Genomic DNA, 56419 nt, shown 5'->3' with positions numbered 1-56419 from the left:
ACGTCGCCGAAGGCGAGATCGTCGGGATGTACGGACTCATCGGGTCCGGTCGTACGCGCATCCTCGAGACCCTGTTCGGCAGACGACAAAAGTCGGCCGGGAGTGTGCGGCTCGGGGGCAGGGCCGTCGCACCTGCTCGGCCCGCCGAGGCACTGGCCGCCGGGATCGCCCTGGTGCCCGCGGACCGACGTGCCCAGGGACTGTTCGCGACACTCACCGCGCAGGACAACGTGCTGCTTCCGGGCCTGCGTTCCCTCGCGCGGGGAGTTCTGCGGTCCGTCAGGGCCGAGCGGCGGACCTTCGACGCGGTGGCTGCGGCTGTCAGTCTGCGTCCGGCGCGGCCCAAGCTGCCCGCGGCGGCCTACTCCGGGGGCAATCAGCAAAAACTCGTCCTCGGACGCTGGGTCAACGAGCGCAGCAGGACCAATGTCCTGCTGCTCGACGAGCCGACCCAGGGCGTGGACGTCGGGGCCCGCCAGGAGATCTACCGAGTGGTGGCCGGACTCGCTGCCGAGAAGCGGACCGCGGTGCTCTTCGCCTCCAGCGATCCCGAGGAGGTCGTGGCGCTCGCCCACCGCTGTCTGATTGTGGCCCGCGGACGGGTCATCGGTGAGCTGGCGGGTGCCCAACTCACCGAAGCGGCCCTGCTGTCGGCCGTCCACGACACCCCCGCAGAAGGAGCAGCATGAGCACCACGACAGCCGACACGGCCCCGAGCACACCGCAGAGCCCGCGCGCGCTCGGGACGAGGGGTCTGACAACCGTTCAGCGCCATCCGCTGACCCTCGTGCTCGCCCTGATGGTGCTGGTCTTCCAGCTGTCCACAGGCAGTTTCCTCGACGCAGCGAATCTGCGGGGGATCGCCACCGACGCGGCCACCACAGCCATCGTCGCCGTACCACTGGCCCTGCTGGTCATCAGCGGCTACCTCGATCTGTCGGTCGGTTCGACGCTCGCCCTCGGCGGGCTGGCGGCCGGCTGGCTCGCGGGGACGCAAGGGCAGTCTCCCGCAGTGGCCGTGCTCGGTGGGCTGGCAGTCGGCGCGGCGGTCGGTGCCGTGAACGGGATCCTGTGCTGCTATCTCGGGCTGTCGGCGTTCATCGTGACGCTGGGCATGCTCACCGCCGTACGGGGGCTGGCGCAGCAGCTGTTTCCGCTGCCGCTGAGTGACTTCGGAACGGGTTTCGCCTGGCTGGGAGGTGCCCGGATCGCCGGGGTCGCCGCGCCTGTCGTCATCGCCGCGCTCGTAGTTGTGACAGGGGCGATGTTCCTGGCTTTGACGCCGGGCGGGCGGCATGTGTTCGCCATCGGGGTCAACCGGGAGGCCGCCTATCTCTCCGGTATAAACACTCGTCGCATCCCGTTCCTCCTGTTTGTGATCACCGGAGCCGCGGCGGCGCTGACCGGGGCCATCAGGGCGTCGGTGCTCGACAGTGCTGTCTCCGGGACCTCGGGCGCCGGGTTCGAACTGACGGTGCTCACCGCCGTGCTGCTCGGCGGGGTGGCCCTCAGCGGGGGCTCCGGCTCGGTCTTCGGCGTGTTGCTCGGCGTGCTGTTCCTGGGCGCTCTGCAGAACGGGCTCACGCTGCTGGGTGTGCCGACGTTCTGGCAGCTGATGGCCCAGGGAGTGGCGCTGGTGGCGGGCGCGGCACTCGCCTACTTCGGTCCTCGGACGATCCGGTGACGGCCGCCGTCGTGAGCGACCGCAGCGGGTCCGCGCGGCCGCCGAGCGGGCACCGGCGCGCCTGGGCGCACTCGCCTGCGGCACGAAAGTCGCCGCGGATTCGCCAGTAGGTGCACGTGCTTCCGCCCATGCGTGCACGGGATCCGGCCGCCCGGCAGGAACTCCCGGCCGAGGTCAGGACCCGAACCACGCCCGTCCTTTTTCCTCTACCAACGTAGAAAAAGCACCGCCAAGTGCACCCCCCTGGAGGAGCACCATGACCGCCACAGCACACCCGCTCGACCAACTGACCGCGGACGACATCGAGGAGATTCGCTCGGTGCTGGACCGAGCCGGATCCCTTCAGGACACCTCGCGCTTCGTCTACGTGGGCCTCGAAGAGCCCACGAAGAGCGACCTGTTCGCCTTCTCCGTGGGTGACCCGGTGGACCGCCGGGCCCGCGTACTGCTCCATGACATCGCGGGCGCTCCCGGGCGGGACGTTCTCGTGTCCCTGGCCGGGCGGAACATCGTCGCCGAGCGAACGCTGGATGCCGTCGCCGACGGTCAACTTCCCGTGCTGGAAGAGGAATTCGGCATCGTCGAAGAGCTGCTCACCCAGGACGAGCGGTGGCTGGCCGCGCTCAAGGACCGCGGCCTGGACGTGACCCGCGTACGCGTCGCCCCGCTGTCCGCCGGTGTCTACGCCGACGAGTACCCGGACGAGTCCGGCCGCCGCATCCTGCGCGGTCTGGCGTTCGTCCAGGAACACGAGCAGGACCACGCCTGGGCCCACCCCGTCGACGGCCTGGTCGGCTACGTGGACGTGCTCAGCCGCACCGTCCACCGCGTCGTCGACCTCGGCCCCGTCCCGATCCCCACCGGATCCGGGAACTTCCACGACCCGGCCGTCACCGGCCCCTCCCGCACCACGCAGAAACCCATCGAGATCACCCAGCCCGAGGGACCCAGCTTCACCCTTGAGAACAATCTGCTGACGTGGGAGAACTGGTCCCTGCGCATCGGCTTCGACGCCCGCGAGGGCCTGATCCTGCACCAACTGGCCTTCCACGACCGGGACAAGGGCCGCGACCGCCCGGTCATCCACCGGGCCTCCATCGCCGAGATGGTCGTGCCCTACGCCGACCCCTCGCCGGTCCGCTCCTGGCAGAACTACTTCGACACCGGCGAGTACCTGATCGGCCGGTCGGCCAACGCCCTCCAACTCGGCTGCGACTGTCTCGGTGACATCACCTACCTCGACGCGGTCATCGCCGACGAGTCGGGCCACCCGCGGACCCTGCCCAACGCGGTCTGCCTGCACGAGGAGGACTACGGCATCCTCTGGAAGCACACCGATCTGTGGGCGAACTCGAACGAGACCCGCCGCCAGCGCCGCATGGTGCTCTCCTTCTTCACCACGGTCGGCAACTACGACTACGGCTTCTACTGGTACCTCTACCTCGACGGCACCATCGAGTTCGAGGCCAAGGCCACCGGAGTCGTCTTCACCTCCGCCTATCCGGGCGGCGACTACCCGTATGCCGCCGAGATCGCCCCCGGCCTTGGCGCCCCTTACCACCAGCACCTGTTCTGCGCCCGCCTGGACATGGCGGTCGACGGTACGGAGAACCGGGTGGAGGAGGTCGACGTCGTACGCCTCCGCATCGGCCGTCCGGACAATCCGCGCGGGAACGCCTTCACCTACCGGCACACACCGCTGACCAGGGAGAGCGAGGCGAAGCGCACCGCCGACATGAGTGTCGACCGGGTCTGGCACATCACCAACCAAGGATCGCTCAATGCCCTTGGAAAGCCGGTCGGCTACGTGCTCCACCCCGAGGGCAAGCCGACGCTGCTCGCCGACCCGGACTCCTCCATCGCTGCCCGGGCCGCCTTCGCCACCAAGCACCTGTGGGTGACCGCCTACGACCCTGCCGAGCGTTATCCGGCCGGTGATTTCGTCAACCAGCACCCCGGCGGTGCCGGGCTGCCTGCCTACGCGGCGGCGGACCGGGACATCGACGGGCAGTCGCTGGTGGTCTGGCACACCTTCGGTCTCACCCACGCGCCCCGCCCGGAGGACTGGCCGATCATGCCGGTCGACTACACCGGCTTCAAGCTGAAGCCGGCCGGCTTCTTCGACCGCAACCCGACGCTCGACGTGCCCCCGAACTTGTCCGGCTCGCACGGCTGCTGCGGTCGCGACGGCCATGCGTGAAGTGATGCCGGCGGCCGGTCTGGCAGGGGCCCTGCTCTGCCTGGCCGGTCACCTACCCGGGCCGGCGCGCCGCTGGGGGCCCCAGTCGCTGGCGCTGAGCAGCATGGTGCTCATGTCCGGCGACCGGGGGCGTTCAGCAGCCTGCGTCATCGGGGCCGCCTGCCTGTGGAGCGTCGTGCGAGCGTGCGTCGACCGGCGGGGCTGGGACGAGGTGACCGACTTGGCCGCGATGGCACTGCTCATGGTGCTGATGACAGGCCACTCCGGCGGATCACATACGCACATGGCTGCCGGCATGGTGGCCGGGCCGGCCGCACTCACGGTCGTCGCCTGGGTGACCGCCCGAGCGGCTGGGATCATGTTCGGTCAGCTGTCGGACCGCTCCGTCGGCCCGGACGCCATGCCCTGCACCCGTCGGGCATGGGCTTACCGGGAGCCCGGTGCGGCACTCATGATCATCAGCATGGCGGCCATGTTCGTGTGAGGCGGCCGGTACGGAACGGAGAAGGACCACATGCCGAAGATCGTCGATCACGAGGCCCGGAGGCGTCTGATCATCCGGTCGGTCTGGTCGCTCGTCAGCCGCCGCGGCCTCGCCGCGGTGACCATGAGGGAACTCGCGGCCGAGGCGGGCTTCGCCAACGGAGGGCTCGCCCCGTACTTCCGCGACAAGGACGAGATCCTGCTCGCCGCCTTCCAGTACGCGTGCGACGCGACCGAAGGCCGCATGGAGCCCGCCATTGCGCAGACGGGCGGTCTGTCGGCCCTGCGCAGCCTCTGCCGCGAGCTGATGCCGTTGGACGACACACGGCTTCTGGAGGCGCGGGTCGTGGTCGCCTTCTGGGACCGTGCCCTGTACGACCCGCGCATGTCGTCCGCCTACGAAGCCATCATGGGCCGGTGGCGGACGCTCATGCACGGCTGCCTCGCCCAGGCCAGGAGAGCCGGTGAGGTGACCACCCGCACCTGTGACGAGGACATCGTCGAGACGCTGTTCGCCGTCGTCCTGGGCTTCCAGGTCAACGCCGTCCTCACGCCGGGAATCACCACCCCGGAACGCCAGCTCGAGGTCCTCGAAGGGCTCTTGGCGTCCTACACCTGATCGATGCACCCGTAGGCGGAAGTCCGTGCACGCAGTGCCGCCGCAGAACCAGCCCGGCTGCTTAGGGTCGTTGCCACGACGTCCCTGAAAGCGAGGAGCGATGACCGTCAACTCTCGCCTGCCCGCGCCCACAGCGCGCTCAGAGCCGGCCGACGTCGTCTACGTCCTGGACGACGACGAGCAACTGTGCCAGTCCCTGGCCTGGCTGCTGGACTCCGTGCACATCAACACGGAGTGCTTCACCGACGCGGACTCCTTCCTGGCCGCCTTCGATCCGGGCCGCCCCGCCTGCCTGGTCCTGGACGTACGTATGCCGCACAAGGGCGGGTTCCAGGTCCAGGAGTTCCTCAACACTTCCGACGCCGTGCTACCGGTCGTCTTCGTCTCGGCGCACGGCGACATCCGGATGTCGGTGCGTGCCCTGCAGCGGGGTGCGCTGGACTTCCTGGAGAAGCCCTACGACCCGCAGCACGTGCTCGAAGTCGTCCAGAACGCACTGGGCCTGGCCCGCAAGCGATACGCCGAGCAAGCCGAGCGGCGTGCGGTGCGGGCCCGGCTCGCCGCGCTGAGTCAGCGCGAACGGGAGATCCTGCGGCTCGTGATCGCGGGACAACCGAGCAAGTCGATCGCCAGGCAGCTGGACATCAGCCTCAAGACGGTCGACGCCCCCCGCGCGAGGATCAGGGAGAAGACAGCCGCCGAGAGCCTGGGCGCCCTGATCGGCGACAGGCCGGCGGCATCGGCATCACCCCGCTGCTGAACATGGCCTACCGGCTGCGCACCCATGGCGCGGAGTTCGAGCTGCACTACTTCGCCCGCTCGCGGGAGGAGGCTGCGTTCGTCGACCTGCTGGAGAGGCGGGCCGAATTCCGCGACGCCGTCCGGCTCCACTTCGGTGTTCCGCGCGGAGACCAGCCGGTCCTGCTCTCCGAGGTGGCGGCCGGGCTGACCCCAGCCGGCCACGTCTACACCTGTGGCCCTCAGGGCTTCATGGAGCAGGTCACCTCGGTCTTCGCACCAGTGGTCGGCGAGGACCACGTTCACATGGAGCGCTTCGTCGCCGCCGAGGTCGACACCAGCGGCAACCAGGCGTTCACCGTCGAACTCGACACCGGTGAGGTCTTCGAGATCCCGGCCGACAAGTCGATCCTCGCGGTCCTGGAGGCGAACGGGATCGACGCCCACGCGCTCCGACACCACTCCGCCGGCCAGCGAGGCACGCGAGAATTACTCCAATGGCTCCGGCAGCTGGCTGCATCTGTTGCGTCCCGGCACCGGCGCTCCCGATCGGTCGGACGTGAACGCCGACGACCCATTTCCCTCCCCCCCCCGCTCCCCTGTCGCCGGATGCCGTCCCGACCACGCCTCGCGTGTTGGTGAGCGCCGTCGGTGCCGAGGGCGTGGACCTGAGCTCGGTCGACGCGAGCGGATTCACCTCCAACCTGCTCGGGCAGCGCCGCGACCAGGGCGGGCCCTCCACCGTCAACGAGCTGTCGATCGCCATTCTCGGCCTTCGTGGGGGACACCGCGAAGCTGCGGGCCTTCCCGGCGGAGTAGGGCGGGTGCCGTTTCGGCGGCGCCGCCGGGGAACTCCAGCGGGACCTACAGCGCGAGCTGGCCTACGACGGGCTGCGGGCATCCGAGGCCAATCGACTCGATGCTTCACGCCGGTCTCGGGCCCCGGACATCTGGACCGCGCTGATGGATCAGCACGACACGTCACTGTCCTACGGCACACTCAACCTCTACATCTCCAAGCGACGCCGCACCACGACCAGCACCCGTTCCGGGCGTGGGAAGCTGGTCGACACCTTTAGGACGCACTCGTCGCCCATGGGGTACGCCAGGGATGAGGTGGCGTCGGTGGAATCGGACGTAGCCGCCGCTGCCGGCGGAGGCGATGGTCGGTGGACGATCGTCCACCGACCGTAGGGTGCCGGCTCCTACCCGGTGATCGCGCGGGATCCGGCAAGGATCCGGCTGCGGTACACATAACCGTCGGGCGCCCATCCCGTTCATCGGCGACGCCGGGCGTGCGGGCTCAAGACCCCAGGTGGCAGCACGCCCTGCGGCGGCCGCTCGATTGGGGACGTCGAGCTTGGTGAGGATGTGTTCGATGTGGGCCGCGACGGTCCGCACGCTCACGTGCAGATTTTCGGCGATCTCCCGATTGGTGGCACCGACGGTGACCTCGGCCAGCACCTGCAGCTCACGCAGGGAGAGCCGCCCCGGATGGTGCACCGGGCGGCACGCGACAACGGTCTCAACGCCCCGACGGCTCAGTCGTAGTTCGAGCAGTTGACGGCCGTATGCCATCAGGATCGTGGTGGGCAGGGCTCGTGATGCGGCTGCGTTCCGTACAGCAGCCGCCAGCGGCCCTCTTGCGTCCGCGAACTCCGCGGGTACGTCCCCGCTGACAGGTATCGGGGCGGCCCATGAGGAAGCGGGAAAGACGACGACGCATGTGTCCGGCGCCGGCCCGTCTGGGGTATCGGTCACGCCCTCGGGCGGCAGAGAGTCCACGGCTGCTGCAAGGCAGTCGTCGAGCAGCGCCAGGACGCGGCGGCCGATCGGCGACGGGAGGAGTTGTCTCGCCATGCTCATCAGGAGCACACCTACGTAGCGACCGTCCTGGGCGAAGAGGCAGTCCGTCACGCCGTCCTCGAATCCTCCCGGATCGATGAAGTCACGGATCGTAGAGGACAACGGGCGCAGCTCCTGCGGCACATCACCCAGCCACATCCCCCCTCCGGGGCGACGTGTCGGCGCGAACAGCGCATCCTCGTGCAGCCGGGTCTCGATGTGCGGCGTCATGGCGTCCGGATAGTTGGTTGCCAGCATGACGTGGCGACGGCGATGCGGGTCCCACCAGGCCAGGGACGCATGGTCATGGGGGATCGCCTCGGACAGCGCGGCCAGCACGGAACCGGCGCTCCCGGTGCCGTCCACCGCACACTGTGCGGCCTCGCGCACGCGCAGGGCCGCACCCAGAACCGCCTCCGTGTGCCGGAGCCGTTCATCCATGCGCACAGCATCGACGGCGGCACGGCCCCGGTCAAGACAGTGCTCAGCAGGTGAGCACATCGTGCACGACGTCGCCGCCGAGCACCGTGAGCACCACGGGCAGGTCCGGGATGTCGTGCGGGTCGGCGGCCAGCAGGTCGCCTCCGAGCACACACAGGTCAGCGACCTTGCCGACTTCCAGGGAGCCCTTCCAGTCGTCGGCGAAGTCCTGCCAGGCGGCGTTGACGGTGTAGGTGCGCACCGCTTCCGCGAGTTGGATGCGCTGGTCGGCTCCGCTGACCCGGCCGCTGGCCTTGGACTCACGCAGCAACATGGTGGCGATGCCCTGGCGCCAGTCGGGGAAGGTGACGGGCGCGTCCGAGCTGCTCGCCACCGTGACCCCCGCATCGATGGCGGCACGGTAGGGCCACTCGTACGCGGCTCGCTCGGGGCCGACGAACTCCTCCTCCAGGTCGGCGACGGTCCACTTGAGCGTGGGGTTCATGTTGACCCCGAAGCCGTGCTCGGCCAGCATCTTCATGCTGCGGGCGGTGAGGAAGTCGCCGTGGATGACGTAGTGCCGGGCGTCGGCACGCGGGTGCTCCGCTGCCGCTGCGGCAAGAGCGTCGACCACGGTGTCGATACCCCTGTCCCCCGTAACGTGCACTCCCACCTGATAGCCGGCGGCATGCGCGTGCCGCACCATCTCCCGAACCTGGGCCACACGCTCGTCGTCGGTCTCGCCGCCCACGCAGAGGGAACCGCAGCCGCCGCCGAGGTACGCCTCGTGCATCCACGCCGTCCTGTTCGGCGGGATGCCGTCGGCGAAGATCTTCACCCCGATCACGTTCAGCCGGCGCGAGTCGTTGCTCGGCGGCATATCGATACCGTCCAGGACTCTCGCGAACTCCTTCGCCGTGCTCGACATGCCGGTCGGCAACAGCAGCACGCTGACCCGTGCGGTCAACTCGCCGTCGGCCAGCAGTTGGCGGTAGACGGCGACGCTCTCCTGTGCCAGTGCCCCGCCCATGAGGGAGTCACCACCGGGGCCGAGGCCCGGCTCGGTGTAGCTGGTGATGCCGAGAGCGCGCAGCTTGGCCAGCGTCGACCGGATGGCCATGGCCCGGACCTCGCGGGTGAGGGCCGGCAACACTCGCTGCGCACACTCCTGGGCGCCTTCTCGGAGCAGGCCCGTGGGTGTCCCCGTCGCATCGGTGACGATGATCCCTCCGGGCGGGGCAACCGTGTCTCTGTCGACACCCGCGCGGTCGAGGGCGGCCGAGTTGACCCACGAGACATGCGCGGAGAAGTCCACCAACACCACCGGATGGTGGGGACTGACGGCGTCCAGGTCCTGGCGAGTTGGCAGCCGTGAGGAGTCGGCCACGCACTCCGCGAGATAACCGGAATCCCAGCCGATACCGAAGATCCACTCACCGGGCGGAGTCCGCTCGGCCGCCTCCCTGACCGCCTCGACCACCTCGGCGATCGACCGCACCGTCGGGTAACCGAGGTCCAGCGCCAGCGGGGGCGAGGCGACCCCGAACGCACAGCCGTGCAGATGGGAGTCGTTGATGCCGGGCAGCAACGTTCCGCCCTTGAGGTCCACCACCCGGGTGGCGGGGCCGATGAGCGCCGCGACATCGTCACGGTCGCCGACAGCAGTGATGGTGCCGTCGGTGACCGCGAGGGCGGAAGCGACGGTGAAGTGGGAATCGACGGTCAGTACCGAGCCGTTGGCGAAGACCAGATCGGCGAATGCGGGCATGGCCACCTCTCGAGGCGCGCGTGGGCGGTAAATGACACGGAGTCGTGTCACGGTGGAGTGACTGTGCGGCTTCACCGCGTTGAAGCGCATCGGTCATCTGACCCATACCGGGAACGCCGCACGGAAAGAGCGAAGGCGGCATCCGTCCGCCCGGACGCGGCGGGGGCGGTTCGGCGTCCCCGCTGTGCTCCCAGGCCGTGTCGGTGTCAACACCCCGTGCAGTGGCCAGACTCGGGCCATGGAGTGGATAACCTTGGTCAGCGCAGGTGTGGGTGCCATCATCGCCACCGCGTCCGCGGCGGTTCTGGAGCGAGGCCGCTGGCGCCGCGAGATCCGGGAGCGCCAGACGGCCGTACGGAGAGTTCTTTACGGAAACTATCTGGCGTGCTTATCCGAGGCACGCAACGGATTCCGCAGCCTGGCCCGCGACACGGTCCTTCCGGCACAGGATCGCGCCGTTGCCGGAGGCGGCCGCGGCGGGACAGTGCTGTACTGAAAGGTGAAGCCCGCAGCGCCGGCCACGACGCCCCAGACGCCTCAAGCACCCGTGGATCACCGCGGTCCTGGTCCTTCTCGGCCTCCTTCTGGGCCTCGGTGGTGTTGGCTCGCTCCTGGAAGAGGAACCGGCGCCCACGTCCGAAACGGCACCCGCGGACATCCCCACGACACCGTCACCCCGGCGGCCGACGCCGCCACCTCCCGAGCCGCGCCAAGCACCCACGACGCCGACCATGAAACCGCCGGCCGCACCGCCGACGGGCGTGGTCGTGCTCCGGGTGAGGACCGGGATCATCATGGAGCAGATCCAGGCAGTTCAGCAGGTCGATCGCTACGTGGATCAGCGGCGCTTCACCGACCAGAAGTTTGTCAGTTGGGCCCTGTACTTCTTTCTCCTTTCATGGGTCACTCTCGGCATCTACGCGATATTGATCTTCTATCGCCGAATAGACCGCGCTGACCGTTTCGGGGACCGGCGTGTGCATTACTACAACGCGGTCATTGCCGCATCAGGCCAATACGCAGAATCCTGACGTTCCTCACACTAGGCATCTACGGGCTCTACGCCGACTACCGGACGATGCGGTTCTGGTGGGAGATTCAGCTCACCGAGCAGGACTTCGACGAGAAGATCAGCCTGATCTGGACGAAGCTGGGGATCATCAGGTACCCGTTGACGTTTGAGCCGGACGAAGAGCTGAACCGCAGCTTTGGTCTTCACCTCTTTCTCACCATCATCACGCTGGGGATCTACGGCATCTTGTGGGACTACCGGCTGCATACTGACCCTGAGAAGGTCTATCCAGAGTTTCATTCAGTCGAGGATGGCGTTTTGGGCGCACTTCGTACTGTCGCACCAGGGTCAGGTCCGGCACGACGCGGGAGGCCGTGGGCTTTGGGCGCGGGAACGGGTTCAGCGTCTCCCTGCCGGACAGATGGGTCGGCGCCATGGGGGCGAACAAGTTGCTGTGCTGCTCCACGAGGCCGCCGCATTGACGCACCCCAGTGATCACGATGGTGCCAGGCCGTGAATCAGCGGAGGAAGACCAACCGTTCGGCGAGTTCGTCGGCAAGCCCCCCGGGGAGGTTGGCGTAGACCTCCAGCTCCTGGACGAAGGCGAAGCCGTGGTGCTCGTCGCGGGACCGGGCGACCCGTTCAGCCAGCTCCGGTGTGAAGCCGGGCAGGGTGGCAAGAATCGCGACCGGTACGTGATTGATGTCGACGAGGCCGCCGTCATCGAACTGCCGTGGGAGATCCGGTCGACCGATCCGCAGCTCGCGTGCGAGGGCGGGATCACGATCGAGGATGCGTCGCGCTTCGGCCCGCCGCTGCCGACGTTCGTGGGGCCGCGCCAACGGCCGGATCCGCACCTCCCGGACGCACGGCGGCTGGGCTGGCGGTCGGCGGCCCAACGAGCCGCCGCCGAATCATGAACGTCGCCGTGAGGCCGCCGCCGATCAGCAGGATGATCAATACCGCGCTCGCTGCGCCCCTGCCCGAATCATCCGGCGCACCACTGAGCGGCAAGGCGACGACGGTCATGATCAGCGCCACGACGGCACTGACGCCGAGCGGGCGTGACCGGAGTCGGTGAGCCGCCCACGCCAGGACAAACATCGTTCCCAACCCGAGCGTGAACAGCGGGATCAGGGCCCACAAGATGCTTCCCCTGGAGCTCATCCTCCCGACCGGCAGATCGGCGTCGCCCATCCTCGCCACACTTCAGGCTAACTCCGGCCGTGACCAGTCCGACTCCTTTGCGCCGGCGCCCGGCCTCAGCGGTGGCAGCCGCGACCGTACGACCTTCGAGAAGCTGTCTTACGCCCTGGGGAGCGAATGCCAGTGACGGCTGGTTAGTCAGGGCGACGAGACGTCGAGCGGCAGATCTCGGTGGAAGATTTGTCGGTTCATCGCGCTCACGCTGGTCGTGAAGCCGGTGATAGCCCGCCACCAGTGGTGCCCGTTCCACATGCGCAGGCGTCGCGGCGGGCGCAAACCCCCGGCTGGGCCATGGCCCGCAAGGAGATGCGCCTCAATTGAGGAGCACCAGATAGCCCGGCTGCACGCCGTCAATCGTGGTGATGGCTGTGCCGGAGGTGACCCAGATGCTGGTCGGCTGTTGTCCTGTCGGGATCTGGAAGACCCCGTGCGCCGGTCCCCGGCTGCCCGGGTTGCGCCCGTACGTCGGTCCCGTCTGTCCTTTATCGGCGTAGTACTGCGCGTAGTCCAAGGCGTAGTCGGCGTCCTCGTTCGACGGGGTGTATCGGGTGTCGCCGACGTTCAGGCTCACCGAGCCGTCGGCGTTCCAGGTCGCCTCGCTCTTGCCAGCGTTGAGCGCGTCTATGGCCACGACGCAGAACTGTTTGCCGGCCTCGGGTGTGGGAGTGGGGGCGGGTGAGCCGACCGACTCGGCTGCATGGGCCATGACGGCGGGGTCCATCGGCTTGCCGCAGGTCACGCTGCGTACGGTGAACTGCCAACGGTCTGTTGCGCCGGGGGGGTCGCTGTACACGATCGTCACGGTGAACGGCTCGCCTGTCCGTACGGTGCCGAGCACCTCGGCCCCCGGCGGCGCTCCGGCCGTGGGGGCGCTTGGGGCTGTGGGGGTAGCTGGGGCTGTGGTCCCTTCCGTGGCAGCCGGGTCAGAGTTGTCGGAACAGGCGGCCATGACCACGAGCAATACAGCCGCAGCGGCGGTGCGGGACACCTTGAGACGCGCGTCCATACCCTCATGCTCACGCCGTTGCCACCAGAGCGCACACCCACAGCTGAACGATCTGGAAGGCGCTTCCCAAGGTGGTGTTCTCCACGCTGTCGGCGGTGCAGGGAAATGCCTGCTTGGCCTCCGGCGGCTTGGCGGAGGAGATCGAGCGGTTGCGAGCCGAGCCGGGGACGACGCCACCGCAGCCTGAGCTTGTCCTACGCGCTGAGCACCCTCCGTCACCTCGCCGCGCAAGGACTGGGACGGCTGGGGGATCGCCGGGTGCACCGTGAAGTCGGTGGCCTTCGTTCTCGACATCGTCTCTTCGGTGGCCTCCATGTTCTGGGACAACACGGGGGCGGTCTCCTCCCTGTTGAAGTACCTCGGGTACGACGGCGCCCCGGATCCGGAGAAGGCCAAGAAGAAGGCGGCGGAGAGCCTGGTCCCGGGCTCGATCATCCAGCTGGCCTTCGGCTTGGGGATTCTCACCTGCAACGTCGGGGGCACCCAGGCGTCCAAGGACGAGATGCCGGCCCCGCTCTACGCCATGGCCATGGCCGAATCCGTGCTCGACGCGGCGCCCAGGGCCTGTCAGGTGATCCGCAACATCACGCTGCACAAGGCAGTGTCGAAGAACGTATGGGTTCTGGTATCGGTATGCGACGCGGTCATGGCAGGAGCCTCGCTGATCCTGCAGGGGGCCGCGGCAAGCGACGCCCACGCCCACCGCCCGCGGCCCATCGAGGAGAGCCAGAACATATCGGTGAAGCGTGGCGAGCAATTCGATGTCGCCCTGTTCTCGGGCGGTGACTCGATCTTCCAGGGCTCGCTGGTCACCACCGAGGTGAACCCGTCGCTGCCCACAGGCATCAAGGTGGAGAACGGCCACATCTCGGGAGAGTTCCCGAGCGATGCGGCCAGTGGCTACACGGTGAAGGTGCAGGTTCGCGACCAGTTCACGCCGCCCATGTACGCGGAGACGACCGTGAAGATCGCCGTGCCCTAGAGCGCCAGCGGACATGGTCTTCGAGGTGGACGGATCACTTCGGGATCGGTGATCTGAGGGTTGGGGTGGCTCGGCCGGACCGGGAGGCGAGGTCCGGCCGAGCCGCACTCATGCCCACTTCACGCAACCCGCGGCCCCGGTCGATGTGGGTACCGTGAGCCCATCGCTCCCACGAACGCGATTGGCAGCCGCAGCGCGACTTCCAGCGTCCGGGTGCCCGACAGTCAGTGGTGCGGCCGGTCCACGACGACCTTGTCCGCCGCGGGGAAGCGCGTCGGCGCGGCGAACACCGGCCGGGCGGCGCACACGGTGACGCGACAGCCCAGGAACTTACCGACTCGCGGCGGGGGCGTGCTGGACTCCACGGACGGGAAGGCAGGGTGATGGACTGACGCGCGGGAATCGCGAAGGGCAGCGCCGAAAGGGCTCGGGATCAGTAGACAGGGGGCGTTCCTCCGCTTGCCGCGGGAGCGGCGTGATCGGGAGAGGACGCTGAAGACGTGCGTCGAGCCGTCGTCCGGGCTTGCCCCTCGCGGACCTCATGGCTGATTCCCCGCGGTATCCGGCCGAGCCGGCGCGCGGGTTGTGTCCGCCGGCCCTGGCGCGGAGGACCAGCCCCCCTTGCTCCAGCCTCCGACAGGACACGTACGGCCTTCGGGTCGACCCCGCGCAGCGCCACAAGCTCGCACTGCGTGCACTGTGCCACCTGCTCCAGCATGGTCAGACCCGAGCCGAGCACGGCCTGGGTGGCCGGCTTACCGACGCCGACAGGCAGGTCGGCGCCCCCGCTGCAGGTCGAGCTGGACGTGACCGCCCGCGCTCTTGGGGGCCCGGAGGTCCGCGAGCAGTTCGCACCCGCATCCTTGCCCGCTATAGCGTGAACGCCTGGCGCATGCTTGCCCCCGAGGGCCACCCCGCGCCGAAGTCCACCAAGCACCAGGCCGCACCCATGTCGCATCGGCGGTACTGCGAGCGACTGACGTCCCCGCGCCGCTGTCGAAGTCTATGAGCTCCACGCGCAGGCAGCCCCTCAAGACGACAGGTCGTGAGGGGCTGGCCGCACTCGTGCGTCGTCGCCGATTCACGTAGCGGTGCAGGTCGCTGACGACGAAAATCGAACGGATCGGGCACCTCCCCGGCTGGGAAGGTGCCCGATTCACCGTCTAATCCCAGGGATCATTGCGGATGGGTGTAATGGACGACGCAGGCACCGTCCGGATCCTCGCCGGGTCGAAGTGGTACTTGTTGGTGAAGGTGGACCAGTCCGAGATTTGGCGGTACCACCCCCTCTCGCCAATCCAGATGTAGACGGCGGCGCTGGTGCTCGCCTTGACCAGACGGGCGTTAGACAGCTCTATGGAGCCGCTGTTGTAGCACGCGTCGAACTGACTGTCCGGCACAGTGAGGATGCCATCCCAGGTGGCCCACAGGTTGAAGTAGTCGGTGGGGCTGGGGATGTAGTACAGGTAGTAGTCCGGACCGATCACGTAGATCCTGCTCTCGGAGGCCTTCTTGACCCGCGTCCCCTGCGCCCAGCCGACGCAGGCGGTTGCGGACGTCGGGGACAGGGAGGTCTCCTGTACCGGTACGGCCTCGGAGGAAGCGGTCGAGACGCCCGCTGAGGCTAGTGGCAGGCCGATCGCCAGGGCCAAAGCGAGACACGCGAAACGAAATGGGCGCTTCACGAGTAATGATCCCCCTTCTAGTGACGCGAACACCACAACACGGTCATATGCGTGATGCCTCTCATGTAATTCCACAACAGAGGATGCACGCCGCGGCCGGGCCTGTCGTTACGGGTGAGTGCACAGGTCTTTAGCCTGTGTGCACTGTCACGCACTGCTGGCGGTACTGGCGCGGGGAGAGGCCGTAGGTGCTGCGGAACGCTTGGCTGAAATACGAGGGGCTGGTGAACCCCCACCGGGCCGCGATCGCGTGAATCGGGCGGGCGGCGAGGTGGGAGTTGGCGAGGTCGCGTCGGCACTGTTCCAGGCGGCGCTCGCGGATCCAGCCGACGACCGTGCGCCCATCCTGCTGGAACAGTTTGCGCAGGTAGCGCAGGGAGATGTGGTGGGCTGCGGCGATCGCGTCCGGGTTCAGGCGCGGATCGCCCAGGTTGTCACGGATGAAGGCATGGATCTGGGCCATCAGCGCGCGCTGCCTGGTGTGGGGCAGCACCTCACTCTGGGCGTCCAGCGCGTCGGCCAGGGCTGTGGTCAGCACGTCGAGGGTGAGCGTGGACAGCCGGGCGGTATCGGTCGGGCTGAGTTCGTGCATGTGCCGTGCGAGGTGCAGCAGGAACTGTGACGACAGCGCACCGATGCCCTCCCAACCCGGGATGGTCACGGCGCTCAGCTGCCGCAGCTCCCGGGCAGGCAATGGCAACAACGAGCGCGGGAAGCGCAGGAGCAGCATCTGGAATGCAGGAATATGCGGCGCATGCTCGCCGACGTAGGGGCGCGAGGTGTCGAACAGCACCAGATCTCCGACTCCGAGATCCGCGCGTCGGCCGTCTTGCGTCATCATGCCGCCGCCACGCACGATGCAGCCCAGCTTGAACACTTCGGGATCGGCCTGGCGGATGAGCTTGGGCGTGCGGTGGACCGAGTGCGGCATCGTGGTCATTAGCGTCGCCTGCACGGGGCCGAACTCGCTGATCCCGACCTGAGCCCGAAATCCGCTCTCCACCTGCGGGTCGCAGCGTAAGTCGTAGGGCACCCAGAGCTTCGAGTTCACCTCACGCCAGAAGCCGAACCGCTCTCCGGCCGACACCTCGGCAGTGCTGACCACGTCCATGGCGCCAGTGTTGTCGTTGCTGGCCGGACCAGCATCGCCCGAACAAGCCGAACCCAACCCGCCGCTGCCGCTGTACTCATCGCGGCCGGAACCCGACCGCAGTCCAGTAACCCAGCAAGAGATCACCGGATCGCAAACAGGCACCAAGCATCAAATGGTGCCGGGCTGGCCGTACTCGATCGTGGCCGCGCTGGAGACCGGCCGCACCTCCTGGACCGCGCTGCTTGACGCGGTCCGGCTGGAGCCCGGCGCCGACGTCGCCGCAGTGACCACTGCCCAGATCCGTGAGGTCGTCGAACGGCCCATCGCCGCCGGCCATTGGAAGGAAGGCGACCCGCACGTCCTGGTCGTGCTCGATGCCGGATACGACGCCCCGCGCATCGCTCATCTCTTGGCCGGACTGCCCGTCGAGATCCTCGGCCGGCTCCGCTCCGACCGCGTGATGCGCCGACCGACACCGCCGCGGGTCTATGACCCCAAGGGCGGCCGACCGCCCAAGCACGGCGGCGAGTTCATCTTCGGCGACCCCGACAGCTGGGGCACAGCGCAGGCCGTCACCGTCACTCGCCTCTACGGCAAGGCCACCGCGCAGGCCTGGGACCGGCTGCACCCTCGGCTGACCCGCCGGGCGGCCTGGCTCGACCACGACGGGCCACTGCCCATCATCGAGGGCTCTGTCATCCGCCTGGTCGTGGAGAAACTGCCGTCCGGCGGGGTGAACAAGCCAGTCTGGATGTGGTGGTCCAGCACCGGCGCCACCGCGGCGGATGTCGACCGCTGCTGGCAGGCGTTCCTCCGACGCTTCGACCTCGAGCACACATTCCGCCTGCTCAAGCAGACCCTCGGCTGGACCCGGCCACGGCTCCGCAGCTCGGAAGCAGCCGACCGCTGGACCTGGCTCGTCATCGCCGCCCACACCCAGCTCCGGCTCGCCCGTCCGCTCGCCACCGACCTCCGACGCCCCTGGGAGAAGCCGGCCCAACCGAACAAGCTCACCCCGGCCCGTGTCCGCAGAGGGTTCAGAAACCTGCACGCGAAGACCGGCTCACCAGCCGGTGCACCGAAACCATCCAGGCCCGGACCCGGCCGGCCAACCGGATCGAAGAACCGACACCCGGCCACTCGGCACGATGTCGGCCGGGTCCTCGCCACAGGCCAGTCCTACAGCCGCCCCGCCCACCACAAATCCGGGACCAAACCTCGACGCACAGGATGAACTGCAGCCTCAGCGCAGGGGGAATTGTGCAAGGCGCTGGTCCCATTCCTCTGCTGCCCGCATCAGCTCGGCCTGGTCTGTCTCGACCTCGATCACGTATTGATAGAGATCCAGGTTCTCGTCCTGCCGCCGGGGAGGCGCAGCCTCAAGCGAGAGGTGGACCCGCAGCACTCCCGTGCCGTCGTGCCACCGGACCTGGCTGAAGGCGAGGACCGGTTCGAGGAAGAAAAGATCCGGGACGAGGTGCCCTTTCGGGATTCCTGAAGCGCTCTCATCTCCTCCGGCTGATCTGCGGTCGAGCTGAAGGCGAGGAGGCTCGGGTTGGCGCTGGGCTGGGTCTGGCCGCCGACGGGAGGGTCCCCGTCGTGGTCAGCCGATGAGGGCCTCGGTGATCTGTCGGGTGGTCTGCGCGGCGACGCGGGGGTTGACGGCAGCGTAGGAGGTGTAGGCGTTCAGAGCGGTGGTCAAGGCCCAGCCGCGGCCCCGGGTCCAGGTGGCGTCGTCCACCCCGAGCGCGGCCCGGAAGGCAGCCCGGCTCCCGGCCGACATCAAGGTGAAGGCGATGGTCAGGTCGCAGGCCGGGTCACCGATGCCGAGCTCGCCGAAGTCGATGACCGCGCTGAGGCGGCCGTCCGCGGTCAGCAGGTTGCCGGTGTGGAAGTCGCCATGGAACCAGACCGGAGGGCGATCCCATCCGGGGGCGCCCAGCGCCGCGTCCCACAGGTCAGTCATGGCCACGGTGTCGAACACCCCGTCGACCTCCGTGACAGCGGCCCGCGTCGCGCGGTCCCGGTCGGCCAGTGGCCGACCGGTGAGGTCCTCGCGGACGTCCCCATCCAGGATGTTCTTGGGCGCGAACTGCTGAAGGGCGGTCAGGAACTCCGCCAGCTCGACGGCGGCCACGGACGAGTCGGCCAGCGCCTCGACGGTCGCCACCTCTCCGTCCAGCCAGCGGGAGACCGCCCATGGCCACGGGTAGCCGAAGTCGGGTTCCCCCACCGCTACCGGGACCGGGACGGCCAGGGGCAGGTGCGGAGCGAGCCGGGGCAGCCACTCGGACTCCTTCCTGGCCTGCCCAATGGCCCCGGCATGGCGGGGCAGCCGGACGGACAGCTCCTCGCCCAGCCGGTGGATCACATGGTCCGAGCCGGCCGGGTCGAGCAGCTCCAAAGGCAGCTCGGCCCACTGTGGGAACTGCGCATCGACCAGGCGCCTGACCAGTGCCACATCGATCGCCGGATAGATGTCCGCGGTTCTCTCGGTTGCCAAGAGCGGCTCCTGCGGTCGGCCCGCTCCGTGCGACGGGCAGTCGGAGCCATCACAGTGCGCCGCGGGCTCGCCTGTCGACCGGATTTATCGGCTGGGCGTCATCCTCTGGGCGGATACCCGCGCCAGCTTCTCGAAGCCGAGCCCGATCCCGACCCAGTCGCGCAGAAGAGCGTCGAGGTTCCACAGCGAGACATCCAGGCCCGCCACCGGGCCTGGGTGTCTCGCTGTGAGACGTCCTGTCAGGGCTTCAAGATCAACTCATTGCCCCTTGACGCGTATCCGGGTCACACCCCGGGCCCGCCTTCCCCGGTCAGGCGCCCGGCGTGCGGAGGTAGTACCAGGTGTTCGGGCCGACCTTGCCGTCCCGGGCGATGCCCTTGCGGCCCTGGGTCTTCACGGCGCGCTCGGTGTCGTCGCCGAAGATGCCGTCGACGCCCGACGATCCGATGGACACGCCGTGGAACCTCAGCAGCGCCTGGATCTCTCGTACCTTGGCGCCCCGGTCCCCTCGGTCGCTGTACGGGTTGAGGACCTCGTAGCCGCAGTACCAGCCGATGAAGTCCCTGAGCTGGCACCTCGCCGCGGCGGCCGAGACGGACGCCTCCTGGGCCGTGGCACCGGCCGGGGCCGCGGACGCGCTCGTGGCGCCGGCGAACAGGCCGGAGAGCAGGGCACCCGCCGTGAGTAAGACGGTGGCCTTGGTGCGAACGTGCATGGAAATTCCCCCTGTACGCGAAGTTTGGCGCCCTCGTGGACGGACCACACCGGCCCCTCGACCGATGAGCGATATCTTGCTACTTCCAGTCGCTGCAGAGCCTGTCGTACGTCTGCCGGCTTCTACCAGGCAGCGTCACCACAGACCACCGGACTACCGGTCGTGGCATTCAGCAGGCAGACGCGAGAGGCGGCTTTCGTTCCGTTCCAGTGGTATCCGGTCGCGTTCTTGGAGTTCCGGATGTGGTATATGTCTGAGACGGGCTTCCAGTCGTAACCGCCGGATCCCTCCCGCTTGCGCTGCAGCTCGAAAAGGCACCCGTGGTTGTTCCACGACTGTGCGACGGCCTGGACGTATCCGTCGGACGTCCTCTTGTTTAGCCACCCCTTGCACTGCCCGACCACTACATCCTTGCCGGGAATGTATCCCTGAACGGATACGTCCGACTGGCTGGTCTGTGCAGGGGCGGCCTGGACCGTGCCGCCGACGAACAGTGTTGCCGTCGCGGCAATGGCGACGCCGAGTGCCGCAGAGCGCGTGCGGGTGCGCAGGAAAGGCATAACTGATGTACCCCTCTGTTCATTGCGGTGTTTTGCGATTGGGGCCGTGTGTCCACGGGCTATGTGAACCGTGGCCGTTCAATCACCTGTTTCTCCGTCAGGGCAGCCACTGGGGCGTCCTGGATCGAGTTCACGGGGTTTGGGGTTGTTGCACAGCCGTGTCCCGGGCGTGAAACAAAGCAGGTCGCAGGCTTGGGTTGGCGAGATGGTGTCTTTCACGGTGGTGGGGCGGGTGTTGGGATGAGACGCCGCTGCTGGTCACGGGCGCGGCACGGGGGGGGAAGCGCTATGGGGCGTCCGGAGGCGGACCTCGATCCGGGGCTGGGTCCGGTCCAGCGGTTTGCGTTCGAGTTGCGCAAGCTGCGTCAGGAAGCGGGCGGCATCACCTACCGGCAGATGGCCCGGCAGGTGGAGGTCTCGGTCACCACCCTGTCGAGAGCGGCCGCAGGGGAACAACTGCCCTCCCTGCCGGTGGCCTTGGCCTATGTGCGGGCATGCGGCGGCGAGGAGAAGGCGTGGGAGCGGCGCTGGCGCGAGGCGGTCACGGAGCAGGCCCGGGCGGCCGACCTGGTGGCGGACGAGACCGCTCCTTCCCCCTACCGTGGCCTGGCCCGGTTCGACGTGGGCGATGCGGATCTCTTCTTCGGCCGGGACGAAATGGCCGATGCGCTGGTCCGCGCGGGGACGGCGCACCGGGTGTTTGCGGTCTTCGGGCCGTCCGGCAGTGGCAAGTCATCCCTGCTGCGGGCGGGGCTGATTCCCCGCCTGCGCAGCCTCGAGGGACCGCACCGGCCGGCGACTGTGCGGATCCTCACCCCGGGCGAGCATCCGCTGCGCACCCACGACACCCTGTGTGTACCGGCCCCGGGCGAAGGGGACACCTGGCTGGTCGTGGACCAGTTCGAGGAGGTCTTCACCCTCTGCCGCGACCCCGCAGAGCGGGCCGGCTTCCTTGCCCGCCTGCTGGCCGCCGCCGAGCCCGCAAGCCGGCTGCGCGTCGTCCTCGGCGTACGCGCCGACTTCTACGGCCGCTGCGCCGAGCACCGTGAACTCGCCGACGCCCTGGCCGAAGCCAACCTGCCGGTGGGACCCATGAGCCCGGCCGAGCTTCGCGAGGCCGTCGTCAGACCCGCCCAGGCCGCCGGACTGATCGTCGAACGCGAGCTGACCGCCCGCCTGGTGGAGGAGACCGGCGGCGAACCCGGCGGCCTCCCCCTCCTCTCGCACGCCCTGCGCGAGACCTGGCGACGGCGCCGCGGGCGGGCGCTCACGATGGCGGCGTACGAGGCGGCAGGTGGCGTACGCGGTGCGATCGCGCAGACGGCGGAGGACGCGTACGGGACGCTGTCCGGCGAGCAGGCGGTCCTGGCCCGCCAGATCCTGCTGCGGCTGATCACCCCCGGCGAGGGTTCCCAGGACACCCGTCGCCCCGTGGACCGCGCGGAACTCGACTTCGCCCCGTCCGGCGAAGTGGCCCTGGTTCTCGACCGCCTGGCCCGCTCCCGTCTCCTCACCCTCGACGACGACACGGTCGATCTGGCGCACGAGGCCCTGATCACGTCCTGGCCCCGGCTGTCCGCCTGGATCGAGGAGGCCCGCGAACGCCTGCGCACCCATCGCCGGCTGACCGAGGCGGCCCGCACCTGGGACGAGCTGGGCCGCGATCCGGGCGCCCTCTACCGCGGCACCCGCCTCGCCACCGCGGACGAACACCTCGCGGACCAGCCCCTGACCCCGCTGGAGGAGGCCTTCCTCACCGCCGCCCGCACCTCCCGCAGCAGCGAACTCCGGCGCCGCCGCGGGCTGTTCACCACCCTCGCCGCCCTCCTCGTCCTCGCCCTCATCGCGGGCATCACCGCCTGGCAGCAGTCCCGTACGAGCGACCGCAGGCACCACGAGGCCGAGGCCCGCCGGATCGCCGCGGTGGCGGACAGCGTCCGGTTCGCCGATCCAGTACGGGCCATGCAACTGAGCGTCGCCGCTTGGCGGTTGGCCGAGACCACGGAGACACGGTCGGCGCTCCTGGGGGCGACGACCCAGCAACAGGAGGACAAGTTCTCCTTCCCCGACACCGCCTCCCGGCCCATCAAGCAGCGGCTGGCCGCCGACGGGCACACCCTGCTCGCCGTGTATCCCGACAGCATCCGTACCTGGGACCTGCGCACCCGCCGCCTCACCCACACCTACCGAGGGCTCGGCAAACTGCTCCACGAGGGTGAGGAGGTCGACGAGTGGACCGACACCGTGGAGTTGTCCCCGGACGGCCGCACGCTCGCGCTCGTGCAGGAGAAAGGGGTACTGCTGTGGGACATACGGGCGGAGCGGATCGCGTGGCGCCTGGACGGCGAATCGCCATCAGAGGTGCGTTTCGGTCCCAGTGGCCGCACCCTCGTGGCGGATGACATCGATACGTCGCACCTCCTGCGCGTCTGGGATGTGCGCAATCACCGCCTCCGCACCACAGTGAGCTTGGGATTCGACAATGCCATGAGCGCGAGGGAGACGGCGGTCAGCCCGGACGACCGTCTGCTGTACGCCTGTAGCGACGACCGTCCGCCGGAGGTCTGGGACATCGCCGAGCGGCGGAAACTGGATCTGCCCCGCCTGGCCGCACTCGGCCGTGACGCCTGCCACGCCCAGGACGTCGCCTTCTCGCCCGACAGCCGCTCACTGGCCATGGCGACCGATACGGGAATCCGCCGCTGGGACCTTGGCTCCGGCCGCGAGCTCTCCCGCCTCGCGGCGGGCTCGCCGTACTGGCTGCGGTTCAGCCCGGACGGCAGGTTCCTCGCGGCCGTGGTCGACGGACACATCCTGGTGTGGCGGCTCTCGGTTCCCGACACCCCCGTGTACCGCCACGTCCTAGTCAACGAACTGCCCGAGGAGTTCGAGTTCGACCTGCCGACGCGTACCCTGCGCTACCGCACCGAGTACAGCACGACGGTACGAACAGTGAGCCTGGGGCCCGCGGTGACCACACACTGGCACGACACCGACAACGACTATCCCCTGTCGCAGTTGGCCCCGGACGGCCGCACTCTCGCCCTCTTCCAATCCCCGCTCGGCGGAACGACACGGCTGCGGTTGCAGGACACCCGCAGCGGCCGGGCCCTGGCCACCCCGCCCGTCGACCCGTGCGCCGCCGACGTGCACCCGGAGGACATCGACTGCTACGACATGGTGGCCTGGAGCGCGAACAGCCGCTATGTCGCGGTCGGCAGGGTCGGAGAAGACTCCTCCGGCGTCCGCGCGGGCCGGCAGCGGATCATCGTGTGGGACGTGAGGACCGGCCGCGCACACGCGACCGTCGACATCCGCCCCCAGGAGGAGGGCTTCTCCGACATCTTCGGCATCGCTCTCAGCCCGGACGGCGACACGCTCCTCGTCGCCCGTGAGCTGCCGCAGGCAGTGACCGAGGTGTGGGACCTGCGCGAGCAGGGCCAGGTCAGGAAGGCCAGGTCCCTGACCGGCACCGGCGTATTGGGCATGGTCGTGCGCCCCGACACGGGCAAGGTCGTGGACGCGAGCGGTGCGGTCGCCGATCCGCGCTCGGGCCGCGTGGTCCAGCGCACGCTGACCGAGGACCAGACCGAGACGCTCGCCTTCAGCGCCGACGGCGCGTATCTCGCGGCCTCGGACAGCGGAGGGCGCGTGACCCTCTGGGACGGCGACGTACACACCCGCCTCGGCGTGCTCGCCGGCACCTACACCGGGGCGCCGTTCCCCGAGGCCGACAGCAACGTCACCGCGCTGGCCTTCTCCCCCGACGGCCGCACCCTGGCGGTCGCCGGCCTCTCCGGCACCCTCCAACTCTGGGACACGGCCTCCCGCAGCCTCCTGGGCTCCGCCCTCCCCACACCGGGCGATCCCATCCTCTCCGTCGCCTTTACCGAGGACGGCGACACGCTCTACACCACGGGCAAGAACGTACGGCTCCAGCGCTACGAGATCGCCCCCGAACGTCTGGTCCGCCAGGCCTGCACCCGGGCCGGCTCCAGCCTCTCCCCGGCGGACTGGAAGACGTACCTCCCCGACATCCCGTACCGCAGGACCTGCTGACCCGACGCCTGGCGCAGATGGACAGTCCCGGGCAGCGGGCGAGGGGATCCGGCGCCGCGCGCCAGCTGATAGACCTCGGAAACGGAGCACGCGTCTTCGTCGTCACGTCTCCACCGCCACCCTCTACCCGCCCTCGGTGCGGCATCCCACATCAACGGGACCTCCACATACGGGAACAGCACCGCGAAAACGGCGGCCCGACGAACCCGGACACGCCGCCAGGCTAGACCGCCCAAAGATCCACATCAGGAGTTCAGACACAGGATCTCAGCAGGGATTGCAGTTGGGTGTGGTTCCTTTCGAGGTACGGCGCTGGCCAGACGCTGGATGAGTATCCGCCCGGACAAGCGCCCTGGTGAACCCATTCGAGCTAGAGGGCAGCGTGAGCGCCGGTAGGCGTCGTAGTCCGCTGTTGAGCACCGCACAGAGTTTGAGCACAGCCTGCGCACCAGGCCCCCCTCACAGGCAGAGGCAACTTCTCGCGCCGTCGTGTGGCTCTGAACGCTTTCTCTGGCCCCAGAGGAACGAGGCGGATTCCAGTGTTCGTCGCAACACGGTGATCATTCCACTGCTGCGATGAGCTTAGCGAAGAGGTTCGCGGGGGTGCTCCAGCCGAGGGTCTTGCGGGGGCGGCTGTTGAGTTCGGCGGCGACGAAAGCGAGATCCTCGGCGCCGAAGACGGACAGGTCGGTGCTCTTGGGGAAGTATTGGCGCAGCAGGCCGTTGGTGTTCTCGTTCGAGCCGCGTTGCCAGGGGCTTGCGGGCTCGCAGAAGTAGACGGGGATGCCGGTGGCGCGGGTGAACTCGTCGTGCCGACTCATCTCGCTGCCCTGATCCCAGGTCACCGAGCGGGCGAGCTCGGCGGGGAGGTCGGCGAAGGCATGGACGAGCGCGCCGCGGACCTGCTCGGCACCGCGGCCGTCGGGCAGGTGGAGGAGTTTGACGTAGCGGGTGCTGCGGTCGACCAGAGTGCCGATCGCGGACCGGTTGTTCTTGCCGACGATGAGATCGCCCTCCCAACTGCCCGCCATCTGACGGTCGTTGAGGAACCCAGCACTAGAGGCAATGCCGGTGACTTTGTGGTCCGTGCCTCGTTGAGTGTGGTCTGGCGAGGGTGGGGCAGGTCAAGTCGCCTGCGAGTGAGCGGATATCGGACCGGATTGCGATCGGGGTGCTGACTCAGGCGTTTCCGCCGCGTCTCGTCGATGAGGTGATCGCTGAGACCGGGCGGGGTGAGAAACGCAGTCGGCTGCTGCCGGCGCGGGTAGTCGTGTACTTCGTGTTGGCGATGTGCCTGTTCTTCGGGCAGGGCTACGAGGAGGTCGTCCGGCTGTTCGGTGAGGGGCTCGGGGACGGGCGGCGGTCGTGGCGGGTGCCCACGACCGCCGCCATCGGCCGGGCTCGCCGACGGCTGGGGGTCGAGCCGCTGAAGGTGCTGTTCGCGCGAGTGTGCCGCCCGCTGGCCGTGCCCGAGACGGCGGGCGCCTGGTACCGGCGCTGGCACCTGGTCGCCGTGTACGGCACCACGCTGGACCTGGCGGACACCCCGGCCATCGACGCGCACTCGCTCGAGGGCACGCAGACCGTCGAGGAGGGTGCCGAGATCATCGTGCGGATGGCCCAGTTGGGGCCGGACGGCCCGACCGGCGGCTACTTCGGGGCGGCGGGCCCGATGCCCCGGAAGGAGGCGAACTGTCCCGGGGTCCGCCCCGCGTGGGCGGGGCTACGGCCGCCAGATCACCGCGGTGCGCGTGGAGCTTCCCGGTGTCGGGAAGGTGATCCGGACGCCGACGGCCACGCCAGCGTTGTTGATGGACGTGGCGTAGGAGTTGCTGCCGTCCGGTGTCACGTTCAGTTCGGTCAGGCTCCCGTCGACCTCGTAGCGGAGGGCGAAGCGGTGCTGATCGGACGGGACCTTGACCCCGGTGTACCCGACGGAGACACCGGCGTCGTTGACGGCTACGGCCGTGGTGTACTCGTACGCGGAGCCGATCGCCGTGGCGGTGCCGTCGGGGCTCCAACTCGTGGCGGTGTAGTCGATGTTGTCCGCTCCGAGCTGCCAACCGACGACGGTGCCCGAAGCGTTGATGGCGTTCGCGTTGGAGTGCGGGCCCAGGTCCGTGACGGTGCCGTTGGCGCCCCAGGTCACGGAGCGGGACTGGTTCCTCGTGCCACCGGTCGGCACGGCCCCCCGCGCGAGCACGGTGCCGGCGTCGTTGATCTGGACGACCCATGCGGTGGAGTAGTCCGAGGTCGGGTCGAGCGGGACGGGAGTGCCGTCCGGGTTCCACTTCACGGGGTGATAGGCGTTGTAGTCCGAGAAGGACACACCGGCGACCGTGCCCGAGCTGTTGACCGAGAGGGCGAAGGTGAGGGTGTCACCCTTGAGCGGAGCGAGCTGGACGGCCTGGCCGTCCGGGCGCCACTTCACTGCGTGGTAGGTCCCGCCGAGCGCGGACTCTCCCACCGCGATACCGGTGCGGCTCATCGCGCGGAAGACGGTTCTGGTGTCGCCGGGCAGCGGCTGCAGTTGGGTGACCGTGCCGTCGGGCGCCCAGCGCACCGTGTGGCTCCCAGACCAGCCGGCGGCGGTGCCGTCGTCGCTGACGGCCTCGACATAGCCCATCGGGTCCCCGGGCAGCAGCGGGAGTGTCGTGGGGCTGAGGTCCGGGTTCCAACGGGTCGGCGACATCTGGTTGTTGGGACCGTCGGTGTAGCCGACGATCACCCCGTTGTCGTTGATTGCGGCGGGGTAGCTCGAGGTGGCGCCGGGCGGGAGGGGCAGGTCGGCTGCCGCGTTGGCCGTCGGGCCGGTGTCGGCCGACGCGCTGCCGGCCGTGGCCAGCGTGAGGGTACAGACGGTGGCCAGGGTGATGGTGGCGGCGCCCGCGGACCGCAGGGCTCTGATGCCGATGCTCATGACGCGAATTCCTCGTCTCGTGGACTTCCTCGGAATGGCACTGTGGTGGTGCTGTGTCACGTCGCGCACGGAGAGTTCCCGTGGGCAACACTGCTCGCCGCACAGGAACTTCACTCAGTCTTCACGACGTCGGGCGCGGCCGCAGCGGAATGCCGAAGCAGGGGCTCCATGAGCAGCCATTCCAGGTCGGTGGGTTCGGGCTGCTTCGCCGCCCTCAGTGAGTCACCCCGTAGACCTACAGGCGAACCAAGCCCTGTACTGCGGTGATGGGCTCGTCCGGTGCGCAGAACAAGCCGTTCGACCGGAGCCCAGAGGCGATGGGGTTCGTGCCGCGCGGACCGTCTGCCGGTCCCACCGCCGGCGGGCCCGGCCGCTGGGGAGGAGGTGCCGGTGCAACGGCGCACATTCATCGCGGCGTCAACCGCCGCATCCGTCGCGTTCGTCCTGGGCCTGGACGAAACGCCCGTCACGGGGCGGGTGAGCCTCGCCGACGTCGACCGGATCAGCGGGAAGATCGGGCTGCTTGCCGCGCACTTCACCTCGGTCGGCGGCGGCGCGCTCTACCCGGTGGCGACCTCCTACCTCCACCGGCTGCACGAGACCGCCGACGGGTGCACGTACGGCCCCCGGGTCGAACAGTCACTGCACGCCGCGATCAGCGACCTGTGCTCATCGGCCGGGTGGGCAGCGCTGGACGCGGGCGAGCCGGGGCAGGCCCGCGTGCTGTACGCGGACGCCCTGCAGAGCGCCTTCCTCGCCGGGGACACGCGGGGCCAGGCCCGCGCCTGGTCCAACCTCGCGATGCAGGCGAGGACCGACGGTCGGCTGCGCGAGTCGCTGCGGATCAACCGAGCGGCGCTGGAGTCCCGCCAGCCCGGCAGGACCCGCTGATCGCTGCCCTGCTGCACGCCCGCGTCGCCATCGGCCACGCCCGCGCCAAGGACCTCCCCGCGGCCGCGCGCGAGATCCTCGCCGCCGAGCGCGCCTACGACCGCGCGGACGGAGCGCCCCCACCCCCGTGGCTGCGCTTCCTTGACGCGGCTGAACTCGCCGGGCTCGCCGCCATCGCCCACCGCGCCATGGGGCGGCTGCCGGACGCGCAGATCGCCACCGCACAGGCCCTGGAGCTGCTCGCCCCGTCCATGCGCCGCAGCCGGGCCTTCTACGGCGTGCAGCTGGCCGAACTCCACGTCGCCCAGGGCGACCTGGACCGCGCGGCGACCACCGTCGCCGCCATCGATGCCGCAGCGATCAGCAGCCGGCGCATCGGCGAGCGCCTGGCCGTCGTCCACCGAACCCTCGCCATCCCATGAGGAGCGCCGTGACCACGAACATCGAGATCCGCCACTTCACCGCCGAGCAGGCTGCCGAACTGCGCCCCACCCTGCTGGACGTGTACCGCGAGGTGTACGCGGACTCGATCGCCGGCGACTCGTTCAGCGGCGTACAGCGCTTCGCCCGCGGCCTGGACGGCTGGTCGTCCCGGCCGGGCTGGACCTGCACCGTCGGCTACGACGGTGACCAGGTCGTGGGCTTCGCCTACGGCGCCCCGCTCCCCGAGGGCGCGGCCTGGTGGCGGGGCCTGCTGAACCCGGTCCCGGAGCACGTCGTACGGGAGACCGGCACCCGTACGTACGCCATCAGCGAGTTGATGGTGCGCGTCCCCTGGCGCAAGACGGGGGTGTCCCGCCGGCTGCACGACGAGCTGCTCGCCGACCGCAACGAGGGGCGGGCGACACTCCTGGTGCGCAGCTCCCACCCGAAGGTGCAGGCCCTGTACGAGAGCTGGGGCTGGAAGTCGCTGGGCCAGCTGATCCCGCGCATCGAGAACGCCCCCAAGTTCGACGCCATGCTGCTGAAACTCCCCCACACGGGAGAGGAAGCCGCGCACACCACCGGCAGCGCGGTCCTGGACCGGATCGTCACGCAGGACAACTGGGAGACGGTCCTGCGCGGCAACCGGCTGCGCGAGCCGAGCCGGCCGCGCCACGTCCTGAGCTTCCACAGCGCCGAAGGCACAGAGCTGATCGAGCTGAACGGCCTCGGGATGATGCCGGTCCCCGACGTGGGGAAGAGATCGGCGTGCTGGAGGACGTGAAGGTCATCAAGGTCGGGACGCTGTACTCCCGCGACGACGAAGGGCGCCCGGACGGCTGCAGCGGGTACCGGCCCACGAGCGAGGCCTCAGCCTTTCGAGGCTGCGGCCTCGCTGTATGTCCAGATCCGCGTGGAGGCGCGGGTGCTACGCCCAGCGCTTCAGCTCCCGCGTCAGTTCGTGGAACCAGGGTGTACGGCGCGGCACGTACTCGTCGGGCTCCGGTCCGAGCGCGACGACCTGGTCCGTGATGTCGTAGGTGATGCGGTAGGCCTGGACGCGGGTGGCGAGGGACCGGGATCAGCTACAGCGAGAACGGGACCAGAGACGTGAGATCAGACCCCACGAACGAAGCAAACGCTGCCGCTCAGCTCGTGGCACGATGAGAATCCGACAGCTTCAATGCGACAGGACAGCGAGGTTCGTCTCCTGGGCCCGCCCCTTGGGCCGCACAAGGGCCACCGAAAACGAGAAAGGGTCATCCGAATACGAACCTACAGTAGGTGTAGGCCCGCATTTGGAATGTCCCATTCCGCAGTGACGGCCTGGGCTTTCCCGGCTGTCTCATCTTGGGGACACGGCACTTCTGTCTCACGAACTTGTCCCTCGAGTAGGGGTGCCGGAACCTGTTGGTGCGGTGTTCCTTCCGTGGCAGCGGTCGGGGCACGCGGCCGGTGTGTACGCGACCTTCGGTGACCGCGGAATTTCGACCGGCGGAAGAACCGCCCTCGCCCCTCGGAGATCCTGGCGGACTGGGAAACCCGGCTGCGGGCGCTCGGGCACGACCCGGAAGACCCGGACGACCCGGTCGCCCTCGTGTGGCGGCAGCTCCGCACCGACAACAGCCCACCCGACAACGCCCCTGACGCCGTGCACTTCGACCACGGCTCCGAATACCAGTGGGGCCACGACTTCATCGAAGGCCTCCAGAGCCTCCTCGCCCCCAAATACAAAGACCGCCTGCGGCTCTGATCCACGCTGAGGCTGCGTCCAGAAGAGCGACGAGAAGGGCGCCGGTGGACAAGGCGGCCTGCTGTTCCTGCCAACGTACGGCAGGCATCCGCCCTTCGGCAGCCGGGTCCTGGAGGCAGCTCCGGGCACCCGTCGCGGGCCGACGGAACAGCGCCGGACACGTCGGAAGCTCCCTGGCCGAGTCGTAGGGCGGGCGCACCAAGGCCGACATGCTGGAAATCCTCGACTTCGAGAAGACCCTGGCCCTGTCGTACGCGCTGGCGGAGGCCAGCGACCGGCTATCCGCTGGAGAAGCGGTCAGCGGGCCGGCCGCTACATCGCCGCCACGGACGAATTCAGCGCCCGCTACGCGGGCGGATTCGCCACCAAAGGCCAGACGAAAGCGCTGCGGAACAACCCACGGCTGCAGATCTCCGACGACCCGCAAGCACAGCTGACCTGCAACCTCGACCCAACAAGGCACTGCGCGATCCCGACCTGACCAAGGACACGAAGCCGACCCCGCGCACCCGGCGCACAACCGATTCGACGACTCTCGGCCACGTCAACACCCCTCCGAATCAAGGAGCTTGTCGTGTCCGGTCTCGCCTTCATCCTTCTGACTGCTGCCCTGGTGGTCGTCATCGCACTGCTGGCGACCGCCGTCGCATGCAAGCTCGCACGTCTGGACGGCACGACTTACCCCACCGCCCTCGTGCGCGCCGCGACCACGTTCGCCGCGGTCCTTACTCTTGCGGCAGTTGTGACCACTGCTCTCGCGGCAGTCAATTCCTGAAGGATCAGAACGTACTGAGGACGTGCTGAGGACGTGCGGAACCCCGGGGCGCCCGCCGTGTGGAGGCGGGCGCCCGGGGCTCGTGCCGGCCGATCAGACATGACATGGAACCGGGCAGCTCACCGAACCGGTCAGCTCACGGAAGCGGTCAGCTCACGTCGCCGATGCGCTCCACGCGCTCGTTGACGCCGTTGCGGAGTTCGCCCAGGGTCGTGCCGGGCGGGGCCGTCTTCGGTGTGGTGGACGGCGGCTGGGTCTCGTCGGCGCAGGTCGTGCCGGAGGCCGGCACCTTCAGGTCGACCAGGTAGCCGACGACCGCGTCCGTCGCGCAGGCGCTGCGGCCGAAGGCGGTGTGCCCCTCGGCCTGGAAGGTCAGCAGCGAGGCGTTGTCCAGCTGCCGGCTGAGGGCGACCGCGTCCTGGTACGGGGTGTCCGGGTCACCGGTGGTGCCGATGACCAGGATCGGCGCCGAACCCCTCGCCCGGAAGGAGCCGTCGTAGCGGCTGACCTTCTCGGCGGGCCACTGCACGCACGCGGTGGCGTGCTGGTGGTCGTACGTCGGCGGACCGTACGCCATGGCCGGGCCCAGCAGCGGCGCGTCCTTCGCGTTGGCCGTCACGTTCCGCTGCAGCTTGCGCAGGCTCTTCGGGTAGTCCTTGTCGACGCACTCGACGACCACGTTCGGGCCGAGGAAGTCGTAGGAGGCCGGGGACGGCGGCCGCAGCAGGAACGAGGTGTTGTCCCGCAGTTGCGCCTTCTTCAGCGCCGCGCCGAGCGAGGGCCAGATGACCTTGCCTTCGTTGATGTTGAACATCAGCCGGTAGACGAGGGTGTAGCCGCCTGCCTGCCCGCCATTCGCGGTCGGCACCGGGTTCGCGTCGAGGTCGCTCTTCAGCTTCTCGAACGCCCCGCGCGGATCGCCGTCACCGAAGCCGCAGGTGACCTGGTCGGCGGCGCACCAGTCGAGGAAGCGGCTCATCGTGCCGTCCAGCGCCAGGTACTGGGCACGGTCGTAGTCGTAGGGACGGTTGGCGTACTTGTACGGGTCGTACGCCCCGTCGAGCGACAGCGCCCGCACCCGCTTCGGGAACATCGCCGCGTAGACGGTGCCGATGTACGAGCCGAACGACCGCCCGTAGTAGGTCAGTTGGTCCTCGCCGAGCGCCTGCCGGAGCAGGTCGATGTCACGGGCGACGTACTCGGTGCCGACGTACGGCAGTAACGGGCCCGATTTGTCGAGGCAGGCCTGGTTGAACTCGGCCGCCTCGCGCACCGCCGGGCCGAAGGCGTCGGGGCCGGGAACACCCTTCGCGTCGGTGACGGCCTTGGTGTAGCGGGCGTCGTCGAAGCAGGTGAGCGCCGCACTGCGGCCGACACCGCGGACGTCGTAGCCGAAGACGTCGAACGAGTCGCGCAGTGCGGCCGGCAGGTCCTCGTAGTTGTTGCGGACAAAGTCCACCCCGGAGTTGCCGGGCCCGCCGGGCTGCATGAAGAGCGTGCCCTTGCGCTTCGCCGGGTCAGCCGCCTTCTTGCGGACCACCGCGAGCGTGATCGTGCGGCCCTGCGGCTCCCGGTAGTCCAGCGGAACATCGGCGTTGGCGCACTCGAAGCCGCCCTGGCAGTCGGACCAGGTGAGCGTCGGCACGGGCGGCGGCGGTGTCTTGGCCGACTGTGGCTTGCGCGCCGTGTCCTGCGCGGCCATCGCCTGTGTCGCGGTCCCCGTCGCCGCGAGGACGAGCGCGGTCACCGCGGCACCGACGAGTCTGAGACGCCTGGGACGTCTCGGCGTGTGGTGATACGTGGTCATGAGTGTGTTTCCCCCTGAGCGGTCGAATCCCGAGAACCCACTGATCACTGTGGGGCCGAAGAATGTCTAGCCGAGTAGAGGGGAAACAGGCCAGCGAGGTTCAACGACGCGGGCAGCGGACACCTCAAAAATCGGCCGCCAACTCCCCCACAGGCACCGGACTTTAAGGACGCCGACCCCGGCGCCGCCCTCGCCCGGCTCACGAAGAACGTGGAAGACCTCCGCAACGAGCAGCGGCGCCGCCGGCAGCAGTAGTAGTTGGACCAGCCCACCGAGCAGGCCACGCCCACCACCGCGCCGCCAGCCTGAGAATCTGCTGCTGAAGCGGAGAAACGAACCTGCTCGGAGCTCTCCCCGACTTGCTCAACACTGCGCACGGCCTCCTCCGGCCTCCGCACAGCAGCACCTTTTTGCGGACGACGCACAACCGTTCCGACGCCCCGCGCGTCACACCACACAGGAGCAACCAGCTTCAAAGACCACAAGGGGGAAATATGGGATTCAACCGTTCCGTCTTAACTGCAGCCGCCTTCGCCGCCCTGGCCGTGGGGACCACAACCGCCCTGGCGGCGCCCGCCTCCGCCGCACCCAACACCACACCGCAGAAAGTCTGCGGAAGCGCCTACAAGACCGTGAACTCGGCGACCGTCGGCTCGCTGGGCACCGTCTACCTGACGTACAACCCCTCCAACGGCCAGAACTGCGTCGCGACCATCCGCAACAACCCGGGTACCGCCGTGGACATGTCCACATGGATCTACGTCCCCGACACCGACGAGGGCGACGAGGACTACGGGCAGTACACCTCGTACGCGGGACCGGCCTCCGTGTACGGCAAGGACCACTGCGTCGACTGGGGCGGCCACATCAACAACGTCCATGTGCAGGTGACCGGCTCCAACTGCGCCACCCTCAAGGAGCACCGGACCACCGTCACCCGCTGACCCGACGCTCCTGCCGGCCACCGCGCTCCCGCACCGCCCTCACCCCTCGCCCGGGGTGTACAGCCGACGGTCATCAGGCCGGGCTCCCACGCCGCGATGACCGCGCGGGAACCCGCACTGGTCCGGCCCGCCCTGGCAGACTCGCTGAGCTCTGTCAGGGCGGGGCCGTGCTCGGGCCCGCGACAGAGCGGGGGCGTGGGCCCGGCCTGTCGAATGGGACGGTCGCAGCAGCATGCTGACGGCTGTCCGACCGAGCCAGACGATGTCGAGCAGGCCTGTCGCCACGACGCGTGGAGCACGACTGGGACATCGTGTTGGCGCAGTAACTGAACGCACGCTGAACGCCGAGGACGCACTCAAGGCCGCGCTCAAGGCCGCACGCAGAGATCGCCACTCAGCGCATCCACATCGGCGAACTCCTGGGTGAGATCCGAGACTTGGAAACCGCGTGGACTAGTGGACTGGTGGACCAAAGGAGACCGTCCAGCGGATCACCACCGAGAACACCACCCCCAAGCAGCGGGTCCGCCAGCTCACCACCGACCACCCCGCCCTCGGCCAGCGCCTCAACGCCGCATGCTCCAACCTCCGCTTCCAAAACCGGCGCGTCGCCGGTCCGGCATTTCGGCGAGGGCCAAGGCACCCGGCTCCACCCCCTGACCCCGAACCTCCGGAAGGCCTCCGCACGATGCGCCGGCCCCCGGCAGCTTCTACCGGCCCGCCAGGGCCTGTCTCGTGGATCGCCGTGCGCCGCCCGATTGAGGATGGGCTGCGGCGTGCCGGGCCGGGCAGGACGTCGGCCAGTCCCAGTTCCGGAGGCCACGGGCCCTTAGGCCAGGCGTTCCGTGGGTAGTGGCCCTGTCTCCGTGTCCGACCAGCACGCACAGGAGGCGAGAACGATCGACACTCCGGCCCTCAGGACCGTGCACCGATACGCAGACGTCGACGGGATCCGCGTGTTCTACCGTGAGGCGGGTCCCCCGAACGCCCCCGTCGTCCTGCTCCCGCACGGCTATCCGTCCTCCTCGTTCCAGTTCCGCGCCTTCATGCCGGCCCTGGCCGACCGGTGGCGGCTCGTCGCGCCCGACTTCCCCGGCTTCGGCTACAGCGACACCCCGGACCCAGCCGACTTCTCGTACACCTTCGACGGGTACGCCGGCTTCCTGGAGCGGTTCACCACCGCGCTGAACCTCCCCCGGTACGCCCTCTACCTGCATGACTACGGCTCGCAGATCGGGCTGCGGCTGGCGCTGCGCGCACCGGAGCGCGTCGCGGCCCTCGTCATCCAGAACGGGGACATCTACGAGGACGAGCTCGGCCCGAAGTACAAAACGCTCAGGGAGTACTGGAACCACCCGACGCCCGAGGGGCGGGCGCGGCTGCTGGAGGCCGTGACCGAAGAGGGGCTGCGCGACGAGTTCGTCGGCGAGATCGAAGAGCGGCTCGTCGAGCGGATCAGCCCTGACCTGTGGAAGCTGTCCTGGCCGCTGCTGGCCTCCCGGCAGCGGCGCGAGATCATGGTCGGGCTGATGGAAGGGCTACGGGAGAACCTCGACTGGTTCCCGAAGTATCAGGAGTACTTGCGGGAGCACCGCCCCCCGACGCTGATCGCCTGGGGGCCCCAGGACGGCTATATGCCCGAGGGCGCCGCACGCGCCTACCTGCGTGACCTGCCGGACGCCGAGCTGCACCTGCTTGACGGCGGGCACTGGCTGCTGGAGACCCACCTGGAGGAGGTCGTCTCCCTGGTACGGGACTTCCTCAGCAGGGTGCACGCCCCACAGCCGGCCTAGTCTCTGCCGCGGACGGCCTGTGGGGTACTGCCGGCCGGGAGAACACCCGGGGCCTGCCCGACACACTCGCCCTCGATGCCTGATCCGGGTCCCATGGCCCTCGACCTGGCAGGGTGCCCGCGAAATACGGCTACGCGCGGCTCTGGAGCAGCGTGTGCAGCGCCATCGCGCGGCACGTCCGACGGCGTCTTCGCCGGATCAGATCCACCAGGAGCGGACGCGGCCGAGCCGCGTCGTACCCGCGTCGGTGCGGCCGGCAGAGCGTCAGCCCCACAGGCCTCACAGGTCGCGTGCGGGTGCCAGCGCCCGGTGCAGTGGTGCGGGGAAGACCGGCCCGTCCTGCTGGCCCGTAGTGGGGCTTTCGGTGAGTTCCGGTTCGGTCGGTTCGGTCGCTTCGGGCATTCGCTGGCGGGTCCGGTAGGCCTGGAGGAGCGCGACCGCCTCCTGGCGCACGGCCTCTTCGAGCGCGGTCGTCGTGACGTGCAGCACCGCTGCGCGACACCATCGCGGTCAGCGTCGGTGCCTTTCTCGCGGGCCGCGCCGCTATCGCGCTCGTCCGGAACCCAGTGCGCACCACCATACCCACCACCACCGTCGCTTCTCGTAGCGGCATCGACAAGAACAGCTCCCAGACCACATCCACTCATCCGTGACTCCAAGGAGTTCGCGGGCACAATCGCCCTCGCCACAGGAGCCGCCCGCGGCGTGGGTCGGAGACCGTCCGGCTTCTGTACGCCCGAGGCGCGCGGGTCATCGCCGTCGGCCAGCGCCACGAGGCGGAGGAACTGCCCCATGAGTTCCGGGCGTTCACCTCCTGATCGGCGATGGGTGAGCGCGGACATGGCACCTGACAGAGCCGGCCGCCAGCGCCGTCCCCCACGCCTCGTGCGTGCCCGCCCGGATCTGGCGGCCACTGATGTGTCCCTCCTGGCAGCTACAGGAGGGACACGATGCAGTACTCCCGGGGGACACCGCGAGGTTCCCGGGCGCGCCGGATATCACCCGTCTGCGGCTTTGAACCGCTCAGCCTGACCGGACTTCCGGACCGTCTCGGCTTACCCGTGGTGTCATCGAGGCGGTCGGGCTCATCCGGGCTTGATGCGGCCGCGCCAGCCTCCGGTTTCACTCCCCCGGCGTTCGATGTAGTCCTTGAAGCGCCGCATGTCTCCCTTGACGCGCCGGTCGATCGTCCCCAGGACGTCCGCGGCCTTCTCCGCGGCTCCGCTCGGTTCGACGTCCATCACGAGTTCCACCCGGGTGTGGGCGTCGTCCACGCGCTGGAAGCGGACCGTGCCCTTCTGCCGGGTGTCGCCGCTGGTGGTCCGCCAGGTGATCCGCTCATCAGGGAGCTGATCGACGATCTCGGTGTCGAACTCCCGCCGCACCCCACCGATCTTGGTGGTCCAGTGGTTGTGGCGGTCATCGAGCTGCGTCACCTCCTCGACGCCTTCCATGAAGTTCGGGAACTCCTCGAACTGCGTCCACTGGTTGTAGGCGGTGCCGACGGGGACCTCGACTTCCACTGCTTCCTTGACCGTACTCATCTCGGGCCTCCTTTCACCCTGCGGCGAGTACCCAGGAGCCGTCCGCCTACAAGAGCAGATGTCGGGGCACGAGCGGCACTCGCATACGGTCTGGAGCGTGCGCATGCCGCATCACAGTCCGGATCCCCGATCGGCCAGAAGTCCAGGACACCTCGCAGCGCAGGCGCGCACCCTCATTGGCGCTGGCGGTGCCCGGCCGTCGCGCTCCCGCAGCGAGCCCTCGGCGGGCGCAGTGGAGCCGTAGTCGCACAGCGCTTGGGCCCGGCCGGGGCCGCTGCCGCGCAGGGCGTCGACCGGCAGCTGTCGCAGCGAGTCGGCGACCCGGTCGGGGCCGACGGTGAGGACGCCACCGGGTGGCGGGACCTGGGCGGAGGCGTGGCCGCGACCGCGATCGAGGAGTCGAGGCGTCGATCCCGACCCGCACGTCGGTGCCTAGCCAACTCAGCTGTCGTGCGGACCGCAGCACCTCACCGGCCGACGGGCGTCCACGCCGTAGTACGGCACTTGCCCTTCTTCAGCTCTACCAGAGCCGCAGACGGCGGCAGCGCCGCACCTCCGTGTGTCCTCGTATGGCTGAGCGCTCCAGCCCAGGACCCTGCGATACCACGCCCCTGGTTCCTCCGGCTGAGTGGTTGCAAGATGTCCACCACCTGGTAGCCGCCACGCCCCGTGGCGGCTGCTGTTCGAAGCGTTCAGCTTCTGCGGTTGCGCTGGATCCGCTCGGCGATCCGCTTGATCCGCTGCAGTCTGGCGTCCCACGCGGCACCGACAGTCGCCAACTGCTCGATCGCGCGGGCGAGTTGAGCCTCATCGACCCCGTAGAGGCGTTCACGGCCCGTGGCCGTGGCGTGGACGAGCCCAACGCGTTCAAGTACACCGAGGTGCTTGGCGACCGCCTGTCGGCTGACTGGCAGCTGTTTGCTGAGGCTGGTGGCGGTGCCCTCGCCGTCGGCGAGGAGCAGATCGAGCATCCGTCGGCGGGTCGGGTCGCCGACCGCGGACCAGAGGTCGTCGTCGATCGCGGTGCTCACGGCCGCGCGACCAGCCTGTTGGCATACGTGACGAGGCGCGGGAGGAACTGGTCCCAGCCGCGGACATGGTCGAGATAGGCCTCCTCCAGCACGGCGGCCTCCCAGCCGCGCTCGCGGAAGCCGGTCTCCTTGAAGCGCAGCAGCGTGCCGTCGCCGGACGGAATGAGGTCGAGGGTGACCAGGAACGAGTTCGTCTCGGTGGCCGGGCCCTCGTCGTACGCCCAGCGGAAGGCGAACCGGCGGGGCGGGTCAGCCTCCACGACGGTGAGCGGCACAATCGTCGCGTCGGGTGCCGTCGGATCGCCGAAGGTGATCGCGCCGGTGGCGCCGGGAACCGGGTCGAGATCGGCGTCGTCGGGCCACCACTCGCGCAGGTGCTCGGGAGAGCTGATCACCTCGTAGACCACCTCTGGAGGGGCGTCAATGCGGAGCTCCCGCTCGATGCTTCCGTACTCCATGTGACCCTCTCGACCTAGATGCAACCGATGGTTGCACATCAGCGTATCCAGCACATCTCACTAACGCAACCTCTCATTGCGCATACGGTTTTCCCCGGACGGCCCTCGCCTCCGAATGGGCAAGACACCTCGGTGCAACACTGGTTGCAGCATTACCCGGAGGGCTGCTTCATCGCCGCCGGGGCGGCCGCCCGCCCCCCCTGTCCGGCGCCGTCGCGCAGCAGGCACGGAGCAAGGAGACACGCCCTTCGGTGGGGTTGCCGGCCCGGCCGCCGGTCACCACGGATCGGGCAGGCCCTCCCCTGTGGTGATCAGGCTGCGCAGACTGCCGTTGGCGTAGTGCAGCCAGGCCGTGGAGCATGCGCCGAAGCACTCGACGTCCGGGACCAGGCCGACGTGGGTGAACCGCAGCTCGGTGCCACCGGGCACGGGGACGATGTCGAACACGATCTCGGTGCCCGTCCACTCCGCGGGCTCCACGGTAAAGGCGAGGTGACTGTCCGTGACCCGCCAGACCACGCGGCGGCCCGGCTCGAGCTCCACCACCCGCTGGACGCTGTAGTGCTGAGGGGGGTGCCGGTAGGCGAACTCGACACCGAGCTCGTCGGCACGCCCCTCGATCTCGCCGGTCCACCAGGCACCGACGTCCAGGATGGCGGCGAAGACCTCCTCCGGTGACTGCTCGACCGTGTACGACGTCGAGTAACCGCGCCCGGTGCGCGCCGTGCCTGCTGTGCTCATTTCGTACTCCACACCCATCATCCCCGATCTTGCAACCTTAGGTTGCACAAGCGTAGATCGCTCTTGGCGTTTACGCAACAGTCGGTTGCGCGAATTCAACCGAGACGTAGGTCAGGCAAGGCCGCTTCTCCGGAGGTGATCGTCTGTCATGCAACCCAACGTTGCGACCGGCCCAGCGGTGACCGCGCCCCCGGAGTGGGTCTCAGCCAGCCCCGGCCTGGGGGCCGTTGCACAACCAGCTACTACGGAAGCGGGTCGGCCGGGCACGGAAGCGGGTCGTCGGGGCGCGTATTCGATGGCCGTCAGCGCGGCGGTGGCGTGGTTCAGTCCCATTCAGTGTCACTTCGGCGGGTCGAGTGACCAGACCCCGTGAACCGATCCGTCTCGTTTGAGAGTCGGGCATCGGTGGGTGCGGGCAGCAAGTTGTACCGCTGGTTCCCGCCAGTCCGCGGGCGTTGTCGCCTTGAGAGCCTCACCTGGCGTACTGGCGGCACTCCGTGTGCGTCGCGGCCACCGCCGGCGCCGCAACAACCGTCCTCCGCCTCGCCCTCCTGATCCGCGCCACCCGCACCGGCCGCTCGCGACCGCAGGGCCTCCACATGCGACAGACCCTCATCTGGATCGCGACAGCTCGGCCGCGTCGCGTACGAAGGCCCACTCCATCTTCGGTTCCATCGCGAAACGGAAGATCCGCTGGACCGGTGGAGTGCACAGCGCCGTGATCGCGACCCCGGCGATGAGGGTCACGACGATCTCGCCGAGCGGCTGGTGGAGCCAGGCGTGGTCGTACCAGTCCCAGAAGCGGGCGCCCTTGGCGAGGAAGCCGTGCAGCAGGTAGCCGTACAGCGTGCCCGCGCCCAGTGCGGTGAACCACATCTTCCGCCGCGGCACCCACGAGAGGAAGCCTGCGACCAGGAGCACCGAGCAGCCGAAGAGGGCCAGGGTCATGACGGGTCCCGTCCAGGCGGGGGCGGCCAGTTCCCGGGCGCTGTCACGATGGAAGAACCAGGCCGTGTTCATCCGCGGGACCGCCCAGTACGCCAGGGCCAGCGTGCCCGCGAACACGGGGACCGACAGCAGGCGTACCTCTCTGCGGCGCACCAGCTGGAAATGTTCCGGCTTCAGGCGCAGCCCCAGCACGAAGAACGGCAGGAACTGCAGGACGCGCTGCAGGTCGAGGTCGTTGCCGATGTCGGGCGAGAGGGACGCCAGGGCCGCGATGGCGAGCGCGAGCGGCAGCGGACGGCGCACGGTCTTCCACAGCGGGGTGCTCAGCCGCCATAGGAACAACGCCACGAGGAACCAGGTCAGGTACCCGGGGTCGAGCAGGCTGACGGGGTTGTCCGGGGCGTCGTCGGCCCACCGCTTGAACAGCGCGTAGGCCATCTCGAAGACCACGTACGGGACGGCGACTCCGGTCACCAGGCGTCTGATCCGGGCGTGGCTCGCGTCGAAGCCGCGCGAGAAGTAGCCGGAGATGACGATGAACGCCGGCATGTGGAACGCGTAGACGGCCATGTACAGCGCGGCTGTGGCCCGGCTGCCGCTGGTCAACGGCGCCCACGCGTGGCCCAGCCCCACCAGCACGATGGCGAGGTACTTGGCGTTGTCGAAGAACGCGTCGCGCCGAGTGTCCAGTCCCTTGGATCCCTTGGCTCCCTTGGGTCTGTTGGCTCCCTTGGGTCTGTTGGATCCGTTGGGTCTGTTGGGTCTGCTCGAGCTCGTGGCCTCCGGTGGGGCGGAGGCCACGGTCGCGGCGGGCGTCGGCTCCGGCGGCCGCAGTCCGGTCTGCCCGTCCGGGGTCCGTTCGGCCGGGCGCACGGCGTCATGCATCGGCCCTCCCGATGCAGTCCGGGGTGGCGAGGGTGCGTCCTCCGGCTAATGGAGGTTCTGCGTCGTTGCACAACATCCCCAGCACCCTAATCACGTCACTCCCGTACCACGCACGCCCCTGCTGAATACAGGGCCGTCAGGGCCGGGTCACGCCTTGGCCGGAGCCGGGCCGACCAACTCGGACAGGACGTCCTCCATCGTGACGAAGCCGAGCACGGCGCCCCTCTCGCCGGTGACGGCGGCCAGGTGGCTGCCTTCGGCGCGCAGGGCGGTGAGGGTGTCGTCCAGTGGGGTGTCGATCCGGACCCGGGTGACCCGGTGCAGGGCGGTGGACGGGAAGGGCCGGTCGCGGTCGGTGATGCCGAGGGTGTCCTTGATGTGCAGGTAGCCGAGCAGCGTGTTCTCCGGGCCGGTGACCGGGAAGCGGGAGAAGCCCGCCTCGGCGGCCACCCTTTCGAGCCGCGCCGGGGTGATGGTGTGGTCGACCGTGCGCATCTTCTGGGCGGGGACGAGGATCTCGCCGACCGGGCGGGTGCCCAGTTCCAAGGCGTCGCGCAGCCGCTCGCCGTCGCCCGGGGTGAGCAGTCCGGCCTCGCTGGAATCCACGACCATGCGGGCGAGCTGGTCGTCGGTGAAGGCCGACTCCACCTCGTCCTTGGGCTCCACCCGCAGCAGCTTCAGCAGGGCGTTGGCGAAGGCGTTGATGCCGAACACGAACGGCTTCAGCGCCCGAGTGAGGGCGACCAGCGGCGGGCCAAGGAGCAGTGCCGTCGGGACCGGGGCGGCGAGGGCGATGTTCTTCGGGACCATCTCGCCGATGAGCATGTGCAGGTAGGTGGCCAGGGTCAGGGCGATGACGAACGCGACCGGGTGCACCAGGGCATGCGGGATGTGCACCGTCTCGAAGGCGGGCTCCAGCAGGTGCGCGATGGCGGGCTCGGCGACAGCGCCGAGGACCAGCGAGGAGACGGTGATGCCGAGTTGGGCGGTGGCCATCATCGCGGAGATGTGCTGAAGGCCCCACAAGGTCATTCGGGCCCGTTTGTTGCCCTGTTGGGCGCGGGGTTCGATCTGGCTGCGGCGTACGGAGATCAGGGCGAACTCGGCGCCGACGAAGAAGGCGTTGGTCAGCAGGGTCAGGGCGCCGATGGCGAGTTGCAGGACGGTCATCGGGCTTCCTCCGCCAACTCCCGCAGGACGCGCGCGGGTTCGGTGATGCGCACTCGGTCGGCACGATGGTGCTCGATGTCCAGCACGGTCAGCTGCCAGCCGTCCAGGGCGAGGGTGTCGCCCCGGGCCGGGATCCGGGCGAGACGGGTGGCGATCAGGCCGGCCATCGTCTCGTACGGCCCCTCCGGCGCGGCCAGTCCTATCCGGCCCAGCTGGTCGAGGCGCACGCTGCCGTCCGCGTCCCACACCGCGCGGCCGTCCTCCGTCGCCGGGGCGGGCAGCAGGTCGGGGACCTCGACGGGATCGTGCTCGTCGCGCACCTCGCCGACGACCTCCTCGACGATGTCCTCCATCGTCGCCACCCCGGCCGTGCCGCCGTACTCGTCGATGACCACGGCCATCGTGCGGGTGGCGCGCAGCCGCTCCAGGAGCCGGTCGGCGGGCAGACTGTCGGGCACCAGCAGCGGCGTGGTGGCCAGCTCGGTGACCGGAGTGAGCTGCCGCTTGTCCGGCGGCAGGGCGAGGACGTCGCGGATGTGGACGGTGCCGACCACCTCGTCCAGGCTGTCACGGTAGACCGGGAAGCGGGACAGGCCGGTGGCATGGGTGAGGTTCGCCGCGTCCGCGGCCGTCGCCTGCGCTTCGAGCGCCTTGACGTCGACGCGCGGGGTCATCACGTTCTCCGCGGTGAGCTCGCTCAGGTGCAGGGTACGTACGAAGAGTTCGGCGGAGTCCGCTTCCAGGGCGCCCTCGGCGGCCGAGTGCCGGGCGAGCGCGACCAGTTCCTCGGGGCCCCGGGCGGAGGCCAGTTCCTCGGTGGGCTCCAGGCCGAAGCGGCGTACGAACCGGTTCGCGGTGTTGTTCAGATGCTGGATGAACGGGCCGAACGCGGCCGTGAAGCCGCGCTGCGGGCCCGCCACCACCTTCGCGACCGCCAGCGGCCGGGAGATCGCCCAGTTCTTCGGCACCAGCTCTCCGACCACCATCAGCACCACAGTGGAGACGACCACGCCCAGGACCGTGGCGACGGACGAGGCGGCGCCACCCAGGCCGACGGCCCTGAGCGGGCCGCGCAGCAGCGCGGCCAGCGACGGCTCGGCGAGCATGCCGATCACCAGCGAGGTGACGGTGATGCCGAGCTGGGCGCCGGACAGCTGGACGGTGAGCCGGCGCACCGCCTTCAGCGCACCGTCCGCACCCCGCTCGCCGGCCTCGGCGGCGCGTTCCAGCTCGCCGCGCTCGACGGTGGTCAGTGAGAACTCGGCCGCGACGAAGATCGCGCACGCGAGCGTGAGGAGCAGGGCCAGGAGCAGCAGCAGGATCTCGGTCACCGTGCCACCCCCGCTCGCTCAGTCATGTGTGGCGGGCGGGGAATGACACGGCTGGGACTGGGAGGCTCACCCATCGCGGGTCCGTCGCTCCTTTTCGTTCTCGTACGAAGACAGTGGATGTGGAGGCGAGATTGCCTGCCTCTGCACCAACTGTAAAGGAGTCGCAAAGAACGTCACCTGGCAGTCCTACTCTTCCGACCCTGACTCGACCCTGAGATACCCCCCAGTCTTCCCCGACATGTGTCAGGTTTCTTTGACAGGTCTCTGCTTGCACCGTCACCGTGAAGGGCATGAGCGAGGCTTCCGCCCCCTCGGGGGACGAGCTGTTGAAGGTGCTTTCGGCGCTCGGCAATCCGCATCGGATGCGGATCGTCGCGGCGCTGAGCGAAGGCCGTAACTATGTGAGCGCCCTGGCACGGGAGATCGGCATGGGGCGTCCGCTGCTGCATATGCATCTGCAGCGGCTGGAGGCCGCCGGGATCGTGTCCGGGTCGCTCGAACTGTCCGAGAGCGGCAAGGCGATGAAGTACTTCGAGCTCGCGTCGTTCTCGTATCTGCTGAACCCCGAAGTAGTCGCTCAGGCGGCACGAACGCTCACCGAGGAAGACAAGACGACAGTGAAGGAGACCGCGTCATGAACGGCGGGGACTGGGCAGGAGTGGTCGGCGCCGGAGGTGTCTTCCTCTTCCTCATCGTGGTCGTGTGGCAGATCGCCGCGACCTGGCGCGCGCGGATGCTGGCCGCCCGCGAGGAGCAGTACAAGCTGATGGCGCTCAAGTACCAGCAGCTGCTCGAGGACAACGTCGAGCAACAGCGCCGCTCCATCGAGGAGTTGACGCAGGCCAGGATCTCCCTCGCGTCGATGGAGAAGATGATGCGCGAGATCGAGTAACGAGATCGAGCCCCATGAAACGCGTACGGCCGGGAGCGGCAACTCCCGGCCGTACGGAACAGAAGCACGCTCCCGCGAGCCCATCGCAGAGAACTCACTTCCACCTGAAGGAGACCACCCATGCCCGCTTGGTTCAAGCGGCTCTCCATCGCCCCGGGCGGACGCCGGGCCAAATGGCTCGTCCTCGCCGCATGGCTGATCGTCGCCGTCGCACTCGGCCCACTGGCCGGAAAGCTCGGCGAGGTCGAAGAAACCGGGCCGAACGCCTTTCTGCCGCGCGGCGCCGAGTCCGCGCAGGTCAACACGGAGCTGGAGAAGTTCCGTACGGACGAGCTGATGCCGGCCGTCGTCGTCTACACCGGCGCGGACACCGCGAGCGTGCGGCAGCAGGCCGACACCGAGCGCGCCGGGTTCACGAAGTTCGCCGCCGAGGGCGAGGAGGTGTCGCGGCCGGTCCCGTCCGCGGACGGCAAGGCGTTGATGACCGTGGTGCCGCTGGCCGACGATGACGGCATCACGGACAAGGTCGACGAGTTGCGCGACATCGCGGGTGCCAACGCGCCGCCCGGTGTCGACATCGAGGTGGGCGGTCCGGCCGCGTCCCTCACCGACCAGGTCGCGGTCTTCGACGACCTGGATTCCACACTGATGATCGCCACCGGGATCATCGTCGCCGTCCTGCTGCTCCTCACGTACCGCTCCCCCGTCCTGTGGCTGTTCCCGCTGATCTCGGTCGGCTTCGCGGCCGTGCTCACGCAGGTCTGTACGTATCTCCTCGCCAAGCACGCCGGTCTGCCCGTGGACCCGCAGAGCGCGGGCGTCCTGATGGTCCTCGTCTTCGGTGTCGGCACGGACTACGCCCTGCTGCTCATCGCCCGCTATCGCGAGGAGCTGCACCGCCGGGAGGACCGGCACGCGGCGATGAAGACCGCCCTGCGCCGCTCGGGCCCGGCGATCCTCGCCTCGGCCGGCACGATCGCGGTCGGCCTGGCCTGTCTTGCCTTCGCCGACATCAACTCCTCGCGCTCGCTCGGACTTGTGGGGGCCGTCGGTGTCGTCTGCGGCTTCCTCGCAATGATCACGGTGCTGCCCGCGCTCCTCGTCATTGCCGGGCGCTGGGTGTTCTGGCCCTTCGTACCGCGCTTCGGCACTCCGGCGCGCAAGACCCACACCGTCTGGTCGCGGATCGGTGCGGCCGTGGCCCGCCGCCCGCGCTGGTCCTGGATGATGTCGGTCGCCGTGACCGGTGTACTCGCCCTCAGCGCCATCGGGATCAACATGGGTCTCACCCAGGCCGAGATGTTCCAGGACAAGCCCGAGTCGGTGGTCGCCCAGGAGAAGATCTCCGCGCACTTCCCGTCCGGGGCCTCCGACCCGGCGAAGATCATCACGGCGACGGACAAGGCCGACGAGGTCGAGGCCGCCGCCGAGAAGACCGCCGGCGTGGCCCGTGTGGAGAACGGTGACCGGACGCCCGACGGTCGGCTGACCTCTCTCTCCGTGGTGTTGAAGGACGCACCGGACAGCCGGGCCGCCAAGGACACCGTCGACACCCTGCGGGACGCCGTGGACGTGGTCGAGGGTGCCGACGCCCTGGTCGGCGGCACCACCGCGCAGACCCTGGACACCCAGCGGGCCGCCGACCGCGACCTGCGGACGGTCATCCCGATCGTGCTGCTCGTCGTGCTCGGCGTGCTGATCTGGCTGCTGAGGGCCCTGGTCGCCCCGCTCCTCCTCCTGGCCACCGTGGTGTTGTCGTACTTCGCGGCACTCGGCGCCTCGAACCTGCTCTTCGAGCACGTCCTCGGTTTCGCGGGCGTGGACTGGTCGATCCCTCTCATGGGCTTCGTCTTCCTGGTCGCCCTCGGCATCGACTACAACATCTTCCTCATGCACCGCGTCAAGGAGGAGACCGGCCGCCTCGGCCACACCCGCGGCGTCCTGGAAGGCCTCGCCGGCACCGGCGGCGTCATCACCTCCGCGGGCATCGTGCTGGCCGCGACCTTCGCCGTCTTCGCGGGCCTGCCCATGGTGACGATGGCCCAGATGGGCGTGATCGTCGGTGTCGGAGTACTGCTCGACACCTTCTTGGTCCGTACGGTCCTGGTGCCCGCCCTCGCCCTCGACCTGGGCCGCCTGTTCTGGTGGCCGAGCGCACTGTCCGGGGCCGGGCAGGCACGGATGCCGGACCAGCCGGCCGCGGCTCGCGAGCAGGAACGGGTGTGAACCCTTCGTGGTCCTTGCGGGGTGTCGCATGGTGGGGCACCCCGCTTCGGGCGAGGCGGGTGGCCGGCGAGCGGGTCATGGCGCGCAGGTGGCTCTCCGCGGGATCGAAGGCGCTGACCGGCGGGTCCAGCGGGCCGGGGTGCCATCCCCACTGGAGAGGAAGACCTTGGCGCCCTGATGTGGCGCTGGCCCTCGGCGAGGTGCTGCGGGTCGTGGGTCTGCCAGATGCTCCGCCGGGCCACCGGGTCGCCGCACAGCGCGTTCAGATCCCCGCCGTACGCCTCCTCCAGCTGGGGCCAGACGTTCCGCATCCGCGGACGGCGGTCCTGTCGCCGTACCTCTTGGTGAGATCCCGTGCTTCGGTCATGCCGTCGACGCTGCGGAGGGCCGGCCACCCGGACATCTGCCGCCGGGAGTCGGCCGCTACTTCCGCCGGGGTACGCCGAGTACGCCAAGCGTGGAGTATGCCGTGATGGCGCTCAGCCCTCGCCCGCCCGCACCAGCCCCGTCTCGTACGCCAGCACCACCAGCTGGGCCCGGTCCCGGGCCCCGAGCTTGGTCATCGCCCGGCTGACGTGTGTCTTCGCGGTGAGCGGTGACATGATCAGCCGCGTTCCGATCTCGTCGTTCGACAGGCCCCGGCCGACCAAGGCAAGAACCTCGCGCTCCCGCTCGGTCAGTGGCTTCAGCACCTGACGGGCTTCGGTCTCCGGGGCCTTGAGCCGGGAGAACTCCTCGATGACGCGGCGGGTCACCGCGGGCGCGAGCAGGCTCTGCCCGGCGGCGACGGTGCGGATCGCGGTGCGCAGGTCGTCCGGCTCGATGTCCTTGAGCAGGAAACCCGCGGCCCCCACGCGCAGAGCTTCGAAGACGTACTCGTCGGCCTCGAAGGTGGTCAGGACGAGGACGCGTACGGCGTCCAGGGCGGGATCGGAGGCGATAAGGCGGGTGGCCTCCAGTCCGTCGGCCCGGGGCATGCGGATGTCCATCAGCACGACATCGGGACCGGTGATGCGCGTCAGCTCCACGGCCTCGAGGCCGTCAGCGGCCTCGGCGACCACGACCAGGCCGTCGGTGAGATCGAGCAGCGCCCGGAATCCCGCGCGGACGACGGTCTGGTCGTCGGCGAGCAGCACGCGGATCATGCCGCGCTCCCACCGACGGGCAGCGTCGCGTGCACCTGCCAGCCTCCGCCGGGCGACGGCCCGGCCCGCAGGGTGCCGTCCACGGAGACGGCACGTTCGCGCATGCCGACCAGTCCGTAGCCACCGCTGCCGGTCTGGGACATCGCCGACCCGTCGTCGGTGACCTCGACCACCAGCCGGTCGCCGTTGAGGGCGACCCAGACTGCCGCGTGCCGGGCTTCGGCATGCTTGATCACGTTGGTCAGCGCCTCCTGGACGATGCGGTACGCCGCCAACTCCACCAGCTGCGGCAGCTCACGGCCACCGGTGTCGGTACGCAAGGACACCCGCACCCCGGCGCCACGCACCCGCTCGGCCAGCTCGCCGAGCTGCGCGAGCCGTGGTGCCGGATCCGTCCGCGCCGCACCGTCTTCGCGGAGCACCCCGACCGTGGACCGCAGCTCCCGTACGGCCTCCTTGCCGGACGTACGCACCTGCCGCATCGCCTCCCGGGCCAGTTCCGGTCTCGTATCGAACGCGTCCAAGGCCAGCCCGGCCTGCACGGTCATCGCCGACACGGTGTGCGCGACCACGTCGTGCAGCTCGCGCGCGATCCGCACCCGCTCCTGCTCGACCTTGCGCCGCGCCTCACGCTCCCGCTCGGCCTCGGCACGAACGGCCCGGTTCGCGTACTCCCCCAGCAACTCCCGCCGCCCGCGCACCACTTCACCCAGCAGAAGAGGTACGAGCGGCCACAGCATCTCCAGCATGGGGGCGCCCTGGGGCTGTGCCACCTCGATGCCCGCGATGAGTGAGACCACCCCGGAGGCAAGCGCGGCGACAACCGCGGTACGGACCGTGCGGCGCCGGTTTCCCTGCACCGCCACCGCGTACAAAGCGACCATCACTGGCAGATTCAACAACTCCCCGATGTGCCCGTACAGCGCCCACCCCGCACACGCCGCCCCGGTCACCAGCGCGACGGCCACCGGCCACCGGCTGCGCACCAGCAGCGCACCGACCGAGACCGCGAACAGCAGCCAGGTCACCCAGTCCGCCTGCCGGTGTCCCGGGTCGTTGACCGCCGCGTCCGAGCCCGTGAACAACGCCACCACCGCAGCGATCGCGAGGTCCGCGAGCGGCGGCGGCAGAGGCCATGGGATGCGGCGCGTCCAGAACACGGTGGGGGTCACAAACTCACGATATGGGCCGCACTCATGGAGCGCGTACGACGAGGGGAGTATCCGACCGCCAACTCTCGGAGGCCTATGCTGACTTGACGGGCCATAGCCTGGGAGCCCAAGCGCTGGGCAACCGGACCGCCGCATGGCCTGGTCGGCATTGCGCTCTCGGCCCTCCCGCGGGAGTCGATCCCTCCCGTTCGGCGCGGCACATCACGAGGCGGAGGCACCGGTGCCGCGGCCTTGACGAACGGGACCGAAGCCGTGTTCTGCCTGGTGGAGCGCCACGGGCTCCCGGTTGAGACCCTGTCCGCTACGCCCGTCGCGACCAGGATCCCGACGGGTTACCGGGCGAGGCGACGGCTGTCGCAGCAAGGTGACCTTCGAGGACCGCCGCATCGACGGGGGTACGGCCGCCGTGGCGGACTCCGGCAGTGTCGAACTCCGCGGTGCGATCGAGGTGTTCCACATCCTGTGGCCGTCGGCTGTGCGGGAAGGCCGCGGGTCGCCCTGTTGGGCCTGCTGACCGGGTGGATGAGCACCATCGTCACGGCGGAGTTCGCCGACGCCATCGCGGACACCGCCGTTCCCGCGGCTGCCGCCCATGCCGCGAGACCCACCGCCATGAACGCTGCGGGCAGCGTGCGGCCGCAGGCCACTGCCACCACGAGCAGCGCGGGGATGGTCCGCCGGCCGGCGGCCTCGTCGTACGGGACCGCCTCCCGCACCTCGCGATCCGACCGGCCGTCAGACCGTGCTGCGGACCTCCATCACCGCGGCCACCCCGGTCAGCAGCCGGGCAGCGGTGCGCGGGTGCAGATGCTGCTCGGCAAGGCGCGCGATCGGCCACGCCGTCAACGCAGGACCAGCGGCAGAAAGACAAACACCCCCTGAGGCTTCAGTCTTCCCCTTCGCTCCTGGGCTGGCCCAGTACTTCGCGCAGCAGCCGTTCGTCATCGGGGTCGAGTCCGGTGACGAAGCTGGCCAGCACCGCCTCCCGGTCGTTCTCGGCCTCCAGAACCTTGCGCATCTTTCTCGCCGCGAGGCCCGCCTGGTCGGAGGCAGGCGTCCAGGCGAAGGACCGGCCCGTACGCTCGCGCGTGACCGCGCCCTTGGCCAGCAGCCGGGTCAGGATCGTGATCACCGTCGTATAGGCGAGGTCCCCGCCCAGGCGCTCCTGCACCCAGCCGGCCGTCGCCGGCCCCTCCGCCTCACGCAGGGCCGACAGGACCAGCCCTTCCAGCTCACCCTGCCCCCGCCGCCGCGGACGCTGCCGGTGATCCGTCACGCCCCGTCTCCCTCCCGGTGCAGCGCACTTCACAAGTGATCCATCGTAGCGACGCCGACACTGCGCGACTCCGGTACGCATGGGCAGCCGGCTGTCGGCGGAACTCCTCGACCTGACGGTGCATCGGCTACCGCATCCTGTTTGCCAACTGCCCGCGACTGAACCGCCATTTGAACCACCATTACGGTCCAATCGAATCTACAGTGACGTAGATTTCAGGGCGGGGTCCGCGCCGCGGACCCCGCCACACATGCGGAAACACATGCGAAGAAGGAGTACACCGTGGGAGTTTCCCTGGCCAAGGGCGGTAACGTCTCGCTCAGCAAGGAGGCACCGGGCCTGACCGCCGTACTGGTCGGCCTGGGCTGGGACGTGCGCAGTACCACCGGCACCGACTTCGACCTCGACGCCTCCGCCCTGTTGCTCGACGCCTCCGGCAAGGTGCTCTCCGACCAGCACTTCGTCTTCTACAACAACCTGAAAAGCCCGGACGGTTCCGTCGAGCACACCGGCGACAACCTCACCGGCGAGGGCGAGGGCGACGACGAGGCCGTCAAGGTGAACCTCGCCGCCGTGCCTGCCGAGATCGACCGGATCACCTTCCCGGTCTCCATCCACGACGCCGCGAACCGCGGCCAGAGCTTCGGCCAGGTCCGCAACGCGTTCATCCGCGTCGTCAACCAGGCGGGCGGCGCCGAGATCGCCCGCTACGACCTGTCCGAGGACGCCTCCACCGAGACGGCCATGGTCTTCGGCGAGCTGTACCGCAACGGCGCGGAGTGGAAGTTCCGCGCGGTCGGCCAGGGGTACGCCTCCGGTCTCGCGGGCATCGCCTCCGACTTCGGCGTGAACGTCTGACACCGGTCCGACCACGCCGCCGGGCCCGCCTCTCCGAATCGGGTCCGAATCGGGTCGGCGACCACCAACTCGCCCATCATTGCGGCAGCTCAGCCGCCCTCCCCGATCCCTGAAGGCCCCCGACGCGCGGCTGGAACCCCCGGGAGCGGCGGCAGGGCATGGCCAAGGACACCGGCCCCGGCCCATGCCCCGGCCCGCTCGACGGCCTGGGTCGGCCGGCTTCCCGGCCCAGCACCGTGCAGGGCGCGGAGCAGCATGGGCAGGGAGCGGTTCCACTCTCGTGCCCAGTAGGGCGGGGAGTGCGTGCCCGCGTAGAAGTGCGTGGTCACATGAGCGCCGACCGACTGCAGGCGCCGGCTGAGCGCACGCGACTCGCGTTCCATCAGCGTCTCGGTCGGGGAGATGGCGTCGGTGGGGAACGGGTCGGCCGGGTCCTCCAAGCCGGGCACGTCGGGGTCGGGTTCCACCCCGGGCGGATCGAGGACGCCTGCCCTGCCGTCGCCGCTGGAGAGATGGACGGGGATGCGGTGCAGCTGCTCGGCCAGGTAATACGGGTCGTGCGCCTGCCAGTTGGCACGCTGGGTGACCGGATCGCCCCACAATGCCTTCCAGTCGAGGCCCAGATAGGTCATCGCGGCCCGGACAGCGTGCGGGTGCTGCAACGGGTGGACGAAGCCGCTGTAGCTGGCGACCGCCCGGAACAGTCCGGGATGGCGCGCCGCGTACGACAAGGCTCCGAAGCCGCCCTGGGACTCGCCCGCGGCCACGCGCCGGAACCCCGCACCGTAATCCCGCTCCAGCAGTGGAAGCATCTCCCTCAGATGGAAGCTCTCCACTGCCGGCGGCCCGCCCCGGCCGCCGTTGAACCAGTCGCTGTAGAAGCCGAACAGTGGCATCTCGGGCATCACGACGAGGACGTCGCGCAGTTCAGGACGCCGCTGAATGCCGGAGTCGTAATCCTCCGTCCAGGCCCGGTAGTTGCCGTCGCCGCCGACCAGCAGGTAGATCGTCGGCCAGCGCTCCCCGGGCCGTCGTTTCTCCCAGCCGTCGGGAGTCAGCAGCCGCACCTTCGCCGTCCGGCCCAGCGCGGGCGAGTCGATCGTGAGGTCGACCAGACGGGGTCCCGCCCGCTCCTCGGCAACGACACGGGCGCCGTGCTGCGGGGCACTGCCGACAGCATGGACAGCGGACACACCGGACAGCAGGAGGACCGCCGCGAGCGCCGAGGCGAGCCGCCTCACCAGTCGCAGGTGTTTCTGGGCCATGGTGTTCCCTCCACAGGACGGACTTCGGCACCGAGGGGCAGCCGGTGGCCGGACCAGGCGCACAAGGTCCGGAAGCCGAGCGACGGCAGACCAGGTGTGTCGGTCGCGTGACGGGCCCGCGCACCTCGGTCACGTCCGTGACGGTAGGCAGGGCCGACTCCTTCCGCATCCTCCGCCGGGAGTCGGCTGCTACTCCCCCGGGAGCAGGGCAACCACTGACACAGTGTCCGCGCACGGCTCGTTGGTACGAACCGACAGGGGCGCCATAAACGCAGCACGGTGACCGGCGCTGTGCGTACCCTCCAGGCATCCCTGCCCTGTCGGTGCACCTCTGCGGTACAGGTCCGGTTCAGCCGGACCACGGAGCGCGGCCGTCGGAGGCTGCGATGGCGTGGAGTCGGTCGCGGATGAGGCGGGCGGCCAGGGTGACCGCCTGTGCGGGATCGCTGGTGACGAGGAGAAGGTTGTCCTCACTGACGGGGTAGGCGCTCACGCCGAACTCCCCTGCTGCGGCGCCGATGACAGGGAAGCATTCGCCGTCCCGCAGGCGGTAGTCGTCGAACCGGGAGAGGGTCAGCATGGTCGTCGACAGCCCTGGATAGAGGGTGCTCAGCAACGGGTCGCGGACCGCGACCTGCAGCAGGGCCCACATGGCGGGGGTGTACGGGTCGGAGTCGGAATGCGGTGGGCGGAACTCCTCGAGGAGATCCCGCCACGCCTCACGGACGCTTCGTACCGTGCTGTCGCCGTTCATGACGCACCATTCGGCCGCATCGCCACAGTTGAACCCGTTGCGGCCCTTGAAGACAGGCCGTGCTCTCTCAGAACTCTCTGAGAACCCAATTCTCTACGCTTCTGGCCCGAGGCTTGCGGACAGAAGCTGACCGCAAGGCTTCCTACAGTCGTGCCATGACACAGACGCAGAAGATTCTTGTCACCGGCGCCACCGGAACCGTCGGCCGTCAGGTCGTCGCCGAACTGCTCGCCCGAGGCCACGCGGTCCGCGCCCTCACGCGGGATGCGACCAGGGCCGCACTCCCCGTCGGTGTCGAGGTCGTCCAGGGCGACCTGACCGAACCCGACAGCCTGATCCCGGCCTTGGAGGGTGTCACCGGCCTCCATCTGATCACGTTCGGCGGCGCCTACTTCGCCCCGCTGGAGACCGGCCCGCGGATCCTTGAGCTGGCTCGCTCGGCCGGCGTACGCCGGGTCACCGTGCTGCACGGCGGCGGGCCGTCCCTGCTGGAGGACGCCGTGCGGGCCGAGGCCGGTGTGGACTGGACCGTCCTCATGCCGGTGGAGTTCATGGCCAACGCCCTGGAGTGGGCGGAGGGGATCGTGGCCTCGGGTGAAGTCCGCGAGCCGTTCGTCTCCCGGCTGAGCGCCATGGTCCACGAGGGCGACATCGGCGCCGTCGCCGCGGTCGCGCTCACCGAGGAGGGCCACGGGGGCCAGGAGTACGTGATCACCGGCCCCGAGCTGCTGAGCGTCGGCGACAAGGTGGCGACGATCGCCGCCGCCCGCGGCCGGGAGATCACCTTGGTCGAGCTGACCGAGGAACAGGCCGTCGCGCAGTGGCGGGCGGCGGGCCACCCGCAGGACGTGATCGGCTTCCTGCTCGAGGCGTACGGGAACACCCCGGAGGTGGGCCGTACCGTCGCCGACACCGTCGAGCAGGTCACCGGCCGCCCGGCCCGCACCTTCGAACAGTGGGCCGCGGAGCACGGGGACGCCTTCACGGCACAGTCCCCCGTGATCACGGCGTAGCCACCACGTCACACGTGGACGGGCCACCTGGACGGGCGACCTCGACGGGTCACGTGGACAGGACACTTGGGCGGGACGCGTGAACGGGCGTGGAAGGATCCGCACCACCGGCGACGACCGCGTCCGCCACCGCTGGCGACGAAGCCGGGGTGACTCCGTCGTAGTGGATGGGCTGCGGCCCGGGAGCACTCACAGCAGGGTCGTGTGCCGCACGGGCCAAGTGCGGCACACGACCCCGCTGGTCACTGCTGTAGGACGAGGGGACCGATCTGGGCCAGTGCCGCACGTCGACTGCGGCGGTGCGTCCTCTGTGGTCCGAGCGGTGGATCGGCAGGCCGTACGCGTACGGGCCCGTCGCTCGTCGCCCGTCGGCAGATCTCCGTACGACCCGCACGTGGCCCTTACCACGCCTGATGCGGGATTGTCCACGGGCCGCCGCTGGGCAGTGATCACGGTGTTGTCCTCTGAAGGGACCGACCGTGACCCTCGCACCCCCTCCCCCCATCCCCAAGGCGGCGGGTTCGCTCCCGCTGCTCGGCCATGCGATACCGCTGATGCGCGACAACCTCGCCTTCATCGCCTCCCTCCGCAGCTACGGCCCACTGGTCGAAATCCGCCTGCAGCCCACACAGCCGACCCTGGTCGTCAACGATCCCGCACTGATCCGCACCCTGCTCGTCGATGCCGCCCCAACCCTCGACAAGGGCCGCTTCTTCGAGAAGATGGGCCAGCTGCTGGGCGACAGCGTGGTGACCGCCGCGGGAACGGACCACGTCCGCAAGCGCCGCCAGCTGCAGCCCGCCTTCCGCCACACCGAGATCACTCGGTACGTCGACCTCATGCGCGAGGAGGTCACCGCCGCCATGGCCCACCTCAGACCGGGCCAGGTGATCGACGTACGGGAGATGATGGTCAAGCTCTCCCTCGACATGCTCGCCGCGACCGTCTTCTCCTCCAGCATCGATGCGGCCGCCTTTGGCCGGCTGCGCCGTGACCTGTCGGTGGTCATGAACGGCGTCGGGACCCGCATCATGCTGCCGGACTGGGCGGAGAAACTGCCGCTGCCCGCCAACCGGCGCTTCACCGCCGCCCGCGACGCGGTACGCGCCACCATCGGTGAGGCCGTCACCGACCTGCGCGCCTCCGCCCGCGAGGGCGGCGACATGCTGTCCATGCTGCTGGACGCGCAGGACGAGGCCACCGGACAGCCACTGACGGCCCATCAGATCTGCTCGGAGATCCTGACCCTGGCGGTGGCCGGCACGGAGACCACCGCCTCCGTGCTGTCCTGGGTGCTGTACGAACTCGCCCGCCACCCGGCCATCGAGGAAAACGTCCAGCGCGAACTCGCCGACGTTCTCGGCGAGCGGCCCGTCACCTTCGACGACCTCAGCCATCTGCCCTACCTCGGCCGGGTCATCACCGAGACCCTGCGCCTGCACCACACCGGCTGGCTCGTCACCCGCCGCACCCTCACCCCCACCCGCCTGGGCGCGTGGGAGATCCCGGCCGACACCGAACTCGCCTACTGCCAGCACGCCCTGCACCGCGATCCCGCACTGTTCCCCGACCCACTGCGCTTCGACCCCGACCGCTGGCTGGACAAGAGCCAGGACCGCCTCGCCGAGGGGGCGTTCCTGCCCTTCGGCGCGGGCAAGCACAAGTGCATCGGTGACCGCTTCGCCCAGGCCGAGATCACCACGGCGCTCGCCACACTCATCCGCAGCTGGCGGCTCCAGCTCACCCCCGGACAGCGCGTCCGCCCCGTGGCCCGCGCGACCGTACGCCCCAGCACCCTCCACATGACCTGCCAGCCCCGCACCCCC

Annotated in this window: 52 protein-coding genes and 7 pseudogenes (1 of these 59 cut by a window edge); 30 read left to right on the top strand and 29 right to left on the bottom strand. The window is 69.3% G+C overall.

Translation table 11 applies throughout. The features are described from left to right. The 7 genes from G5C60_RS52010 to G5C60_RS14260 all read left to right on the top strand — a co-directional run. Positions 1-689 carry the final stretch of a sugar ABC transporter ATP-binding protein gene (locus G5C60_RS52010; RefSeq protein ID WP_241266790.1) on the top strand. It extends 1078 nt beyond the left edge of the window, so the window shows 689 of its 1767 coding nt (coding positions 1079-1767); its start codon lies off the left edge, out of view; the stop codon is at positions 687-689. Beyond that, positions 686-1684, top strand: a complete 999-nt coding sequence (locus tag G5C60_RS14285) for an ABC transporter permease (protein WP_165258841.1) — start codon at positions 686-688, stop codon at positions 1682-1684. Before G5C60_RS52010 ends, G5C60_RS14285 begins: the two co-directional genes overlap by 4 nt. 256 nt (positions 1685-1940) lie before the next feature. Next, positions 1941-3884: a primary-amine oxidase gene (locus G5C60_RS14280; protein WP_165258838.1), complete on the top strand. Its 1944-nt coding sequence runs from the start codon at positions 1941-1943 to the stop codon at positions 3882-3884. Further along, positions 3877-4368, top strand: coding sequence for a hypothetical protein (locus G5C60_RS14275; RefSeq protein ID WP_165258836.1), 492 nt, complete (start codon positions 3877-3879; stop codon positions 4366-4368). The genes G5C60_RS14280 and G5C60_RS14275 overlap by 8 nt, the downstream gene beginning before the upstream one ends. Positions 4369-4398: 30 nt before the next feature. Continuing rightward, positions 4399-4986: a TetR/AcrR family transcriptional regulator gene (locus G5C60_RS14270; protein WP_165258833.1), complete on the top strand. Its 588-nt coding sequence runs from the start codon at positions 4399-4401 to the stop codon at positions 4984-4986. A 100-nt stretch (positions 4987-5086) separates the two neighbouring features. Continuing rightward, a complete protein-coding gene (locus tag G5C60_RS14265; RefSeq protein ID WP_165258831.1) occupies positions 5087-5746 on the top strand; it encodes a response regulator transcription factor in 660 nt (219 codons plus the stop codon). 2 nt (positions 5747-5748) lie between these two features. Further along, on the top strand, positions 5749-6366 hold the full coding sequence (locus G5C60_RS14260) for a hypothetical protein (protein WP_206439507.1): 618 nt from the start codon (positions 5749-5751) through the stop codon (positions 6364-6366). Positions 6367-6705: 339 nt separating this feature from the next. On the opposite strand, the gene G5C60_RS53665 is transcribed toward G5C60_RS14260, so the two are convergent. Further along, positions 6706-7959 (bottom strand): helix-turn-helix transcriptional regulator, encoded by a 1254-nt coding sequence (locus G5C60_RS53665; protein ID WP_338145817.1) that lies wholly within the window; start codon positions 7957-7959, stop codon positions 6706-6708. 94 nt (positions 7960-8053) lie between these two features. Then, entirely contained in the window at positions 8054-9757 is a 1704-nt protein-coding gene (locus tag G5C60_RS14250) for an amidohydrolase (RefSeq protein ID WP_165258829.1), read from the bottom strand. 238 nt (positions 9758-9995) lie between these two features. Here G5C60_RS14250 and G5C60_RS14245 point away from each other — a divergent pair, with 238 nt between their 5' ends. Both G5C60_RS14245 and G5C60_RS14240 read left to right on the top strand, forming a co-directional pair. Next, positions 9996-10253, top strand: a complete 258-nt coding sequence (locus G5C60_RS14245; RefSeq protein WP_165258827.1) for a hypothetical protein — start codon at positions 9996-9998, stop codon at positions 10251-10253. A 235-nt stretch (positions 10254-10488) separates the two neighbouring features. Then, positions 10489-10788 carry a DUF4234 domain-containing protein gene (locus G5C60_RS14240; RefSeq protein WP_165258824.1) on the top strand — a complete coding sequence of 100 codons (300 nt, stop codon included), beginning with the start codon at positions 10489-10491 and terminating at the stop codon, positions 10786-10788. An 11-nt stretch (positions 10789-10799) separates the two neighbouring features. On the opposite strand, the gene G5C60_RS52000 is transcribed toward G5C60_RS14240, so the two are convergent. Further along, positions 10800-11069 carry a hypothetical protein gene (locus G5C60_RS52000; protein WP_241266789.1) on the bottom strand — a complete coding sequence of 90 codons (270 nt, stop codon included), beginning with the start codon at positions 11067-11069 and terminating at the stop codon, positions 10800-10802. Here G5C60_RS52000 and G5C60_RS54120 point away from each other — a divergent pair. Together G5C60_RS54120 and G5C60_RS51995 are read left to right on the top strand one after the other, a co-directional pair. Then, positions 10953-11264 carry a DUF4234 domain-containing protein gene (locus tag G5C60_RS54120; protein WP_420907373.1) on the top strand — a complete coding sequence of 104 codons (312 nt, stop codon included), beginning with the start codon at positions 10953-10955 and terminating at the stop codon, positions 11262-11264. The genes G5C60_RS52000 and G5C60_RS54120 overlap by 117 nt on opposite strands. Further along, the gene (locus G5C60_RS51995) at positions 11261-11689 is read left to right on the top strand and encodes a hypothetical protein (protein ID WP_241266788.1); all 429 of its coding nucleotides are present in this window, start codon (positions 11261-11263) and stop codon (positions 11687-11689) included. Before G5C60_RS54120 ends, G5C60_RS51995 begins: the two co-directional genes overlap by 4 nt. A 599-nt stretch (positions 11690-12288) precedes the next feature. Here G5C60_RS51995 and G5C60_RS14225 read toward each other — a convergent pair. Beyond that, positions 12289-12768: a DUF4352 domain-containing protein gene (locus tag G5C60_RS14225; protein ID WP_241266787.1), complete on the bottom strand. Its 480-nt coding sequence runs from the start codon at positions 12766-12768 to the stop codon at positions 12289-12291. Between the two features lie 263 nt (positions 12769-13031). Between G5C60_RS14225 and G5C60_RS51990 the strand changes: the two are divergent. Together G5C60_RS51990 and G5C60_RS14215 are read left to right on the top strand one after the other, a co-directional pair. Continuing rightward, positions 13032-13148, top strand: a pseudogene (locus tag G5C60_RS51990) (dihydrofolate reductase family protein); the annotation flags it as partial. A 107-nt stretch (positions 13149-13255) separates the two neighbouring features. Then, on the top strand, positions 13256-13963 hold the full coding sequence (locus G5C60_RS14215; protein ID WP_165258812.1) for a putative Ig domain-containing protein: 708 nt from the start codon (positions 13256-13258) through the stop codon (positions 13961-13963). A 106-nt stretch (positions 13964-14069) separates the two neighbouring features. Here G5C60_RS14215 and G5C60_RS14210 read toward each other — a convergent pair. The 3 genes and pseudogenes from G5C60_RS14210 to G5C60_RS14200 form a co-directional block, all read right to left on the bottom strand. Further along, positions 14070-14328, bottom strand: a pseudogene (locus tag G5C60_RS14210) (XdhC family protein); the annotation flags it as partial. 798 nt (positions 14329-15126) lie between these two features. Next, positions 15127-15648 (bottom strand): hypothetical protein, encoded by a 522-nt coding sequence (locus tag G5C60_RS14205; RefSeq protein ID WP_165258810.1) that lies wholly within the window; start codon positions 15646-15648, stop codon positions 15127-15129. A 130-nt stretch (positions 15649-15778) separates the two neighbouring features. Further along, positions 15779-16759, bottom strand: coding sequence for an AraC-like ligand-binding domain-containing protein (locus tag G5C60_RS14200; protein ID WP_165258808.1), 981 nt, complete (start codon positions 16757-16759; stop codon positions 15779-15781). A 121-nt stretch (positions 16760-16880) separates the two neighbouring features. On the opposite strand from G5C60_RS14200, the pseudogene G5C60_RS14195 reads away from it, so the two are divergent. After that, positions 16881-17975: pseudogene (locus G5C60_RS14195) on the top strand (transposase); the annotation flags it as partial. Between the two features lie 9 nt (positions 17976-17984). Here the strand turns inward: G5C60_RS14195 and G5C60_RS54115 are convergent. The 5 genes from G5C60_RS54115 to G5C60_RS14175 form a co-directional block, all read right to left on the bottom strand. After that, on the bottom strand, positions 17985-18233 hold the full coding sequence (locus G5C60_RS54115) for a WapI family immunity protein (RefSeq protein WP_420907372.1): 249 nt from the start codon (positions 18231-18233) through the stop codon (positions 17985-17987). Positions 18234-18344: 111 nt separating this feature from the next. Then, entirely contained in the window at positions 18345-19244 is a 900-nt protein-coding gene (locus G5C60_RS14185) for an aminoglycoside phosphotransferase family protein (protein WP_165258804.1), read from the bottom strand. A gap of 84 nt (positions 19245-19328) precedes the next feature. Then, a complete protein-coding gene (locus G5C60_RS53150; protein ID WP_277611313.1) occupies positions 19329-19451 on the bottom strand; it encodes a hypothetical protein in 123 nt (40 codons plus the stop codon). Between the two features lie 103 nt (positions 19452-19554). Further along, positions 19555-19959 (bottom strand): peptidoglycan-binding domain-containing protein, encoded by a 405-nt coding sequence (locus G5C60_RS14180; RefSeq protein WP_165258802.1) that lies wholly within the window; start codon positions 19957-19959, stop codon positions 19555-19557. Positions 19960-20081: 122 nt separating this feature from the next. Further along, complete coding sequence (locus tag G5C60_RS14175) at positions 20082-20519, bottom strand: hypothetical protein (protein ID WP_165258800.1); 438 nt, start codon at positions 20517-20519, stop codon at positions 20082-20084. A gap of 288 nt (positions 20520-20807) precedes the next feature. Here G5C60_RS14175 and G5C60_RS14170 point away from each other — a divergent pair, with 288 nt between their 5' ends. Continuing rightward, a complete protein-coding gene (locus tag G5C60_RS14170; RefSeq protein ID WP_165258798.1) occupies positions 20808-24578 on the top strand; it encodes an nSTAND1 domain-containing NTPase in 3771 nt (1256 codons plus the stop codon). A 560-nt stretch (positions 24579-25138) separates the two neighbouring features. Here the strand turns inward: G5C60_RS14170 and G5C60_RS14165 are convergent. Then, positions 25139-25621, bottom strand: a pseudogene (locus G5C60_RS14165) (IS30 family transposase); the annotation flags it as partial. Positions 25622-25692: 71 nt separating this feature from the next. On the opposite strand from G5C60_RS14165, the pseudogene G5C60_RS53145 reads away from it, so the two are divergent. Both G5C60_RS53145 and G5C60_RS51980 read left to right on the top strand, forming a co-directional pair. Beyond that, positions 25693-26010 (top strand): annotated as a pseudogene (locus G5C60_RS53145) (transposase domain-containing protein); the annotation flags it as partial. A 138-nt stretch (positions 26011-26148) separates the two neighbouring features. After that, positions 26149-26256: pseudogene (locus tag G5C60_RS51980) on the top strand (SDR family NAD(P)-dependent oxidoreductase); the annotation flags it as partial. 45 nt (positions 26257-26301) lie between these two features. On the opposite strand, the gene G5C60_RS14155 reads toward G5C60_RS51980, so the two are convergent. Next, complete coding sequence (locus G5C60_RS14155; RefSeq protein ID WP_165258796.1) at positions 26302-27498, bottom strand: hypothetical protein; 1197 nt, start codon at positions 27496-27498, stop codon at positions 26302-26304. Between the two features lie 390 nt (positions 27499-27888). On the opposite strand from G5C60_RS14155, the gene G5C60_RS51975 reads away from it, so the two are divergent. From G5C60_RS51975 to G5C60_RS14135, 5 genes are all read left to right on the top strand, one after another. After that, the gene (locus tag G5C60_RS51975) at positions 27889-28389 is read left to right on the top strand and encodes an NsdA family TPR-like regulatory protein (protein ID WP_241266786.1); all 501 of its coding nucleotides are present in this window, start codon (positions 27889-27891) and stop codon (positions 28387-28389) included. Between the two features lie 188 nt (positions 28390-28577). Next, positions 28578-28811, top strand: a complete 234-nt coding sequence (locus G5C60_RS51970; protein ID WP_241266785.1) for a hypothetical protein — start codon at positions 28578-28580, stop codon at positions 28809-28811. A gap of 8 nt (positions 28812-28819) precedes the next feature. Beyond that, on the top strand, positions 28820-29596 hold the full coding sequence (locus G5C60_RS51110) for a GNAT family N-acetyltransferase (RefSeq protein ID WP_206439506.1): 777 nt from the start codon (positions 28820-28822) through the stop codon (positions 29594-29596). An 813-nt stretch (positions 29597-30409) separates the two neighbouring features. Further along, a complete protein-coding gene (locus G5C60_RS14140; protein ID WP_165258794.1) occupies positions 30410-30565 on the top strand; it encodes a hypothetical protein in 156 nt (51 codons plus the stop codon). 574 nt (positions 30566-31139) lie between these two features. Further along, positions 31140-31340 carry a hypothetical protein gene (locus G5C60_RS14135; protein WP_165258792.1) on the top strand — a complete coding sequence of 67 codons (201 nt, stop codon included), beginning with the start codon at positions 31140-31142 and terminating at the stop codon, positions 31338-31340. A gap of 148 nt (positions 31341-31488) precedes the next feature. On the opposite strand, the gene G5C60_RS14130 is transcribed toward G5C60_RS14135, so the two are convergent. Beyond that, on the bottom strand, positions 31489-33147 hold the full coding sequence (locus G5C60_RS14130; protein ID WP_165258790.1) for an alpha/beta hydrolase: 1659 nt from the start codon (positions 33145-33147) through the stop codon (positions 31489-31491). Positions 33148-33641: 494 nt separating this feature from the next. Here G5C60_RS14130 and G5C60_RS14125 point away from each other — a divergent pair, with 494 nt between their 5' ends. Beyond that, positions 33642-34091 carry a spore-associated protein gene (locus tag G5C60_RS14125; protein ID WP_165258788.1) on the top strand — a complete coding sequence of 150 codons (450 nt, stop codon included), beginning with the start codon at positions 33642-33644 and terminating at the stop codon, positions 34089-34091. A gap of 866 nt (positions 34092-34957) precedes the next feature. Continuing rightward, on the top strand, positions 34958-35884 hold the full coding sequence (locus tag G5C60_RS14120) for an alpha/beta fold hydrolase (protein ID WP_206439505.1): 927 nt from the start codon (positions 34958-34960) through the stop codon (positions 35882-35884). A 279-nt stretch (positions 35885-36163) separates the two neighbouring features. Here G5C60_RS14120 and G5C60_RS14115 read toward each other — a convergent pair whose 3' ends face one another. From G5C60_RS14115 to G5C60_RS14080, 8 genes are all read right to left on the bottom strand, one after another. Then, on the bottom strand, positions 36164-36373 hold the full coding sequence (locus G5C60_RS14115; RefSeq protein WP_165258786.1) for a hypothetical protein: 210 nt from the start codon (positions 36371-36373) through the stop codon (positions 36164-36166). Positions 36374-36969: 596 nt separating this feature from the next. Further along, entirely contained in the window at positions 36970-37428 is a 459-nt protein-coding gene (locus G5C60_RS14110) for an SRPBCC family protein (RefSeq protein ID WP_165258784.1), read from the bottom strand. A 692-nt stretch (positions 37429-38120) separates the two neighbouring features. Further along, entirely contained in the window at positions 38121-38459 is a 339-nt protein-coding gene (locus tag G5C60_RS14105; protein WP_165258782.1) for a metalloregulator ArsR/SmtB family transcription factor, read from the bottom strand. Beyond that, positions 38456-38917: an SRPBCC domain-containing protein gene (locus tag G5C60_RS14100; protein ID WP_165258780.1), complete on the bottom strand. Its 462-nt coding sequence runs from the start codon at positions 38915-38917 to the stop codon at positions 38456-38458. The genes G5C60_RS14105 and G5C60_RS14100 overlap by 4 nt, the downstream gene beginning before the upstream one ends. Positions 38918-39193: 276 nt before the next feature. Further along, entirely contained in the window at positions 39194-39658 is a 465-nt protein-coding gene (locus G5C60_RS14095) for an SRPBCC family protein (RefSeq protein WP_165258778.1), read from the bottom strand. A 612-nt stretch (positions 39659-40270) separates the two neighbouring features. Continuing rightward, positions 40271-41491 (bottom strand): acyltransferase family protein, encoded by a 1221-nt coding sequence (locus tag G5C60_RS14090; RefSeq protein ID WP_165258776.1) that lies wholly within the window; start codon positions 41489-41491, stop codon positions 40271-40273. A gap of 147 nt (positions 41492-41638) precedes the next feature. Next, the gene (locus G5C60_RS14085) at positions 41639-42661 is read right to left on the bottom strand and encodes a hemolysin family protein (RefSeq protein WP_165258774.1); all 1023 of its coding nucleotides are present in this window, start codon (positions 42659-42661) and stop codon (positions 41639-41641) included. Next, positions 42658-43992 (bottom strand): CNNM domain-containing protein, encoded by a 1335-nt coding sequence (locus G5C60_RS14080; RefSeq protein WP_165258772.1) that lies wholly within the window; start codon positions 43990-43992, stop codon positions 42658-42660. The genes G5C60_RS14085 and G5C60_RS14080 overlap by 4 nt, the downstream gene beginning before the upstream one ends. A gap of 290 nt (positions 43993-44282) precedes the next feature. On the opposite strand from G5C60_RS14080, the gene G5C60_RS14075 reads away from it, so the two are divergent. The 3 genes from G5C60_RS14075 to G5C60_RS14065 all read left to right on the top strand — a co-directional run bounded on the left by G5C60_RS14075 (position 44283) and on the right by G5C60_RS14065 (position 47110). After that, positions 44283-44630 (top strand): ArsR/SmtB family transcription factor, encoded by a 348-nt coding sequence (locus tag G5C60_RS14075; protein ID WP_165258770.1) that lies wholly within the window; start codon positions 44283-44285, stop codon positions 44628-44630. After that, the gene (locus G5C60_RS14070; protein ID WP_165258751.1) at positions 44627-44884 is read left to right on the top strand and encodes a hypothetical protein; all 258 of its coding nucleotides are present in this window, start codon (positions 44627-44629) and stop codon (positions 44882-44884) included. Before G5C60_RS14075 ends, G5C60_RS14070 begins: the two co-directional genes overlap by 4 nt. 120 nt (positions 44885-45004) lie before the next feature. Further along, entirely contained in the window at positions 45005-47110 is a 2106-nt protein-coding gene (locus G5C60_RS14065) for an MMPL family transporter (RefSeq protein ID WP_165258747.1), read from the top strand. A 479-nt stretch (positions 47111-47589) separates the two neighbouring features. On the opposite strand, the gene G5C60_RS14060 is transcribed toward G5C60_RS14065, so the two are convergent. The 4 genes and pseudogenes from G5C60_RS14060 to G5C60_RS14045 form a co-directional block, all read right to left on the bottom strand. Next, positions 47590-48255 (bottom strand): response regulator transcription factor, encoded by a 666-nt coding sequence (locus tag G5C60_RS14060; protein WP_165258743.1) that lies wholly within the window; start codon positions 48253-48255, stop codon positions 47590-47592. After that, a complete protein-coding gene (locus tag G5C60_RS14055) occupies positions 48252-49427 on the bottom strand; it encodes a sensor histidine kinase (protein WP_338145816.1) in 1176 nt (391 codons plus the stop codon). Before G5C60_RS14055 ends, G5C60_RS14060 begins: the two co-directional genes overlap by 4 nt. Positions 49428-50053: 626 nt before the next feature. Then, positions 50054-50317: pseudogene (locus G5C60_RS51965) on the bottom strand (M56 family peptidase); the annotation flags it as partial. Next, positions 50314-50703, bottom strand: coding sequence for a BlaI/MecI/CopY family transcriptional regulator (locus G5C60_RS14045; RefSeq protein ID WP_165258739.1), 390 nt, complete (start codon positions 50701-50703; stop codon positions 50314-50316). The gene G5C60_RS14045 and the pseudogene G5C60_RS51965, both read right to left, overlap by 4 nt. Positions 50704-50985: 282 nt before the next feature. Here G5C60_RS14045 and G5C60_RS14040 point away from each other — a divergent pair, with 282 nt between their 5' ends. Then, on the top strand, positions 50986-51561 hold the full coding sequence (locus G5C60_RS14040; protein WP_165258737.1) for a TerD family protein: 576 nt from the start codon (positions 50986-50988) through the stop codon (positions 51559-51561). An 89-nt stretch (positions 51562-51650) separates the two neighbouring features. Here the strand turns inward: G5C60_RS14040 and G5C60_RS14035 are convergent, their stop codons facing one another. Both G5C60_RS14035 and G5C60_RS14030 read right to left on the bottom strand, forming a co-directional pair. Beyond that, positions 51651-52826 (bottom strand): alpha/beta hydrolase, encoded by a 1176-nt coding sequence (locus G5C60_RS14035; protein ID WP_165258735.1) that lies wholly within the window; start codon positions 52824-52826, stop codon positions 51651-51653. 349 nt (positions 52827-53175) lie between these two features. Then, positions 53176-53580: a DUF6193 family natural product biosynthesis protein gene (locus G5C60_RS14030; protein WP_165258733.1), complete on the bottom strand. Its 405-nt coding sequence runs from the start codon at positions 53578-53580 to the stop codon at positions 53176-53178. A gap of 155 nt (positions 53581-53735) precedes the next feature. Here G5C60_RS14030 and G5C60_RS14025 point away from each other — a divergent pair, with 155 nt between their 5' ends. Then, complete coding sequence (locus G5C60_RS14025; protein ID WP_165258731.1) at positions 53736-54593, top strand: NmrA family NAD(P)-binding protein; 858 nt, start codon at positions 53736-53738, stop codon at positions 54591-54593. A gap of 479 nt (positions 54594-55072) precedes the next feature. Further along, the coding region (locus G5C60_RS14020; RefSeq protein ID WP_165258729.1) for a cytochrome P450 at positions 55073-56419 on the top strand (1347 nt) is incomplete at its 3' end.

This window comes from Streptomyces scabichelini (assembly GCF_011045015.1).
In the GTDB taxonomy this organism is placed as follows: domain Bacteria; phylum Actinomycetota; class Actinomycetes; order Streptomycetales; family Streptomycetaceae; genus Streptomyces; species Streptomyces scabichelini.
Note: the sequence above shows the minus strand (reverse complement) of the source record. Positions and strands in the feature narration are given on the sequence as shown.

What these genes read in the sequence shown, in the direction of transcription:
- G5C60_RS14285 (WP_165258841.1), top strand. Translation starts at nt 686, where the DNA reads ATGAGCACCACGACAGCCGACACGGCCCCGAGCACACCGCAGAGCCCG.
- G5C60_RS14280 (WP_165258838.1), top strand. Translation starts at nt 1,941, where the DNA reads ATGACCGCCACAGCACACCCGCTCGACCAACTGACCGCGGACGACATC.
- G5C60_RS14275 (WP_165258836.1), top strand. Translation starts at nt 3,877, where the DNA reads ATGCGTGAAGTGATGCCGGCGGCCGGTCTGGCAGGGGCCCTGCTCTGC.
- G5C60_RS14270 (WP_165258833.1), top strand. Translation starts at nt 4,399, where the DNA reads ATGCCGAAGATCGTCGATCACGAGGCCCGGAGGCGTCTGATCATCCGG.
- G5C60_RS14265 (WP_165258831.1), top strand. Translation starts at nt 5,087, where the DNA reads ATGACCGTCAACTCTCGCCTGCCCGCGCCCACAGCGCGCTCAGAGCCG.
- G5C60_RS14260 (WP_206439507.1), top strand. Translation starts at nt 5,749, where the DNA reads ATGGCCTACCGGCTGCGCACCCATGGCGCGGAGTTCGAGCTGCACTAC.
- G5C60_RS14250 (WP_165258829.1), bottom strand. Translation starts at nt 9,757, where the DNA reads ATGCCCGCATTCGCCGATCTGGTCTTCGCCAACGGCTCGGTACTGACC.
- G5C60_RS14245 (WP_165258827.1), top strand. Translation starts at nt 9,996, where the DNA reads ATGGAGTGGATAACCTTGGTCAGCGCAGGTGTGGGTGCCATCATCGCC.
- G5C60_RS14240 (WP_165258824.1), top strand. Translation starts at nt 10,489, where the DNA reads ATGAAACCGCCGGCCGCACCGCCGACGGGCGTGGTCGTGCTCCGGGTG.
- G5C60_RS52000 (WP_241266789.1), bottom strand. Translation starts at nt 11,069, where the DNA reads ATGAAACTCTGGATAGACCTTCTCAGGGTCAGTATGCAGCCGGTAGTC.
- G5C60_RS14200 (WP_165258808.1), bottom strand. Translation starts at nt 16,759, where the DNA reads ATGGACGTGGTCAGCACTGCCGAGGTGTCGGCCGGAGAGCGGTTCGGC.
- G5C60_RS14180 (WP_165258802.1), bottom strand. Translation starts at nt 19,959, where the DNA reads ATGCACGTTCGCACCAAGGCCACCGTCTTACTCACGGCGGGTGCCCTG.
- G5C60_RS14175 (WP_165258800.1), bottom strand. Translation starts at nt 20,519, where the DNA reads ATGCCTTTCCTGCGCACCCGCACGCGCTCTGCGGCACTCGGCGTCGCC.
- G5C60_RS14170 (WP_165258798.1), top strand. Translation starts at nt 20,808, where the DNA reads ATGGGGCGTCCGGAGGCGGACCTCGATCCGGGGCTGGGTCCGGTCCAG.
- G5C60_RS14155 (WP_165258796.1), bottom strand. Translation starts at nt 27,498, where the DNA reads ATGAGCATCGGCATCAGAGCCCTGCGGTCCGCGGGCGCCGCCACCATC.
- G5C60_RS51970 (WP_241266785.1), top strand. Translation starts at nt 28,578, where the DNA reads ATGGGGCGGCTGCCGGACGCGCAGATCGCCACCGCACAGGCCCTGGAG.
- G5C60_RS14130 (WP_165258790.1), bottom strand. Translation starts at nt 33,147, where the DNA reads ATGACCACGTATCACCACACGCCGAGACGTCCCAGGCGTCTCAGACTC.
- G5C60_RS14125 (WP_165258788.1), top strand. Translation starts at nt 33,642, where the DNA reads ATGGGATTCAACCGTTCCGTCTTAACTGCAGCCGCCTTCGCCGCCCTG.
- G5C60_RS14110 (WP_165258784.1), bottom strand. Translation starts at nt 37,428, where the DNA reads ATGAGTACGGTCAAGGAAGCAGTGGAAGTCGAGGTCCCCGTCGGCACC.
- G5C60_RS14100 (WP_165258780.1), bottom strand. Translation starts at nt 38,917, where the DNA reads ATGGAGTACGGAAGCATCGAGCGGGAGCTCCGCATTGACGCCCCTCCA.
- G5C60_RS14095 (WP_165258778.1), bottom strand. Translation starts at nt 39,658, where the DNA reads ATGAGCACAGCAGGCACGGCGCGCACCGGGCGCGGTTACTCGACGTCG.
- G5C60_RS14090 (WP_165258776.1), bottom strand. Translation starts at nt 41,491, where the DNA reads ATGCATGACGCCGTGCGCCCGGCCGAACGGACCCCGGACGGGCAGACC.
- G5C60_RS14085 (WP_165258774.1), bottom strand. Translation starts at nt 42,661, where the DNA reads ATGACCGTCCTGCAACTCGCCATCGGCGCCCTGACCCTGCTGACCAAC.
- G5C60_RS14075 (WP_165258770.1), top strand. Translation starts at nt 44,283, where the DNA reads ATGAGCGAGGCTTCCGCCCCCTCGGGGGACGAGCTGTTGAAGGTGCTT.
- G5C60_RS14070 (WP_165258751.1), top strand. Translation starts at nt 44,627, where the DNA reads ATGAACGGCGGGGACTGGGCAGGAGTGGTCGGCGCCGGAGGTGTCTTC.
- G5C60_RS14065 (WP_165258747.1), top strand. Translation starts at nt 45,005, where the DNA reads ATGCCCGCTTGGTTCAAGCGGCTCTCCATCGCCCCGGGCGGACGCCGG.
- G5C60_RS14060 (WP_165258743.1), bottom strand. Translation starts at nt 48,255, where the DNA reads ATGATCCGCGTGCTGCTCGCCGACGACCAGACCGTCGTCCGCGCGGGA.
- G5C60_RS14035 (WP_165258735.1), bottom strand. Translation starts at nt 52,826, where the DNA reads ATGGCCCAGAAACACCTGCGACTGGTGAGGCGGCTCGCCTCGGCGCTC.
- G5C60_RS14030 (WP_165258733.1), bottom strand. Translation starts at nt 53,580, where the DNA reads ATGAACGGCGACAGCACGGTACGAAGCGTCCGTGAGGCGTGGCGGGAT.
- G5C60_RS14025 (WP_165258731.1), top strand. Translation starts at nt 53,736, where the DNA reads ATGACACAGACGCAGAAGATTCTTGTCACCGGCGCCACCGGAACCGTC.